Annotated in this window: 48 protein-coding genes and 1 tRNA gene (1 of these 49 running past the window's edge); 19 read left to right on the top strand and 30 right to left on the bottom strand. The window is 63.7% G+C overall.

From position 1 onward, the window contains the following. Nucleotides 1-523, top strand: the end of a protein-coding gene (locus tag E1H16_RS09835; protein WP_134323688.1) for an acyclic terpene utilization AtuA family protein. It extends 1,274 nt beyond the left edge of the window; 523 of the gene's 1,797 nt are visible here — the last part of the coding sequence; its start codon lies off the left edge, out of view; the stop codon is at nucleotides 521-523. Nucleotides 524-682: 159 nt separating this feature from the next. Here the strand turns inward: E1H16_RS09835 and E1H16_RS09830 are convergent, their stop codons facing one another. The 4 genes from E1H16_RS09830 to E1H16_RS09815 form a co-directional block, all read right to left on the bottom strand. Further along, nucleotides 683-1,261: a TIGR00645 family protein gene (locus tag E1H16_RS09830; protein ID WP_134323686.1), complete on the bottom strand. Its 579-nt coding sequence runs from the start codon at nucleotides 1,259-1,261 to the stop codon at nucleotides 683-685. A 202-nt stretch (nucleotides 1,262-1,463) separates the two neighbouring features. After that, nucleotides 1,464-1,539 (bottom strand) — tRNA-Thr (locus tag E1H16_RS09825). Between the two features lie 90 nt (nucleotides 1,540-1,629). Next, nucleotides 1,630-2,157, bottom strand: coding sequence for a gluconokinase (locus E1H16_RS09820; protein ID WP_208378980.1), 528 nt, complete (start codon nucleotides 2,155-2,157; stop codon nucleotides 1,630-1,632). A 216-nt stretch (nucleotides 2,158-2,373) separates the two neighbouring features. Further along, nucleotides 2,374-3,327 carry a cyclase family protein gene (locus tag E1H16_RS09815; protein ID WP_134323684.1) on the bottom strand — a complete coding sequence of 318 codons (954 nt, stop codon included), beginning with the start codon at nucleotides 3,325-3,327 and terminating at the stop codon, nucleotides 2,374-2,376. 91 nt (nucleotides 3,328-3,418) lie between these two features. Here E1H16_RS09815 and E1H16_RS09810 point away from each other — a divergent pair, with 91 nt between their 5' ends. Together E1H16_RS09810 and E1H16_RS09805 are read left to right on the top strand one after the other, a co-directional pair. After that, nucleotides 3,419-4,348 carry an LLM class F420-dependent oxidoreductase gene (locus E1H16_RS09810; protein ID WP_134323682.1) on the top strand — a complete coding sequence of 310 codons (930 nt, stop codon included), beginning with the start codon at nucleotides 3,419-3,421 and terminating at the stop codon, nucleotides 4,346-4,348. A gap of 71 nt (nucleotides 4,349-4,419) precedes the next feature. Further along, on the top strand, nucleotides 4,420-5,958 hold the full coding sequence (locus E1H16_RS09805; protein ID WP_134323680.1) for an acyl-CoA synthetase: 1,539 nt from the start codon (nucleotides 4,420-4,422) through the stop codon (nucleotides 5,956-5,958). Nucleotides 5,959-6,086: 128 nt separating this feature from the next. Here the strand turns inward: E1H16_RS09805 and E1H16_RS09800 are convergent, their stop codons facing one another. Continuing rightward, nucleotides 6,087-6,842 carry an enoyl-CoA hydratase/isomerase family protein gene (locus E1H16_RS09800; RefSeq protein ID WP_134323679.1) on the bottom strand — a complete coding sequence of 252 codons (756 nt, stop codon included), beginning with the start codon at nucleotides 6,840-6,842 and terminating at the stop codon, nucleotides 6,087-6,089. A gap of 145 nt (nucleotides 6,843-6,987) precedes the next feature. Between E1H16_RS09800 and E1H16_RS09795 the strand changes: the two genes are divergently transcribed. After that, nucleotides 6,988-8,607, top strand: coding sequence for an AMP-binding protein (locus tag E1H16_RS09795; RefSeq protein ID WP_134323678.1), 1,620 nt, complete (start codon nucleotides 6,988-6,990; stop codon nucleotides 8,605-8,607). A gap of 65 nt (nucleotides 8,608-8,672) precedes the next feature. Here E1H16_RS09795 and E1H16_RS09790 read toward each other — a convergent pair whose 3' ends face one another. Next, nucleotides 8,673-9,455 (bottom strand): enoyl-CoA hydratase/isomerase family protein, encoded by a 783-nt coding sequence (locus E1H16_RS09790; protein WP_208378979.1) that lies wholly within the window; start codon nucleotides 9,453-9,455, stop codon nucleotides 8,673-8,675. A gap of 97 nt (nucleotides 9,456-9,552) precedes the next feature. Here E1H16_RS09790 and E1H16_RS09785 point away from each other — a divergent pair, with 97 nt between their 5' ends. After that, nucleotides 9,553-11,121: a class I adenylate-forming enzyme family protein gene (locus tag E1H16_RS09785; protein ID WP_134323674.1), complete on the top strand. Its 1,569-nt coding sequence runs from the start codon at nucleotides 9,553-9,555 to the stop codon at nucleotides 11,119-11,121. 97 nt (nucleotides 11,122-11,218) lie between these two features. Here the strand turns inward: E1H16_RS09785 and E1H16_RS09780 are convergent, their stop codons facing one another. The 3 genes from E1H16_RS09780 to E1H16_RS09770 are packed head-to-tail and all read right to left on the bottom strand — an operon-like array spanning nucleotide 11,219 to nucleotide 14,213. Next, nucleotides 11,219-12,802, bottom strand: coding sequence for an ABC transporter substrate-binding protein (locus E1H16_RS09780; RefSeq protein WP_134323672.1), 1,584 nt, complete (start codon nucleotides 12,800-12,802; stop codon nucleotides 11,219-11,221). Nucleotides 12,803-12,819: 17 nt separating this feature from the next. Continuing rightward, complete coding sequence (locus tag E1H16_RS09775) at nucleotides 12,820-13,194, bottom strand: DUF6285 domain-containing protein (RefSeq protein ID WP_134323670.1); 375 nt, start codon at nucleotides 13,192-13,194, stop codon at nucleotides 12,820-12,822. Further along, entirely contained in the window at nucleotides 13,191-14,213 is a 1,023-nt protein-coding gene (locus E1H16_RS09770; protein WP_166741700.1) for a phosphotransferase family protein, read from the bottom strand. Before E1H16_RS09770 ends, E1H16_RS09775 begins: the two co-directional genes overlap by 4 nt. 160 nt (nucleotides 14,214-14,373) lie before the next feature. Between E1H16_RS09770 and E1H16_RS09765 the strand changes: the two genes are divergently transcribed. After that, nucleotides 14,374-14,985, top strand: a complete 612-nt coding sequence (locus tag E1H16_RS09765; protein ID WP_166741699.1) for a TetR/AcrR family transcriptional regulator — start codon at nucleotides 14,374-14,376, stop codon at nucleotides 14,983-14,985. 84 nt (nucleotides 14,986-15,069) lie between these two features. On the opposite strand, the gene E1H16_RS09760 is transcribed toward E1H16_RS09765, so the two are convergent. Together E1H16_RS09760 and E1H16_RS09755 are read right to left on the bottom strand one after the other, a co-directional pair. Next, complete coding sequence (locus E1H16_RS09760; RefSeq protein WP_166741698.1) at nucleotides 15,070-15,708, bottom strand: TetR/AcrR family transcriptional regulator; 639 nt, start codon at nucleotides 15,706-15,708, stop codon at nucleotides 15,070-15,072. Beyond that, nucleotides 15,695-18,871: a bifunctional cytochrome P450/NADPH--P450 reductase gene (locus E1H16_RS09755; RefSeq protein ID WP_134323661.1), complete on the bottom strand. Its 3,177-nt coding sequence runs from the start codon at nucleotides 18,869-18,871 to the stop codon at nucleotides 15,695-15,697. Before E1H16_RS09755 ends, E1H16_RS09760 begins: the two co-directional genes overlap by 14 nt. A gap of 195 nt (nucleotides 18,872-19,066) precedes the next feature. Between E1H16_RS09755 and trxA the strand changes: the two genes are divergently transcribed. Together trxA and E1H16_RS09745 are read left to right on the top strand one after the other, a co-directional pair. After that, the gene (gene trxA / locus E1H16_RS09750) at nucleotides 19,067-19,438 is read left to right on the top strand and encodes a thioredoxin (protein ID WP_134323659.1); all 372 of its coding nucleotides are present in this window, start codon (nucleotides 19,067-19,069) and stop codon (nucleotides 19,436-19,438) included. Then, on the top strand, nucleotides 19,435-19,878 hold the full coding sequence (locus E1H16_RS09745) for an OsmC family protein (protein WP_208378978.1): 444 nt from the start codon (nucleotides 19,435-19,437) through the stop codon (nucleotides 19,876-19,878). The genes trxA and E1H16_RS09745 overlap by 4 nt, the downstream gene beginning before the upstream one ends. Nucleotides 19,879-19,896: 18 nt before the next feature. On the opposite strand, the gene E1H16_RS09740 is transcribed toward E1H16_RS09745, so the two are convergent. Beyond that, a complete protein-coding gene (locus E1H16_RS09740; RefSeq protein WP_134323657.1) occupies nucleotides 19,897-20,415 on the bottom strand; it encodes a flavin reductase family protein in 519 nt (172 codons plus the stop codon). Between the two features lie 137 nt (nucleotides 20,416-20,552). Here E1H16_RS09740 and E1H16_RS09735 point away from each other — a divergent pair, with 137 nt between their 5' ends. After that, nucleotides 20,553-21,224, top strand: coding sequence for a uracil-DNA glycosylase (locus E1H16_RS09735; protein ID WP_134323655.1), 672 nt, complete (start codon nucleotides 20,553-20,555; stop codon nucleotides 21,222-21,224). A gap of 79 nt (nucleotides 21,225-21,303) precedes the next feature. Here the strand turns inward: E1H16_RS09735 and E1H16_RS09730 are convergent, their stop codons facing one another. Genes E1H16_RS09730 through E1H16_RS09715 form a run of 4 tightly spaced genes read right to left on the bottom strand, consistent with a single transcriptional unit; the run spans nucleotide 21,304 to nucleotide 25,321 of the window. Continuing rightward, nucleotides 21,304-22,302, bottom strand: coding sequence for an ABC transporter substrate-binding protein (locus tag E1H16_RS09730; RefSeq protein ID WP_134323653.1), 999 nt, complete (start codon nucleotides 22,300-22,302; stop codon nucleotides 21,304-21,306). Between the two features lie 36 nt (nucleotides 22,303-22,338). After that, nucleotides 22,339-23,217, bottom strand: coding sequence for an ABC transporter ATP-binding protein (locus E1H16_RS09725; RefSeq protein WP_134323651.1), 879 nt, complete (start codon nucleotides 23,215-23,217; stop codon nucleotides 22,339-22,341). Then, entirely contained in the window at nucleotides 23,214-24,290 is a 1,077-nt protein-coding gene (locus tag E1H16_RS09720) for a FecCD family ABC transporter permease (protein ID WP_134323649.1), read from the bottom strand. Before E1H16_RS09720 ends, E1H16_RS09725 begins: the two co-directional genes overlap by 4 nt. Beyond that, nucleotides 24,287-25,321: a FecCD family ABC transporter permease gene (locus tag E1H16_RS09715; RefSeq protein WP_134323647.1), complete on the bottom strand. Its 1,035-nt coding sequence runs from the start codon at nucleotides 25,319-25,321 to the stop codon at nucleotides 24,287-24,289. The genes E1H16_RS09720 and E1H16_RS09715 overlap by 4 nt, the downstream gene beginning before the upstream one ends. Nucleotides 25,322-25,530: 209 nt before the next feature. On the opposite strand from E1H16_RS09715, the gene E1H16_RS09710 reads away from it, so the two are divergent. The 4 genes from E1H16_RS09710 to E1H16_RS09695 all read left to right on the top strand — a co-directional run bounded on the left by E1H16_RS09710 (nucleotide 25,531) and on the right by E1H16_RS09695 (nucleotide 28,456). Further along, nucleotides 25,531-25,836, top strand: coding sequence for a nucleoid-associated protein NapA (locus tag E1H16_RS09710; protein ID WP_166741697.1), 306 nt, complete (start codon nucleotides 25,531-25,533; stop codon nucleotides 25,834-25,836). A gap of 17 nt (nucleotides 25,837-25,853) precedes the next feature. Next, nucleotides 25,854-26,453, top strand: a complete 600-nt coding sequence (locus E1H16_RS09705; RefSeq protein ID WP_134323643.1) for a LytR C-terminal domain-containing protein — start codon at nucleotides 25,854-25,856, stop codon at nucleotides 26,451-26,453. Nucleotides 26,454-26,540: 87 nt separating this feature from the next. Then, nucleotides 26,541-27,821 carry a sensor histidine kinase gene (locus E1H16_RS09700; protein ID WP_166741696.1) on the top strand — a complete coding sequence of 427 codons (1,281 nt, stop codon included), beginning with the start codon at nucleotides 26,541-26,543 and terminating at the stop codon, nucleotides 27,819-27,821. After that, nucleotides 27,812-28,456: a LuxR C-terminal-related transcriptional regulator gene (locus tag E1H16_RS09695; protein WP_134323639.1), complete on the top strand. Its 645-nt coding sequence runs from the start codon at nucleotides 27,812-27,814 to the stop codon at nucleotides 28,454-28,456. The genes E1H16_RS09700 and E1H16_RS09695 overlap by 10 nt, the downstream gene beginning before the upstream one ends. Nucleotides 28,457-28,470: 14 nt before the next feature. Here the strand turns inward: E1H16_RS09695 and E1H16_RS09690 are convergent, their stop codons facing one another. From E1H16_RS09690 to E1H16_RS09660, 7 genes are all read right to left on the bottom strand, one after another. Further along, nucleotides 28,471-29,541, bottom strand: coding sequence for a phosphotransferase (locus E1H16_RS09690; RefSeq protein ID WP_134323637.1), 1,071 nt, complete (start codon nucleotides 29,539-29,541; stop codon nucleotides 28,471-28,473). Further along, a complete protein-coding gene (locus E1H16_RS09685; RefSeq protein ID WP_134323635.1) occupies nucleotides 29,538-30,764 on the bottom strand; it encodes a phosphotransferase in 1,227 nt (408 codons plus the stop codon). Before E1H16_RS09685 ends, E1H16_RS09690 begins: the two co-directional genes overlap by 4 nt. A 5-nt stretch (nucleotides 30,765-30,769) precedes the next feature. Further along, complete coding sequence (locus E1H16_RS09680) at nucleotides 30,770-32,605, bottom strand: ABC transporter ATP-binding protein (RefSeq protein WP_134323633.1); 1,836 nt, start codon at nucleotides 32,603-32,605, stop codon at nucleotides 30,770-30,772. Beyond that, nucleotides 32,602-33,777 carry a glycosyltransferase family 4 protein gene (locus E1H16_RS09675; protein WP_134323631.1) on the bottom strand — a complete coding sequence of 392 codons (1,176 nt, stop codon included), beginning with the start codon at nucleotides 33,775-33,777 and terminating at the stop codon, nucleotides 32,602-32,604. Before E1H16_RS09675 ends, E1H16_RS09680 begins: the two co-directional genes overlap by 4 nt. Before the next feature lie 11 nt (nucleotides 33,778-33,788). After that, the gene (locus tag E1H16_RS09670) at nucleotides 33,789-35,066 is read right to left on the bottom strand and encodes a glycosyltransferase (protein WP_134323629.1); all 1,278 of its coding nucleotides are present in this window, start codon (nucleotides 35,064-35,066) and stop codon (nucleotides 33,789-33,791) included. Then, nucleotides 35,053-36,255 carry a glycosyltransferase family protein gene (locus tag E1H16_RS09665; protein WP_134323627.1) on the bottom strand — a complete coding sequence of 401 codons (1,203 nt, stop codon included), beginning with the start codon at nucleotides 36,253-36,255 and terminating at the stop codon, nucleotides 35,053-35,055. The genes E1H16_RS09670 and E1H16_RS09665 overlap by 14 nt, the downstream gene beginning before the upstream one ends. A gap of 208 nt (nucleotides 36,256-36,463) precedes the next feature. After that, nucleotides 36,464-38,860 carry an AAA family ATPase gene (locus E1H16_RS09660; protein WP_134323625.1) on the bottom strand — a complete coding sequence of 799 codons (2,397 nt, stop codon included), beginning with the start codon at nucleotides 38,858-38,860 and terminating at the stop codon, nucleotides 36,464-36,466. 41 nt (nucleotides 38,861-38,901) lie between these two features. Between E1H16_RS09660 and E1H16_RS09655 the strand changes: the two genes are divergently transcribed. Further along, the gene (locus tag E1H16_RS09655) at nucleotides 38,902-40,062 is read left to right on the top strand and encodes an LLM class flavin-dependent oxidoreductase (protein WP_243837817.1); all 1,161 of its coding nucleotides are present in this window, start codon (nucleotides 38,902-38,904) and stop codon (nucleotides 40,060-40,062) included. Next, entirely contained in the window at nucleotides 40,063-40,713 is a 651-nt protein-coding gene (locus tag E1H16_RS09650) for an FMN reductase (RefSeq protein ID WP_134323623.1), read from the top strand. A 327-nt stretch (nucleotides 40,714-41,040) separates the two neighbouring features. On the opposite strand, the gene E1H16_RS09645 is transcribed toward E1H16_RS09650, so the two are convergent. Then, nucleotides 41,041-41,304, bottom strand: a complete 264-nt coding sequence (locus E1H16_RS09645; RefSeq protein ID WP_134323621.1) for a hypothetical protein — start codon at nucleotides 41,302-41,304, stop codon at nucleotides 41,041-41,043. Between the two features lie 296 nt (nucleotides 41,305-41,600). Here E1H16_RS09645 and E1H16_RS09640 point away from each other — a divergent pair, with 296 nt between their 5' ends. The 3 genes from E1H16_RS09640 to E1H16_RS09630 all read left to right on the top strand — a co-directional run bounded on the left by E1H16_RS09640 (nucleotide 41,601) and on the right by E1H16_RS09630 (nucleotide 46,367). After that, a complete protein-coding gene (locus E1H16_RS09640) occupies nucleotides 41,601-44,333 on the top strand; it encodes an alpha/beta fold hydrolase (RefSeq protein ID WP_243837816.1) in 2,733 nt (910 codons plus the stop codon). Continuing rightward, a complete protein-coding gene (locus E1H16_RS09635; RefSeq protein WP_243837815.1) occupies nucleotides 44,330-45,265 on the top strand; it encodes an ABC transporter permease in 936 nt (311 codons plus the stop codon). The genes E1H16_RS09640 and E1H16_RS09635 overlap by 4 nt, the downstream gene beginning before the upstream one ends. Before the next feature lie 205 nt (nucleotides 45,266-45,470). Further along, complete coding sequence (locus E1H16_RS09630; RefSeq protein ID WP_134323617.1) at nucleotides 45,471-46,367, top strand: hypothetical protein; 897 nt, start codon at nucleotides 45,471-45,473, stop codon at nucleotides 46,365-46,367. Nucleotides 46,368-46,512: 145 nt separating this feature from the next. Here the strand turns inward: E1H16_RS09630 and E1H16_RS09625 are convergent, their stop codons facing one another. Next, nucleotides 46,513-47,829: a bifunctional o-acetylhomoserine/o-acetylserine sulfhydrylase gene (locus tag E1H16_RS09625; protein ID WP_134323615.1), complete on the bottom strand. Its 1,317-nt coding sequence runs from the start codon at nucleotides 47,827-47,829 to the stop codon at nucleotides 46,513-46,515. Between the two features lie 316 nt (nucleotides 47,830-48,145). On the opposite strand from E1H16_RS09625, the gene E1H16_RS09620 reads away from it, so the two are divergent. Next, a complete protein-coding gene (locus E1H16_RS09620) occupies nucleotides 48,146-48,349 on the top strand; it encodes a cold-shock protein (protein WP_134323613.1) in 204 nt (67 codons plus the stop codon). 81 nt (nucleotides 48,350-48,430) lie between these two features. Here E1H16_RS09620 and E1H16_RS09615 read toward each other — a convergent pair whose 3' ends face one another. From E1H16_RS09615 to E1H16_RS09595, 5 genes are all read right to left on the bottom strand, one after another. Continuing rightward, on the bottom strand, nucleotides 48,431-50,011 hold the full coding sequence (locus tag E1H16_RS09615) for an ABC transporter substrate-binding protein (RefSeq protein WP_134323611.1): 1,581 nt from the start codon (nucleotides 50,009-50,011) through the stop codon (nucleotides 48,431-48,433). 312 nt (nucleotides 50,012-50,323) lie between these two features. After that, nucleotides 50,324-51,904 (bottom strand): ABC transporter substrate-binding protein, encoded by a 1,581-nt coding sequence (locus E1H16_RS09610; RefSeq protein ID WP_134323609.1) that lies wholly within the window; start codon nucleotides 51,902-51,904, stop codon nucleotides 50,324-50,326. Between the two features lie 268 nt (nucleotides 51,905-52,172). Continuing rightward, nucleotides 52,173-53,753, bottom strand: a complete 1,581-nt coding sequence (locus tag E1H16_RS09605) for an ABC transporter substrate-binding protein (protein WP_134323607.1) — start codon at nucleotides 53,751-53,753, stop codon at nucleotides 52,173-52,175. A 233-nt stretch (nucleotides 53,754-53,986) separates the two neighbouring features. After that, entirely contained in the window at nucleotides 53,987-55,561 is a 1,575-nt protein-coding gene (locus E1H16_RS09600) for an ABC transporter substrate-binding protein (protein WP_134323605.1), read from the bottom strand. Between the two features lie 234 nt (nucleotides 55,562-55,795). After that, nucleotides 55,796-57,373 (bottom strand): ABC transporter substrate-binding protein, encoded by a 1,578-nt coding sequence (locus tag E1H16_RS09595; protein ID WP_134323603.1) that lies wholly within the window; start codon nucleotides 57,371-57,373, stop codon nucleotides 55,796-55,798. Nucleotides 57,374-57,671: the final 298 nt, after the last annotated feature.

Below are 57,671 nucleotides of genomic sequence, written 5' to 3'. Positions count from 1 at the left end.
CGACTACTGGCCGGCGTTGTTACCGATGCGCGAGGTTCCACACACCGTGGTGTACGCCGACGGCCGCCGCGAAGTGATGCAGGTGCCGCCGCACCGCACCGAACCTGTCGTACAGCCCGTTCACCCCGAGCCGACTCAGCAGGCGCTGAGTGGGGAGACCGCCACCATCGAACTCGGCCAACTCGTCTATGCGCGTTGCGGAGACAAGGGTGGCAACAGCAACATCGGTGTGTGGTCACGTGACCCGGAAATCTGGAAGTGGTTGCGGTCGGCGCTGTCGACGGACGAGATCCGCCGGCTGATCCCCGAGGTCAAGGACCTGGACATCGTGCGGCACGAACTGGACGGTATTCAGGCCGTGCACTTCGTCCTCAAGGGAATGTTGGGCACGGGCGGGTCATCGAACACCCGCGTCGACCAAATCGGTAAGGCGATCGGCGAGTACATGCGCTCGCGGCATGTCGTCGTACCGGCGGACGTCGCGAAGCGGCATGTACAGGAGGTGACGGCCGCCGACCTGTGATCGCCTGAGGTTGCCGGGTGAGGTGCTGCTTGCTCCGGCATGGCAGTGAGGCACCGCCTGAGGTACGAAAGCGGGGTTCTGCGGTTAAAGCGCGAAAGCAATCGCGCTTAACCAGCAGAACCCCGCTTCGCGTTTGACGAGCGTTCGCCGACGTCGCCGTTAGTGCTGCGACGAGGTGTCGTGATCCGATGGCCTGGCCGGGGCCTGACTCATCCGGTCGATCCAGGCCAGACCGATGGCCGAGAGGATGAACGCCATATGGATGAGCGTCTGCCACATCATGACTTCGCCGGGGATGTCATGGGCCTCGATGAAGGTCTTGAGCAGGTGGATCGAGGAGATACCGATGATCGACATCGCCAGTTTCACCTTGAGCACGTTCGGGTTCACGTGCGAGAGCCATTCGGGCTCGTCAGGGTGCCCACGCATGTTGATCCGCGACACGAAGGTCTCGTAGCCGCCAATAATCACCATGATGAGCAGATTGGCGATCATCACGACGTCCACGAGCCCGAGGACGATCAACATGATGTCTTCCTCGTTGAGGGTGCTGAAGTCCTGAATCAGATGGATCAGGTCTTTCCAGAACAGGATCACGTAGACGGCTTGAGCGACGATCAGGCCCAGGTAGAGCGGGGCCTGTAGCCAGCGGCTGACGAAGATCGTCGATCCGACGAACTTAGTGAGCCAATGGCGATTCGGTGGAACTGTGGAGGTAGTCGCGGGTTGCTGGGACACGGGCTGCCTTCTGCTGGGGAATGAATGGCACTCATTTTTGCAGGTGATATCGCCACTACGCCCGCAACTGAGCCGTAGAAAACAATCTGCGCGTGAACGGAACCATTTCGAATCTCGCGCGCTTACGGGCGCGGAAATCGCTACCGCAGCGGCCGCACGCGTTGGCGCTAGTTCCTGAATGTGCCTGTGAACTGGGAAATTATGGAGCCGAGTAGGGGACTCGAACCCCTAACCCTCTGTTTACAAGACAGATGCGCTGCCAATTGCGCCAACTCGGCCAGCGTCGTACGACGCGCAGTACATGCTACAGGCCACAAGAATTGCTATGCCGAGACGGCGTGCGGTGTGTGGCAAGGCGCAGGACGTGGCTACGGTCGCGCCCCACCGTTGAGCACCACCAGCAACTCCTCGAGTACGGCGTCACGGGGTTGATCGAAGGAGATGGTGGTGCCGGACTCTTCGTCGTGCAGCGCCTCGAGTGTGTCGTACTGCGACCCGACGAGCGTCGACGGCATGTAGTGATCACGACGCGCGCCGACGCGCCGCACGGCCAGGACGATCGGCCCGGCCAGGTGCACGAAGTACGCATCGGGGCAATGCGTTCGGATTCGGTCGCGGTAGGTCGAGCGTAAGGCTGAACACGCAACCACTGCGCCGCTGTCGTGCTCGCCTAGCCACTGGCCGACGGCGTCGAGCCACGGCCAGCGGTTTACGTCGGTGAGCGAGGTGCCCCCGGTCATCTTCGCGATATTTGCTGCGGAGTGGAAATCGTCGGCGTCCGCGAACGGTAGGCCAAGCAGCTGTCCGAGGGCTTCGCCGATGGTGCTCTTACCGCACCCGCTCACGCCCATTACGACGATCCGCGGAGCCGACTGCCGGATCGAATCGGCGCGCATCGGTACCTCTACCTCTCGTTCGAGGATCGTCCCGCTGGGTGCCTTCCGCCACCGGATCGAGCCGCAGAGTAAGGCCGTCCGGACCGGCAGACTATGGCCGCCGATCCGGACGGTGATCGAATCCTATTGTGATCGGAGTCTGAGAATCGTAGAAACCGGGCATGTCGAGTCGGCTTAGCGCTCGCTGTACGTCCCGCACGCCTGTGATCGCCAGACCTACTTGAGAACGACAGTATTCGCGGTTGAGCCGATACCGCCGGGAGCTACAAACGGCGCGCTGACCAGTAGGCCTTCGTAGACCCCGCTCTCGCGGCAGTCGGCGACCAGTTCGCGCAGGTGCCACAACTCGCCTAGCGCCATGCCGAAGCTGCCGATCAGCATCTGGTGAATAAACCCGAACGGCGCATTCTCCTTGCCGAACTTCGCGGGCCATGCTTCGACCGCGAAGTTGTCCGAGGCGATCGAGGTGGCGTGGATGTTCCACAGGTAGCGCGCAGTCTCTTCGCTATGCGCCAATCCGGGGGTCTTCAGGTTCTGCGGGAGCGTGTCACGCGCAGCTTGGTCGAGCCCGGCGTAGTACTCCTCGAATCCGGTGTACATCAGCACGAAATCTCCAGGCTGGTGGGTGATCTGCCCGTGTTCGGCCGCGGCGGCTAGGTGCTCGGCGGTGATTTCGAAACTTGAGCCTGGGTCGTAGTCCACGCCCAACTTCGCCAGTGTGGCAGGGATGTCGAGGACGACGGCTCGACCGGCGACGCCATGCCGCGCAACATGGTCAATGGTGTTGCGCTCTCGTGCGCGGATCTGGTCGCCCGTGGCGCCGTTGTAGAACTGGCCGGGTAGGTGCGCTACGTGAGCCAGCGAATCCCACTGGCTGCCACCCTGCGGGTAGAAGTTGTCGTAGAAGTCGTCGAATGTGAGTTCGCCGCGTCCGCTGACCACATTGTGGGCGGGATTCCCGCGGGTCGCAGTGAGCGCAGGGTCGTAGGTGCCCAGGGGCTGGTCGAGCGGGAACGTTGCGCCACGCTTGACGAGCGTCGCCGCAGCCGCAATGCGCTCGGGCGTGAGCAAGTTGATGAGACCGATCTGGTCGTCCTGGCCGAATACATGCCAGCCCAGGCGTCCGCCGGCGGGGCCAACTGGCAGTTCGTCGTACGAAGGAAGTGTCATAGCCGCAACCTATCGAACGTTCAGTCCTCCTGGCGAGCGCTGCAACTGGGCCGCTCGAGTGCGGAGGTGAATCGTCAGGTTGAATGACCACATGGACTTCCGGATCTTCACTGAACCGCAGCAAGGTGCCTCCTACGACGACATGCTGAGTGTGGCGCGCGCCAGCGAGGACCTCGGGTTCGACGCCTTCTTCCGCTCCGACCACTACCTGGTGATGGGTGGCGGTGACGGCCTCCCCGGTCCGACGGACGCCATGGTGACCCTCGCCGGTCTCGCCCGTGACACCACCACAATCCGCCTCGGCACGCTGGTGTGCTCCGCGACCTTCCGGCTGCCTGGTGTGCAGGCCATCGCGGCAGCGCAGATCGACGAGATGTCCGCTGGGCGCCTTGAGTTGGGTATGGGCACCGGCTGGTACGAACAAGAACATGCGGCGTACGGCATTCCGTTCGCCCCGCTAGGTGAACGGTTCGACGTCCTCGAAGAGCAGCTCGCGATCCTCACGGGCCTGTGGCGCACGCCGACCGGCGAGAAATTCAGCTTCGCCGGACAGCACTACACGCTGACCGACTCCCCAGCGCTACCCAAGCCGGTCCAGGACGGTGGCGTGCCGATCATCGTCGGTGGCGGCGGCAAGCGGCGTACGCCGATGCTCGCAGCGAAGTACGCTGCCGAGTTCAACCGAGTGTTCGTGCCGATCGACGAGATCATCGAGCAGTTCGCCCGGGTCGGCGCCGCCTGTGACGAGATCGGGCGGGATCGATCCAGCCTGACCCTGTCGGCCGGAATGGTGGCGTGCATTGGGCGCACTGAGTCCGACGTTGCGCGGCGTGCGGCGGCGATCGGGCGGGACGTCTCCGAGCTGCGTGAGAACGGATTTGCCGGTAGCCCGGAGGAAGTGGCCGACAAGATCGGCCAGCTGCGCGACGGCGGCGCGCAGCGGATCTATTTCCAGATCCTCGATCTGTCGGACCTCGACCATCTCGAGGTCATCGCCTCTGATCTAATGTCCAAATTCTAGTGCCGTCGGCAGGCTCACCACTCGGGTTCGTCGTACTGTCGTTCTTGCACATCACAACGCGGAGGTAATAGATGTACCCAGGTAAGTGGGCCGAAATCGCGCCGGATCGCCTGGCGGTCGTCATGACCGACACCGGCGAATCGCTGGACTACAAGACCCTCGATGATCGGTCGTTGAAGCTAGCGAACTGGTTCCGGGAGCAGGGCCTGCAGTTCGGTGACACGGTTGCGTTGCTGGCGACGAACTCCGTGCAGCACTTCGAGGTGTTCTGGGCAACGCAGCGCGCTGGGCTCTACCTGACCGCGATCAACTTCCATCTGCTGCCGGCTGAAGTTTCGTACATTCTCGACGACTGCCAGGCGCGTGTGCTGATCGCCTCGGCGGACCTTTCCGACCTGGCCAAGAGCTCGATCGGCGCCGATACCAAGGTCGAGAAGTTCCTGGCCTACAAGGGATCCATCGACGGTTTCGACGATTACGATGCGACCATCGAGGCGCAGGAGGCCAAGGAACTCGCCGACGATCGTTCGGGCAAGACCATGCTGTACTCCTCGGGCACGACGGGGTGCCCGAAAGGCGTGCGGCTGCCGTTGTCCGGCGAATCGGTCAAGGTCGACGGTGGCGGCGGTGTGGCCTCGATGCAGCCGATCTTCCAGTTCGGTGAGGACACCCATTACCTGTCGCCGGCGCCGCTGTACCACGCGGCTCCGCTGCGCTACTCCGGCGAGATGCAGGCGTGGGGCGGCACCGTGTTCGTGATGCCGAAGTTCGACGCCGAAGACGCGCTGCGCCAGATCGAAAAGAACAAGATCACGCACTCGCAGTGGGTCCCGACGATGTTCGTGCGGATGCTCAAGCTCCCTGAAGAAGTACGCGCGAAGTACGACATGTCCTCGATGCGGTGCGTGATTCACGCTGCGGCGCCGTGCCCCCGGGACGTCAAGCAGGCGATGATCGATTGGTGGGGCCCCATCATCTGGGAGTACTACGCCGGTTCGGAGTCGAACGGCAGCACCCTGATCAGCTCCGAGCAGTGGCTGGCCAAGCCAGGGTCGGTCGGTAAGGCCGCCGTCGGTGTCATGCACGTGTGCGATGACGAGGGCAACGAACTCGGCGTCGGGGAGATCGGCAAGGTGTACTTCGAGCTGGAGACGCCGCTGTTCGAATACTTCAACGATCCCGAGAAGACGAAGTCATCGCGCCACCCGAAGCACGACAATTGGTCTGCGATCGGTGACCTCGGCTACGTCGACGAGGACGGTTTCCTGTTCTTGGCCGAGCGTCAGAGTTTCGTCATCATTTCCGGCGGGGTAAACATCTACCCGCAGGAAATCGAGGACGCGCTGACCATGCACCCGTCGGTGCTCGACGTTGCAGTCATCGGCGTTCCTGATCCGGATCTCGGTGAGGTGGTCAAGGCCGTCGTCCAGCTGGCTCCGGGCGTCGAGGCTTCCGATGCGACAGTGGAAGAACTGATGGAGCACCTGCGCGGGCAGGTCGCGAAGTACAAGTTGCCGCGCAGCATTGACTTCATGGATGACCTGCCGCGTACCCAGACCGGCAAGTTGCGTAAGCATCAGCTGCGCGAGAGGTATGTTCCGGCGAAGTAGCCTCACGCATACGGATCCGCGGTGGTGTTGCCTGCGCTATCTCTCCGATAGCGCAGGCAAACCACCGCGGATCTGGTGTATGCGGGGACGCCAGCCTCGTAGGTCAGGTCAGTGCCTTGGCACGGGGATTAGCGCCCCTTGAAAACGGGTTCGCGCTTCTCCATGAACGAAGCCACGCCCTCGCGGTGATCCTCGGTGGCGAACAGCGCGTTGAGGTTGTCGCGCACGAACAAGCCTAGATCGTGCCAGTTCGGGTCGAGCGTACGACGCAGTCCGTCCTTGAGTGCGGCGACGGCCAGCGGCGGGTTTGCGGCGATCTTGTTCGCCAATTCCAATGCGCTTTCCAGTAGCCGATCGTGCGGTACGACGCGACCGACGAGGCCGATCTCTGCGGCGCGCTCGGCTGAAATGATCTCGCCGGTGAAGAGCAGTTCGGCCGCGCGCTCGCGGCCGACCAGGCTCGCCAAGCGGCCAATCCCGGCGACATCGCTGACCAGTCCGCGCTTGACGAACAGTTCGCCGAACTTGGCTTTCTCGGACGCGACGCGCATATCTGCCAACAGCGCGAGTTCCATACCCCAGCCGACGGCCGCTCCGTTCACGGCAGCGATGACGGGCACGTTGGTCGCCAACAGGGCGCCCGCGGCCGGCGTCATGGGGCGGTTCAGCTTCGGTTTGTCTTTCACGCCGAGGATCGCGCGGACGTCATCACCGGCGCAGAATGATGGGTCGGCTCCGGTGATGATCAGCGCGCGTTCGGTGCAGCCCGCGACGAGCTCGGTGAGTTCGTCGTACGTCTCGTGGCGTAGGGCGTTGTGCACCTCCGGACGGTTCAGCGTGAGTACGCCGACGTGGTCAATGACCTCATAGTTGATGTCGGTCATGGGCTCTCCTTCGTTCGTTGACTGAGCGCTCGTTAAGGATGAACTTAGTCGCCCATCCTACCGATGTGAAGATGGTCGCTTGACCCCCGCGTATGCTGCTGGGTATTTTAGCGGGCGTTCAGTAGGTAGACGGAAGGCTGTCGGCGTGGAATCTCATTTGGCGAATATCTTCGAGTCGATGGCCGACGCTATCGGTGACCGACCCGCACTCGTGCACGGTGAACTCAGCCGGACCTGGTCTGACTTCGATCGCCGCGCCGCGCAAATCGCCACCGGGCTCGGTGCATCCGGCCTGCAGGTGCAATCCAAGGTCGCCTTCTTCCTCTACAACGGCCCGCAGTACCTCGAGGCTCAGTACGGCGCCCTCAAGGCCCGATTCACGCCCGTCAATATCAACTACCGGTACCGCGACGCGGAACTTTTCTACCTGCTGGACAACTCGGACGCCGAGGCGCTTTTCTACCATTCCTCGTTGGCATCGACGGTAGAGGCGGTACGTGAGCGGATTGGCAAGGCGAAGCTCCTCGTCCAGGTGCCAGATGACGACACCGAACTGCTGGACGGAGCGGTGGACTACGAGAGTTTTGTCGCGGCGTACGACCCGATGCCGAGAATCGAACGGTCCGCCGACGACATTTTCCTGCTTTACACCGGCGGTACGACGGGGATGCCCAAGGGAGTGATGTTCGAATGTCGCGGGTGGGCGGAGAAGTTCCCCGGCGTGGCGCTCGGTCTAGCCGGGCGTGATCCGGAGACCCCGCTGGACAAGCTCGCCGAGGTCGCGGCCTCGCTCGCGCCGGAGGAGCGGCTCGTGACGTTGCCGTCCGTTCCGCTGATGCACGGAACCGGGTTGACCTACGGCGCGCTCCTACCGCAGACCCTCGGCGCTACGGTCGTGACGCTCACCAACCGCTCGCTCGATGCGCACGAACTACTGCGCGCCATCGAAACGAACCGGGTGAGCACGATGTCGATCGTCGGCGACGCGCTCTCGAAGCCGATTATTCGGGCGATCGACGAAGGCGTAGACGGTCGCGGCTATGACCTCTCCAGCCTGCGCAACATCTACTCGTCGGGTACGATGTGGTCATCGGAAGTCAAGCAGCAATTGCTGGACCGGATGCCGAACGTGCAGCTCAGCGACATCATGAACGCCAGTGAAGGCGCGATGGCCACGCAGGTGACCACCCGCGAGGGTGGTACGGCAACAGCACGCTTCGTGCCGAACCCAGCCACGAAGGTGTTTACCGAGGACCTACGCGAGGTGCTGCCCGGATCTGGTGAGGTTGGTCTGCTCGCCGCCTCAGGTGGGGTGCCGATCGGGTACTACAAGGATCCGGTCAAGACGGCTGAGACGTTTCGCGAGATTGACGGCGAGCGGTACGCCTTCCCAGGCGATATGGCAACGATCGAAGCCGACGGCACCATCACGCTGCTGGGGCGGGGTAGCCAGGTCATCAACACCGGCGGCGAGAAGGTGTTCCGCGAGGAGGTTGAGGAGGCAGTGAAGCGGGTCGCCGGTGTGCGAGACTGCCTCGTCGTCGGGGTCGAGGATGATGCGTTCGGCAACGCCGTGACGGCAGTGGTCGCGCGCGAGGATGGCGCCGATGTGAGCGACGGGGAGATCCGCCAGTTCGTCCGGAACGAACTGGCCAGTTACAAAGCACCGAAGCACGTCGTGTTCGTCGATGACGTACCTCGCGCGCCGAACGGTAAAGCCGACCACAAGACCGCTAAGGCCCTAGCGGAATCCAGGTTGGCCTAGCGGCCTCTTGCGGCACGGCGGACTGCGCGTCGGTATACGCCTGATTGCCGCTCATGAAAGAGCGACTAGCGTCCGGTGAAGTTCGCCGGCCGACGCTCGAGGAACGAGGCCACACCTTCCTTGTGATCCTCGGAGGCGAAGCATGACTCGAGTGCCTTGCGGTGCTCAACCAGATGCTCGTCTGCCGAACGCGCGAGACCCTCGTAGATCAGTTGTTTCGCCAACCTGGAGGCAAATGGCGATCCGCCGGATACGTGTTTGGCCTCGGCGATCGCGCGCTCGAGTAGATCCTCGGAGGAAACGACGTCCTGCACCCAGCCCAGGGCAAGCGCTTCTTCGGCGTTGATGAAGTCGCCGGATAGCACCAGCCGAAGTGCGGCCGGTAAGCCGACTTGTTGTGGCAGCAGATAGGAGCCGGCGCCGGTATCCGGGACCAGGCCGCGATGCACGAAGTTCCACGCGATGCGTGCGGTAGTGCTGGCAATCCGCAGGTCGGCTTGGGTCGCGATGTCGGCGCCCATACCGACGGCCGGTCCGTCGATCGCCGCGATGACGGGCTTCGGGCAACTCGCGACCATCCACTGCCACGGGTTCTCTTCCTCTGCGGTGCTGTTGCCGCGTTCTGATGGGGCTGTGTCGTTGAGGTTTGACAGGTCGGTCCCGGCACAGAACGCGCCACCTGCGCCGGTGACGATCACCGCGAGCACGTCGTCGTCCGCTGCGCCTGCCCGAATACCGGCGCGGAACTTCGCCAGCGCCTGATACGTCATGGCGTTCTTCTTCGCCGGCCGGTTGATGGTCACGATCGCGATGCGATCGCGCACCTCGTACTTGATCTCGTCGTCCACGTTCATTCCCAGACTTCCCCATTACTGACGGCGTTGAGCGCGACTTGCTCGTCGTTCGCGGTTGCCGAACAGTAAATCCTGAACTAGCGTTCAGTCAATGACCGGATCAGTACTTCCGAGCGATTTCACGCTCGGCGATATCACCAGAAATGCGGCGATTCGCGACCCTGAGGTACCTGCGATGTACTTCGAGTCGCAGGCGTGGACGTACGCCGAACTCAACAACGAAGTGCGCGCGCTGAGTTCGGCCCTACAGTCGATCGCGAGCAAGGGCGATCGGATCGCGATCCTCGCCGAGAACCTCCCCGAGTACGTATTTGCCTACTACGGCGTGCCCGCTGCGGGAATGGCGCTGACCATGCTGAACCACCGACTTATCCCTCGCGAGTGGGATGCGTTGGCGCAGGACGCCGGCGCGAAGGTGATCCTCCTGGAGCGCAAGTACTACGACGCGCTCGACGCGGCAGGGCTGATCGAGCGCTATGACACTGTCGTCATTGTCGGCGGCGACGCTCCGCAGACTCCCGGTGTGCTGGACTACCGCACCTTCATCGACGAGGCGCCCTCGATCGAGCCGCCGCAGACGACGGCCGAGGAACTCGCCTGGATTATCTTCACCAGCGGTACGACGGGGCGTCCGAAGGGTGCAATGCTCAGTCACCGCAATCTGTACTGGGCGATCGCGAACTCACTGAGTGTGAAGGGGCGCGGAGAAGGCGCAATCGTCCTGCCCTGGCCGATGTGCCATGTGGCGGGGTTCATTGTGCCGATGGTGCATATGTGCGGCCGCACGCTGGTTCTCATGCGTACGTACGATCCGGTCGAGTTTCTCAAGCTCATCGAGAAGCACCGGATCTCCGAGGCGTCGGTCGCTCCCACGATGCTGAACATGCTGCTGCGGCACCCCGAGATCGACAACTACGATCTCAGCAGCCTGCAACGGATCTCGTACGGCGCCGCACCTATGCCGCTAGAGGTGCTCAAGCGCGCGATGGCACGCTTTGGCGACGTCGAATTCTCCACCGGCTTCGGGATGACAGAGCTCGCCGGCAACGTGTTGTCGCAGCCGTGGGAAAGCCTGCAGCGCGCGCTGCATGGCAATGAGAAACTGCTCAGCTCGGTGGGGCGCACGATGCCCTTTGGGACGGTGCGCGTCGTCGATGAGGCGATGGCAGATGTCGCGGTCGGTGAGGTGGGCGAGATCGTGGTGCGTGCACCGCAGGTGATGATCGGTTATTGGAATCGTCCCGAAGTCACCGACGAGGACTTCGCACACGGTTGGTTCCACACCGGTGATCTCGGCTCGGTCGACGAGGAAGGCAACCTGTACATCGTTGACCGTAAGAAGGACGTGATCGTCACCGGCGGCGAAAACGTCGCTAGCCGCGAGGTCGAGGAAGTGCTGTACCAGCACCCGTCGGTCGCCGAGGCTGCGGTAGTAGCCCAACCAGACGAGAATTGGGGGGAGATCATCGTCGCGGTGATTCAACTCGTACCAGGCGCCGAGCCAGATGCTGACTCGATCGTCGCCTTGTGTCGCGATCAGTTGGCGAGCTACAAGAAGCCGCGGCGCGTGCTGTTCATCGATGAACTGCCGCGCAACGCTGCCGGCAAGATCCTCAAGCGGGATCTGCGCGATGGGCTCGCCTCCGGCAGCCTTACTTAACGTCGGGCTCGCCTCCGGCACCCTCGCTTAGCCTCCGGGCGCACGACAACAACGGCCGGCCTCCCACTAGGAGGCCGGCCGTTGGCAGTTATATCAGCTATTCGGGCGCGACCGCGACGTAACGCAGGTCAGTGCCGCCGACCGTCGGGTGTTCGCTGACGCCGGAGACGTTGTCGTTGAATGCGGCGCCATTGTGCATCATGCAGATCGGCGTGAAGTGCGGCGGTTCCTCGATCCACGCGTCCATGAAGTCCTCGTAGAGCGCGTCCCGCTCCTCGGGGTCCACCGGGGTAGCGGCCTTAGAAGCGAGATCCAGCAGCTCCTGCGATGTCGTATTGCCGGGGTTGTAGACCGCGCCTGGGGTCAAGTAACGAGCGACTACGGCGTTCGGCTCCGGGATACCCGAGTATGCGGTGAAGTTAGCTTCGGCGGTCTTGGAGATCGCGAACTGATCGAGCACCTGTTCATTGGGCACGACCGACAGGTTTACCTCGATGCCGACGTCGATCAAGTTCTGCTGAACGACCTCCGCGACCTTCTGGTAGGTCGAGATGTTCGTGGACATGGCGGTGATCGAAACGTCCTTGACCCCAGCCTCAGCGAGCAATTCCTTAGCTTTCTCGGGATCGTAGGGCCAAATTTCGAGCCCGTCCCCGATCTTCTCGCTGTAGCCCATGCTGCCCTCGGGCACCGGCTGGATCTGCGGGGTGCAGTTGCCCTCGAACAGCCCGTCGGCGATGCCGACACGATCGACTGCGTAGTTGAGCGCGATCCGGACCGCTGGATCGTCGAACGGTTCGTACTCGGTGTTGAACATCATGTAGGTGAATGTGGTGCCCGGCATTGAGATCACGTTCAAATCCATGTCGGCAGCGCTGCTGTATTGCTCTGGGCCGAGCGTCGCTCCGTCCAACTCTCCGGTCTGAAGCGCATTGAGTCGCGTCTGCGCATCCAGAATCGAGTGGTAGGTCATCGTCGCGACGTTCTGCGCCTCGGGTTCCCAGTAGTCCTCGGTACGAGCGAACTCGGCGTGGTCGCCGGGCACCGCCTCCGTGACGACATACGGGCCGACTCCCACGGGCTGGCTAGCGAGGGTTCCCGCCTTAACTGCCTTGGGGGAGACCATGATGCCGGCGCGGAAGGTTAGACCGGGCAGCAAGGCACCCATTTCGCCGGACACGTTCAGTTTTACGGTCAGCGGATCGATCACCTCGGCCCCGGTCACCATCGGGATCTCGCCGGAGATTTTGCTGTCTTCGCTGATGATCCGCTCGATGTTGAACTTCACCGCGTCGGCGTCGAAGGGCGCCCCGTCCGAAAACTTCACGCCATCGCGCAGCGTGATGGTCATCGACTTGCCGTCCTCGGCAGCTTCGTAACCGGTGGCCAGCATCGGCTCGATCGAGGTGTCTGGATTCATGCGGAACAGTCGGTCATAAACCGGCAGGTAGAAGGCAATATCGCCACCTGTCGTGCTTTCGATCGGGTCCCAACTGGCTCCGTACGAACCTCCGCCGTAGTCGAAGTGACCGTCCGGGTCGAATCCCTCCTGCAGTTCGATGGCGTCCGGGTATTCGGCAGCGTCCTCGCTCGCACTCTTCTTATCGGGTGCGTCGCCACACCCGGCGAGCAGCATGCTCGTCGCGAGCAGCGAGGTGACGATCTTCTTGGTATGCCTCAATGGAGTCGTGCTTCCTACTAGGTGGTGGTGCTCTGGGTCGGATCGTCGTCGGTGACCTCCGCCAGATACTTAGGATTCGATGCCTCAAGCCGCGCGGAGGTGAGCTCGTCGAGTACACCCAGGACGCCGTTCAGTTCGTCGAGGGAGGCGGCCGCGCGGACCTTTTCGGCGAGTTCGGCTTCGGAATTGACGCCGAGCGTGCTGATCCGCTCCGTGGCCCACTCGTCGTCCTTCGCGCTGGAGAGCTCGCGCTCGACGGTCTGCAGCACGTTCGCTGCTACCCGTGCGTGGAAGGAGAGGTGTCCGTCTGTAGCGGGCATGACATCGTTCTGCAGGAACTCGCGGACCGCGGCCAACAGTTCGGTCGCGGTGGGCGTGACGTACAACTTCATCGGACACTCCTGGACAGATCATTCTTGATCAACCGCAATAGGTCGTGTTCTTGCTCGGCAATCCGGCGGCCGATCGCGGCCAACTCAACGGACCGGGTGGCGCCGCTGAGGTGACGGTCGACCTGGAACATGCACCCGAGTGCCCAGGACAGCGTCCCGACGACCTGCCACCAGCGCACGACCTGTGCGTCGGGCCGTACGCCGGACGCAGCTTCGTAGGCGTCGAAGAGTTCGCTGAAGGTTCCGACGCCCGCGACTGGTTTGGGCCCAGCGAATCGCCACGCCCGGATACACAGGTATCCCAGATCCTCCATCGGGTCTCCGACATGCACGTTCTCCCAGTCGAGGACGGCGGCCAGGCCGTTGTCGTCGACGATGACGTTGCCGAGCCGGAAATCGCCATGCACCAGGGTGATCCGTCCGTCGGCGGTGGGACGGCGTTCGGCCAACCAGCGCAATGCAAGTTCGATGACGGGGCGCTTGAAGCCGAACTGTTCATAGCGCGCGCGGTGCCGATCCAGCGGGTCCCAGCGAGGAAAGTCGCTGATCACCGCGGCGTCGGTGATGCTGTGGATCCGGCCCAGAGCATGCCCGAGCTGGCCGCCGAGTCTTTCGCGGGCCGTCGCGTACTGGTCATCGCGCAGGATGCGTCGCGCGATGGTCTCGCCGCCGACGTGCGACATCATCAGGTATGGCGAGCCGAGTACGGCTGAATCTGATGAGGAATCGAGGATCTGTGGCACCGGTACGTCGTACTGACCGGCCAGCGTGATCGCTTTGGCTTCCAGCGCCATCTGCGTCGGACGCGGTTCGCCCAGCGGGTCGCGCCGCAGAATGAGCGGGCGCACCGTACCGTTCAGTGGTGCCCGAAATGACCAAGTTTGCCGACTGGCCCCGCCGGAGAGACGGCGAAGGTCGAGCGGCCCGCTGTCCGCGAGGCCGACCGAGCCCAACCGGGTGGTCAGTGCTGCTGCGACCTGAGCCGGTTCATCGAGATCGTGTTCACCGCCTGCGCCCATCGAAAACGCCCCTCCTAGGGATACTTGTTTATCGGTCATGAACTGACGTAGAACGTAATACTGAACGAGCGATAGATCAATTGGCGACAATGTGATGCATGGCATTGAACGCGACCACCGGAGCCGGTGCCCGAGGATCGGTGCACAGGGAGGACGACACATGGTTGACGACTCGTCGAAGTCGTGGCGCGAGCTCGAGGAAATTCAGCTCAGCCCGATCCTTGATGCCGCGCTACAGGTGTTCTCCGAAGAGAGTTATCACGGCGCTACGGTGCGCACGATCGCAGCGCGCGCCGGCGTTACCGTGCCGCTGCTGTATTACCACCACAAGAACAAGCAGGGGCTGCTGGTTGACCTGTTCCTGCGGGCGCACGTGAACTTGGAAGAGCGAGTTCTGGGCGCGGTGGCGGACGCTGACGGCGATGCCCTGGGCGAATTCACCAACCTTGTCGAGGCCATGGTGATTCATACCGCGGGGCACGTCCCGTTCACCCGGATCAACAACAGCCTCCGGCACATTGACGAGGACGCCCGACGACCGATCATGAAGATTCGGCGCCGGATCCAGCAGTACTTCGTCGATGCGGTGAGCAAAGGCGTGGACGAGGGGCTGTTCTCGGTGCCCGATCCGCGCGAAGCGGCCTTGGCTCTCGCAGGCATGGGTACTGCGATCGCGACGTGGTACCACGACGACGGACCGAAGTCGCCGCAGGAAATCGCGGTGGACTACTCCGAGTTCGCCCGACGGCTCGTTGGCTACCGCCCCGCATAGCCATTACTGCGGTCTGCGTCGCAGGGCTTGGGGCTGTCGATGGTCGTGAGCGCGTCTCATCTGGCGGTGCAGCCACCGCGCGGCCTACAAGGTGCGGGCGAGGGTGACTGCTTCGGCTTCATCTATGCCACACAGAGTAAGTAACCGTTCGGTCAGTGCGGCGCACCATTCGTCGTCAACGAGTTTGGGGTCCTTGAGCCATAGATGCAAAGCAGCCACCAACGCCCCGACGATGGCGGTGAGTAGTACTTGGGGATCGCTGGCTACGAAGCGGCCTGAGCGGATGCCCGAACGCAGCACCTTCGCCAGCCGAGGCATCAACCCAGAATCGACGTCCAACACGGCCATACCCTGCGTGGCGAGGATCTGCGCCATCTCCGGGTGGGTCAGCACCAACTGAGCGGTCGAACGGATCGCGATCGCCACGCTGCGTGCCGGGTCTGCATCGTCGCTAGAGGTGGCATCGAGAAGCGCGCCGTGCTCATCGAGAACCTCGTTAACAGCCGCGGTGAACAGCGCATCCTTCGACTCGAAATGGTTATAGAACGACCCGAGTCCGACGTCCGCGGCCTCGGTGATCTGCCAGATGGACCGCTCGCCGTATCCCGGCTCGGAGAGTAACTCGCGCGCCGCCGCGATCAACTTCTGTCGTGTGCGGGCACGGCGACGGTCGCCGCGGTGACCAGCGGGGGCGGCGTACGCCGATTCGTCACGAGAAGACATCGGTCGCGTACCCTCCGTTCGCTCGCTGCTCATCCAGCCACTGAAGTGACGACTCTAGCGAGCGCCCGGCAGCGGCGGAATGGATGCGTGCGAGCGTCTCGTGTACGGCTGGCGCCATGTGCTCCCCGTCGCCGCAGACCATGATCTTTGCGCCGTCCGCTAACAGGCGGGCGACCAGATCGCGTTCGGCCCAGAGTCGATGCTGTACGAACGTGACCTCGCCGTCCGGTGCGAAGGTGTAAGCCTTGTACGTGCTGAGCCGGGCGTCGTCGGCAAGATCGGCGTACTCGGCGGCGTACAGATCATCGACGTCCGGGCCGTCGCATCCGAAGAACAAGGCAATCTCGCCGACCCGGGCACCGCGCTGGGCGAGGATGGCGCGCTCTCTAATGAAGCCGCGCAGCGGGGCCATACCGCTACCGGCGCCGATCAGTAGTAGTGGTCGACTCGTATCTTCTGGCAACCGGAAGTGCTCGTTCGGGTGGGTCACCGACACCGCGACCTCCTGGCCGGCGCGCAACGACTGTAGGAAGGTTGATCCGGTGCCGTAATAGGTGCCCAACCCGGATCGCGCAGGTGCCTGCAGTACCGCAGCTGTGAGTGCGGCGACGTCCGGTTGTTCGGTGGAACTGGAGGAAATTGAGTACTGGCGCGCCCGCATCGGCCGCAGCAGATCCAGTAGGGCCGACAGATCAATAGTGCAGGAGGCGAACATCTCCAGCAGGTCGACGACGCCTACCCGCTTTCCTAATATCTCAGTGGTGTAGCGCTCGTTGTCCTCGACGAGTTCTTCGATCTGTACCCGCTCGGGCGGACACGGGCACGCGCTCGCCAACTTTTTCAACGCGCCGCGGGTAGCCGGCAGGGTGAGATCGACGTACTGACCGAGCAGGTCGCGTACTGCGATTGGCGTATCCAGCGGGAAAGCGGCGTTGTCGCTGCCTCGTTGCGAGGAGAGTTGCACCATCGCGTTCGGATCGATCCCGACTGCCTTCGCCGCACGCGCAACCAGGTGTGGGTGGTTGGTAGGCAGAATGGAGAGGTAGTCGCCCGTGCGATAGGTCATGCCCTCAGGCAGACGTAGTTCGAGGTGGCGTTTGGAGCGGCCGTGCGGCGAGGAGAGATTGGCCAGCTCACTGTTGACGATGACGGTCGCCGATCGCATCGCGAGCTTGGTCGCGAGCGGGTGATCGGCGGCGAGGTTGACCGGAAGCACCGAGTAGGTCGGGGCATCGGCCACGTCGGCATTCTGCACTTCGAATGCGTCGGCCATCATCGGCCAGAAGTCGCGATACCAGCGCTCCCAATCCCCGAAGAAGTCAGCCTGCGCGTCGGCCTCGCCGCGCTCGCGTAGTCGTTCGGCCCCCGCCGCCGCGAGCTGATTGTCAATGAGGGTGGGGATCTGCTGATATGTCGCCGGCCAGTCTTTGCTACCTACGCCCATGACCGCATATCGCACGCCGCTCAGCGACCCCGCCTCGATCGACGACAGCCAGGAGACGAACTCGCCCGCGTTATCTGGGGGAGTTCCGTTGTACGAGGCGCTCACGATGAGTACGCCACCGTCGGTGGGCAGTCGATCGACGTACTCGTCAAGCGGAGCGAGACTGACCCGCCACCCGCGGTCGGCGGCGTCGCCAGCGACGGTACGCGCGAACCCTTCGGCGCTGCCAGTGTTCGACCCGTACAGCACCAGCAGCGGTGTGCCGGTGCCTTCAGTGACGGGCTGGCTCGCCGTCGATTCGGCCCGCGAGGCTGGTGCCGCACGATCGATCGTGCGGCGTTTGCGGGCGGTGATCCGCAGATCGGCGGGCTTGATCGTGAGCGTTTCTTTGAAATCGAACTCGTAGGGGCCATCGAAATCGAAATCGAAACGCTGCAGCATCATCGCCAGCACCAGGGTGGCTTCCTGCAGGGCGAACGGGCGGCCGATACAGGCTCGTTCCCCGTGCCCAAATGGCATCCAGGCGTAATCGGGAATCGTCTCCAGCGCGCCGGGCGCGAACCGGTCGGGATCAAACCGCTCAGGTTGCGCCCACACGGTCTGATCGCGGTGCAGCCCGGGGAGCATCACCATGACGGCCTGACCGGCCGGGATGTGGAAACGCGTGGACAACACGACGTCCTCGGCTGGTTTGAGCGCGAATGCGGGAGCGGTGGGGTGCAGGCGCAGCGTTTCTCGCAAGATCTGATTGAGGTAGCCCAGGTCGGCGAGATCCTCGAATCGTGGCATCCGATCGCCGAGCACCTCGTCGGTGATCTGGCGTGCCCGGTGCAGCACGGTGGGGTTCGCCAGCAATTGGTACGTCGCGAATGACAACAGGCCTGAGGTGGTCTCGTGCCCGGCAATCAAGAAAGTAGTGAGTTGGTACTCGACATTCTCGTCCGAGAGCCGTTCGCCGGTGAGCGGGTCTACGGCGGTGAGCATCCGCTGCAGTAGGTCGTCGGGCGCCTCGCCGGGCGGCAGAGCCCGCCGAGACTCCACGATCTCTCGAGTCACTTTCTTCATATACGCGACATCGGCGTCCCATTGACGGTTCTGCTTGACCATCAGCGGCTGCGCCTGCGGGATCCGGCGACTGCGGTTGCCGGCCTCGGTCAGCGAGCGCACCATGGCGCCGACAAAGGGGTGCATGTCTTCGCTGTAGAAGGAGTTGAATCGGTAATCGAAGGCGCATAACGCGATGGTGTCGAGCGTCAAACGAGTCATGTCGTCGGCGACATCGATGACGTGATCGTCGCCGAACCGCTCCCAGCGGGTGAACATCTGGTCCGCGATATCAAGCATCTGCGGGAAGTAGTCGCGGATCGCCATGGGCCCGAATGCGGGCATGAGAAGGCGGTGGGCCTTCGCCCAGTTGGGCTCGGAGTTGTACGCCGTGAACAGTCCGTCGCCGCCGAACGCGCGCACCGGTTGCAACGCGGAGTGCACGACCTTGCGCCACTGTGGGTCGCTGCAGATTTGCTCTACGTACTCGTGCGCGGTGACGACGACCAAGTCTTTGCCGCCGACGCCGACGCGAAATATGCCGCCGTACTTGGCGGCCAAATCTTGCAGAACCTTGACCTGTCGCTCGTCACGCAGCATGTCGGGCAGATTGCCCACCAATGGCCATTGGTACGGCCCTGGAATCTTTGACAGTTGTGTGGCGACGGTAGTCATGCGGATGCCTCCGATGCGGTGCGGGCAGGTGACCCCACGAGGGTAACTGATGAGTAACTCAAAACTGAATGAATCGTCAGAAGTGCCACAAGATTCATCGCGGCGGCCGAGTCGCGTAGGTGACTAGCCTGGGTCGGAATACCTGTCTGGCGTTCGACGTTGGCCCGGTGAACCCCAAGTCCAGATGGAGGACGTATGAGCACCACTGAACTGACCACCGAAGGCTTCGAGAAGGCCGTCACCGACAACGACATCGTCTTCGTTGACTTCTGGGCCTCATGGTGTGGTCCGTGTCGCTCGTTCGCGCCGGTCTACGAGAAGGTCTCCGAACAGCACGAAGACGTTGTTTTCGGCAAGGTCGACACTGAGGCACAGCAGGCGCTCGCCGCGGCGGCGCAGATTCAGTCGATCCCGACGCTCATGGCTTTCCGTGAGGGTGTCATGGTGTTTCGCCAGGCCGGAGCGTTGGGCGAGAAGGATTTCGCCGGGCTGGTCGACGCGGTGAAGGGTCTGGACATGGATGAAGTTCGGGCGGAGATGGCTAAGCAGCAGGGAACCGCGCAGTGAGCGATACCCGTCGCGCGGTCTCGATGACCCGGGTCGCTCCGACGAAGTTCACGGTCACCAACGTTCGCGGCGGTCAGATCACGACCGGTTCGGGCGAGGACCCCGACTTCACTCCGGGGGAGTTACTGCTGGCCGCGATTGGAGCGTGCACCGGAGTCGATACCGACATCCTGACCTCCCGGCGCGCCGAGCCAGTCTCATTCCGCGTCGGGGTTAGCGGCGACAAGGTAACTGACGATCAGGGCAGTCACCTGGTGAATCTGGCGGTCACCTTCGACGTCCAGTTCCCGGACGGTCCCGAGGGCGACGCAGCGCGCGACATGCTGCCGAAGATTGTCGCGCGCTCGCGGGAGAAGTTATGCACGGTGGGGCGGACCGTGCAGATTGGTACGCCGATTCGTGATGAGTTCGGTCCGGTATCGGCCAGCCCGAAACCGTAAGCCGACCGCTCGGTATCTCTATGCGCGCGGGCGTAGGGATTCGAAGGCGCTACGGAAGTAGACCAACGGTTTACGGCCGGCGTCGGCGGCTAGGTGTAGTACCCGGCCGATCACGATCTGGTGATCGCCGCCGGGATGCACCGCCTCGATCTGGCAATCGATGTAGGCCAGGACGCCGTCCAGTAACGGGGCGCCGGACAGTCCGGCTGACCAACCGACATCAGCGAACTTATCGCCACCGGATTTCGCAAACGACATACCGAGCGACTCTTGCCCCTCGGCGAGGATATTTGCCGCAAAGTGCCCCGCGTGCTCGATCCGCGGCCATGACGTCGAGGTCAGCTTCGGGCAGAACATGACCAATGGGGGATCGAGCGAGAGCGACGTGAACGACTGGGCCGTCAGCCCGACCGGCTCACCGTCGTCCATGGCAGTCACGATGGTGACGCCGCTGGCGAAGTTCCCCAGCACCGAGCGGAACAGGTCCGCATCGACCGGAGCACTCGCCAAACGTGCTGCTTTGTCGCTCGTACCCATAGGTCGAGTCTAGTCACGTCGATGAGGCTAGGAATGCACTGGCGTCGTGGTCGAAGATGGAGTTAAGACGTCCAGGGCTGGTCACGACCGGTTGAGACGATCGCAGCAGTCGAGCGCACCAGTGCAGAGGAGAACAGATGGCCCAGCCGATCGCGGAACTCGTCCACCCCGAGTGGCTACCGGTGCTCACGCCGGTCGAGGCGAATATCGCGGCGATGGGTGAATTCCTGCGGGCGGAGGTGGCCGCCGGCCGCTCGTACCTGCCGTCAGGGGAGAACATTCTGCGGGCGTTCTCGCAGCCGCTGTCGAATATCCGCGTGCTGATCGTGGGCCAGGATCCGTACCCCACCCCAGGGCATGCGGTCGGATTGTGCTTCTCGGTGGCGCCCGACGTACGACCTATCCCTCGATCGTTGCAGAACATTTACCGGGAGTACGCCGCTGATTTGGGGATCGACCCACCGCAGCACGGTGATCTGTCGGCGTGGGAGCGCAACGGTGTGTTGCTGCTGAACAGGTGCCTGAGCGTGCAGCCGGGCAAACCCGCCGCGCATCGTGGGAAGGGTTGGGAGGCCGTGACGGATGCCGCGATCGATGGCCTAGTTGCCCGCGGTGGCCCGCTGGTCGCGCTGCTGTGGGGGCGGGACGCCCAATCGCTCACGCCACGGTTGGCCAACACGCCGATCGTGGCCTCCGCGCACCCTTCGCCGATGAGCGCCGATCGCGGATTTTTCGGATCCCGCCCGTTCAGCCGGGTCAACGAACTCTTACAACAGCAGGGTGGGCAGCCGGTCGACTGGCGACTGTAGCTCCACACAGCTCTGAAGCGGTTCAGAACCGGAGACCTGTCGGATCGTCCAGTCCCGCGCCACCGCAGAGCACACGGCGTCAGTCCAGTTGTGCGACGGCTTCGACTAGTAGGGGTTCCGCTCCTTCGACCGCTAGCGTGATCGACTCGGGCGTGCCAGCAGCGAGCGCGGTGTTGATTTCGGAGGTCTCCTCCAGCAGAATCGCCCGCCCCGAACTCACCACGTCGAGCGAAGAGATCACCGGATCGTTCTCCAGCTCGTCGAACGGTACGCCGATAGTCGTCAGGATCGCGACATCAGCGTCGAGCGCAGGAGCTTGCTCGATCGGCACCGACGCGAAGAATCCTTGGGATTCCAACGCCTCGACCTCCGGGTTGGGCACGAAGCCCATGGAGGCAAAGACGTCGAACCGAGCGTCGCCGGCCAGGTACGCGCCGTATGCGTCGCCGAATTTCGCGCCGTACGCGAAGGTCTTGTCCGCGAAGTCGGGATTCGCCTCCGCCACGGCTTCGATCGAGGCATTCGTCTCCTCGATCGAAGCGGTTGCTTCGGACTCCTTGCCGATCGCCTTGCCGATGATCTCGGTCTGTGTTGCCCAGTCGACGGCGAAGTCCGCAGTGCCTTCGGGGGCTGCCGCGACCGGCGCGATCTCGGTCAGGCGATCGAACACTTCGGGGTCTGCCGACGCGCGCACGTTCAGGATGACGTCGGGCTCCAACAACTCGATCTGCTCGTAGTTGTAGGTGGTCCCGGTGTTCTCGATGACTTCGGGCGCATCGCCGGTGAACTTGTCGGCGGCCCAGGGGCCCACGCCGTTGTTGTCCTCGCCGTGGCCCTGCCAGTCGTAGATCGCGATCGGCTCAATGCCGAGGTCCAGCGCGATTTCGCCGTCGGACCAGCCGAGAGCAACGACTTTCAAGCCGCCGTCCGAAGCCCGCACGTCGGTTGTGGGTCCGCGGTCGACGGCGCCGACGATGTCCCCGGATGCCGCGTCGTCCTCCGAAGAGCCGCATCCGGCGATGGCCAGCGGTAGCGCGAGTGCCACGGCGGCCGCCGTGAGATGACGAACGATCCTCATGAAATTCCTGCTTCCTGGTAAGCGCATTGGTGGGTGCTATACGTTCGTGGCGGCCGGTGACCCGGCGCCGGATTCGTGGAGGTTCGCGGTGTCGCCGGGCAGTTTCGCGGAGTGAACCGCGCCCGAGGCGAGTGGGACCACCATCGGCGTGCCGGTCTCCGGGTCATCGATGACCCGCGCGCGTACGCCGAACACTGCCTCCACGTTCGCCGCGGTCACGACCTGCGACGGCGGACCTTCGGCTACGATCGCGCCGCTGCGCATCGCGATGAGGTGGGTCGCGTACCGCGCGGCCTGATTGAGGTCATGGAGTACGGCGACCAGGGTTCGTCCATCAGCGTTGAGGCTCGCGCATAACTCCAGTACCTCCAGTTGATGCGCCAGATCCAGGTAGGTGGTGGGCTCATCGAGCAACAGGATGGGCGTCTGCTGGGCCAACGCCATCGCGATCCAGACTCGTTGACGCTGACCTCCGGACAACTCAGCGACCTGACGCTGCGCCAGATCGAGCAGCCGAGTTGACTGCAGCGCCGTACGCACGGCTTGCTCGTCGTCGTCCGTCCACTGCTTGAACAGCTTCTGATAGGGGAACCGACCGCGCGAGACCAGATCGACGACGGTGATCCCGTCGGGTGCGAGGGATTGTTGCGGCAGTAGTCCGATCTCGCGGGCAAACTGCTTGCCACCGAACTCGTGCACGTCTCGTCCATCAAGCAGAACGGAGCCGGCCGACGGTTTCAGCAACCGTGACAGTGCGCGCAACAAGGTCGATTTGCCACACGCATTCGGGCCGATGATAACGCTGAACGAGCCGTCCGGAATCGTGACATCGAGTTGCGAAATGACTTTGCGCGTTTCGTAGCCGACATCGATCCCGCCAGCGCGCAATCGGCCGGGGGTATCTGAGGTACTCACACCGTGGCCTTTCTGGATTGGACGATGAGCAGGCCGAGAAGATAGATACCGCCGAGAGCGGTGGTGACGACGCCCACCGGCAACTGCACTGGGGCGAGCATCGTGCGTGCGATCGCGTCACTGACTACCAACAACGTGGCGCCTACCGCAGCGCTCGTCACCAGCGGAATGCCGGGGCTTCGGCTCAGTCGCATCGCGACCTGCGGGGCGATCAGTGCGATGAAGGCGATTGGCCCGGCAACGGCGGTGACGACAGCGACGAACCCGACCGCGACCGCCAACAGCAGCAATTGGACCCGCTGAGTGTGCACGCCCTTGCTGCGCGCCGAGTCGGTGCCGAGCTCGAACATCCGCATTCCGGGAGCGAGCGCGACCAGAGCGGGGGTGAGGATGAGCAGCACGATTGCGACCGGCAACACGTCGGCGAACCGCAGCTGCTCAAAGATGCCTTGGCCCCACGCTGCCGCGGTGACGGCGTTCTCGACGTTGGCCCTGGCGAGTAGGAAGCCGTTGAACGCGACCAACATCGCGCTGAGCCCGATCCCGACGATGATCAACCGCGATCCATTTAGGTTTCCGCCGCGAAGCGCGAGTAAGTAGATCACCGCGCCGGTCACCAGGCCGCCGATCAGCGATCCTACGGTTGCTCCGGTGTACCCGAGGTTGAGCACGAGCAGTGCGACGAGCGCTCCGGTGTTCGCGCCGCTGGTGAACCCGATAATGTCCGGACTGCCGAGCGGGTTGCGGGTGACGGTTTGGAAGATGGCCCCGGACAAGGCAAGCGCAGCGCCGCCGAAGACTGCGACCAGAACGCGCGGCAAGCGACCCTCGACGACGATGCGTTGTACGGCCTCGGATTCGGTGCCGGTGAACGCTCCCACCACTCGGTCGAGTGGCAGGTTAGCGCCCTCGACCGAACCGAGGGTGAGTGACAGGATCGCGACCGCCACGGTGACCAGGGTGAGGACGACGGCGACCGCGGTGGTGCGGATATCGACCCGCAGTCGCGATCGGCCCAGTGTTACGTGCCGGATCCGCGGCGGCCAGATTCGAATCTGCGCCTCGGTGCTCATAACTCATTCACCCCGCGATTGCGAGCGAGCCAAATCAGCACTGGGGCGCCGATGAAAGCGGTGACCATGCCGACCGGCAACTCCCCAGGGATCGCTATCCGGCCGATGATGTCGGCGCCCAGAAACAGGATGGGCGCCACGAGCAGGCAGGTGGGAATGATCCAGCGTTGATCAGGGCCAACCACGCTGCGGACCGCGTGCGGCACCATCAGTCCGAGGAACGAGATGGGCCCGACTGCCGCGGTCGCGGCGCCGCACAACACCGTCAGCGCAATGAAACCGGCCGTACGCACCCTGGTTACCGGTACGCCGAGCGCACGCGCCCGGTCGTCGCCCAACGCGATCGCGTTGAAATAGAGCATCAACACGAGCGCCATTGCTAAGCCGACGCCAATATAGGGCAGTACGCCGAACAAGATTTCAATGGCGCCGGACTTCTGTAGCGACCCCGCCTGCCAGCCGCGGATCGCGTCGAATGCCTTCGGGTCGATCATGGTGAGCCCGAATGCGATACCGGTGAACACGCAACTGACTGCCACTCCGGTGAGCACGAGTTTGCCGGCGCTCGCGCCGGCGCGGCCGCTGGATCCGACGACGTACACCAAGCCCGAGGCCAACAGCGCCCCCGCCGTACCCCAGAGCACGTAGTTAGAGGTGGACATCGCGCCGAACCACCAGAACCCGAGCACCATCGCCAGGTACGCCCCGGCGTTGACCCCGAGGATGCCGGGGTCGGCCAGTGGGTTGCGGGTCAGCGCCTGCATCATCGCGCCCGCGACCCCCAGCGCGGCACCACACACCAGGCCGAGGAGGGTTCGCGGCAGCCGCGAGGTACGTACGATCTGTGCGGCAGTGCTGCCGTCGTTGTGCCAAAGTGCATCCCACGCCTGGGCCGGGGAGATGTTGCCGCTGCCGACGAGCAGGCTCAAGAGCGCGAGCGCAACCAGCAGGATCGCGAGGATGATGAGCACTGCTCCCCGCTTGGCTGTGCCGACCGAGAGCGAGGTCTGCGGGGCAGTGGCCGTGGTCATGCCACCTCCCACGTGAAGAACTTAGGTTCGCCTAACCGAAAGAACTTTACCTGGTGTCGCGGTCCGGGGGAACTGCGTCGATCGTGGTCATTCAAGCGACGTGAGAAACACCGCATCGCTGCAGCATCGAGGTCGGCTCATCTGGCACAATGAATCGAAATCACACGCGTGTTGTTTACGCGCCGGCCTCAACGACGACAGGGATGAGTATGGACTTCGCCCACGCGCTGCAGACGAATGACGACTCCGATGGGGTTGTCGACGGCCTGACGCGCCGTGAGCGCGACATCCTCGCGTTCGAGCGGCAGTGGTGGAAGTACGCCGGTGCGAAGGAACACGCCATCAAGGAGTTGTTCGACCTGTCCGGCACTCGCTACTACCAGGTGTTGAACGCCTTGATCGATCGTCCTGAGGCGCTCGCGGCCGACGCGATGTTGGTGAAGCGCCTGCGCCGTCAGCGCGCGACCCGTCAGCGTGCACGTTCGGCTCGCCGCCTGGGCATCGATCCGAACTAACCCGTAGCATCGTCAGAGTGCTCACTCAGACCGACGTCCAACGCCGGCGTATTGGCGGTGCCATCGCCATCGTCATTGGTGCGGTGCTCGTCGTGCTCGCGTTCATGGCGTTCACCGGCCGTTTGGGTGCGACGGACGCCAGTAGAGGGGCATCCGACGAGGCCCGGTCTGCGGGTGCCGACTCCAGTCAATCTGCCGACGCCAGCGAAGATGCGGACGATTCCGGCGCGGCCGACTCCAGCGACACGCAGCCATCGGATGACGCAGACTCCTCCGATGGAGTCGATCCTTCGGACGACGCCGACCCGTCCGAACCCCCAGCCGACGTCAAGGCGCCGCTGGTCGTGCTCAACGGCGGCGGCACGGACGGTCTAGCGGCCGCCGGCCAAACCGAGTTCATCAACGGTGGCTGGGAAGTTACCGCCGTCGACAATTACTTCGGTACTCCGCTGAACCAGAGCACTGTGTTCTACTCGAGCGGTGATGATCAGGCACAGGCCGCCGCGGAGGCGCTCGCCGAGCAGTATCCGCAGTTGGCGGTCGCCGAAATGCCGCCGGACCTCGGGTACACCGGCGTGGTCGTCGTACTTACCGGCGACTGGGCGCCTGGTCAGTAGCCGTCGTCCTTGTCGGGTTATCCCGACCATGCAATGGCGGGTCTGCGGGATCGTGCGAGGAGTACCGCGAGCCTTAGCGTTGACGACATGAAGATCGACCTGCGTACCACCGTGCTGCACAGCGTCTATTCGCTCGTCGCATTCCCGCTCGCCATCATCGGGTTCGTCCTCACCGTGACCCTCTTCGCGTCCGGTGCCGGCCTGCTCATCACTGTCGTCGGGCTCCCCATCCTCACATTGATGTTCGCCATTGCGCGTGGTTTGTCGTACGGCGACCGCGCCCAACTCCAGTCGCTGATGCAACTGCGCCCGCCGGCGCCGCGGTACAAGCAGCCGCGTCCGGGCAGCGGCTGGTTCGCGCGCGCGTTCACGCCGCTGAGTGATCCGCAGTCCTGGATGGATGCGGCGTTCCAGATCATCCGGTTACCACTGGGCATCTTCTCGTTCGTATTGACAGTGGTGTGGTGGTCGGTGACGTTGGCCGGACTGACCTACTGGCTATGGGGCTGGACTATCCCGGACGACGACGCGTACAACTCCGTCCCTGACTTGATCGGTGTCGGTGGCGGCTACGTCACCGACAGCATCTGGTGGTTCCTCGTCGGCGTCGTGTTCGCGTTGACGATGCGCTGGGCGATGCTGGTGGCGGCCTGGGCACACGCCGGACCCGCGCTTTTGATGTTGTGTGGACGTGCTGCCATGCAGGAGGAAGTGCACGCCGCGCAGGCCGACCGCGAGGCCGCTGTCGCGAGCCGGGATGCGACCCGTACCGCCGAGCATGGTGCGCTGCGGCGCCTCGAACGCGACATTCACGACGGCCCGCAACAGCAACTCGTTCGACTGTCGATGGACCTTGGCCGCGTCCGCAGGCAGATGGAAATCGACCCGGAACGCGCCCGCACGATTCTGGACGAGGCAATTACCCGGTCGGGATCCACGCTCGACGAACTGCGCGCGCTTTCCCGCGGAATCGCGCCGCCGCTGCTTGTTGATCGCGGACTACGCGCGGCGCTGGAAGAAATCGTCACACGTGCGCCGGTCCCGGTGTACCTGGAGTTCGAACTCGACGAAGAGTTGCCCGAACACCTCGAGACCGGCGCGTACTTCGTGGTCTCCGAATGCCTCACGAACATCGCGAAGCACTCCGGTGCCACCTTCGGTGCTGTGCGCCTGGAGATCGAGCCGACGGTGACCGGCCGCGAACTCGTCGTGCAGGTGACCGACGACGGTATCGGTGGCGCACACCCGGCCAAGGGCAGCGGATTAGCCGGCTTGAATGACCGGGTGCGTAGCCTGGAAGGCGTGCTCGACGTACATTCGCCCACCGGCGGTCCCACGCTCATCGAGGCGCGGATGCCGTGCGGATAGTCCTCGCCGATGACTCCATGCTGCTGCGGGAAGGTCTTGAACTGCTGTTGCGGGAGTCCGGACATGACATCGTGGCCACCGCCGGCGACGGTCCGTCGTACGTTGCCGCAGCGCTTGAGTTCCGCCCAGATCTGTCGATCGTTGATGTGCGGATGCCGCCCTCACACACTGACGAGGGGTTGCGGGCTGCGGTGGAGGTCCGCCGGCAGTGGCCGGAAGCCGCGATCCTGGTGCTCTCGCAGTACGTCGAACGTTCGTACGCCGACGAACTCACCGCGAGCGGTACGGCGGCATTGGGCTACTTGCTCAAGGATCGGGTCAGCGACCTGGACGGATTCTTGGCGGCGGTTGAATCGGTGGCCGGAGGTGGCACAGTGCTCGATCCGTTTGTCGTGGCCCAATTGCTCGCGGCGCGTCCGAAGGCCGACCCGGTGCACGAGTTGACCGCGCGTGAGCGAGAGGTGCTGGCGATGATGGCAGAAGGGCTCTCGAATGCCGCGATTGCGGCTCGGCTGGTCGTCACCGAAGGCGCCGTTGAAAAGCACGTCAGCCGAATCTTCACCAAGCTTGATCTGAACGCTGACGAGGAGACGAACCGCCGAGTGCGCGCCGTCCTCGCCTTCCTGAAATCCTGACCGCGAATCGAAGCTCAGCGGTCCAGAGTTGACGCCCACGCGATGGCTAACTCCCGATAGCGCGGCCGGAAGGCGTAGATGCAGGCCAGCCGGATCCGGGTCGCCTCGGCGTACGCCCCGAAGCGGTCGCGGTCGACCCCGACTATGCCAGCCACTTCATCGACCGCGGCACGCACGACGGCGCCGTACTGCGCGGGCCAGAGTCCCTGATCGACGCGAAGTGCAGCGTGCACAGACAGGTTGGCCAAATCGAGAGCAGGCTCGGCCAGCGCTGCCGTGTCGAAATCGAGGATCCCGAGGTGTTCGCCGTCCGCGAGGAGTTGTTTGTCGTGCAGGTCGCGGTGGCTCGTCACAAACGGTTGGGCGGTGCCGTCGATCAGATCAGTCATCACGCGCTCGGCCGCGCGGTGCAACCCCGCGAGCAGGGTGCGCGGCAGCGCTGCGAATTCGTCGGCGAGGGAGCTCCACCGCCGTAGCGCTTGGGCTTCGTGCGTCGCAGTGTGCACCGGCAGGCCGGTCGATTCGCCGCGGGTGAGCGCTGGCCATGCCTTCGCCCATCGGGACCACAACGCAGACCACTCAGTGAGGGAGGTGTCTGCGCCTAGGTCGTGCAGGCTTCGCCCGGGGAGGACGCTGAACGAAACGATCCCGCCGTCCACCCGCAGTACCTCCGGCGCCATCAGGCCCGCGTCACTAGCGATCCGTCGTCCCTGACGAGCTCGTTCGGCGATCTCGCTCGCTCGCCCCGGACGTATCACTTTCACGACATCGCCCTCGCGGCGTACGACCGCGCGCTTGCCGAAACGGTGCACGAGAAGTTGGCCCGAGAGGTCGGCGAGGTCGGGGAGTTTGGGATCGGCGCCGGCGTCGGCGAGTTCTGTATCCGCCGAGTTCCACGCGCCGTCCTGCGTATCGCGGCGTAGGCGCAACCGACCGGCGCGAATCATGCCGGCCTGATCGCGACCTTCGACGCTGATCACGGCCTCGGTGCCACAGGTCGCGACCTCATGCGGCCACGCGCGTTCGACGCTGATCTCCTCGCTGGCGGCTGCTAGCCGCGCCGGTACGGGGCCCGGTTCATTCATGCCAGCACCTTCGCGACCTGATCGAGACGGCGCTCGATCGCACTGGCCCAATTCGGATCGCCGGCCCGGAACGGCTCCATTACTCGCGACAGCAGCGCCCGCGCGACCCACTCGCGGTGCACACCGTCGCTCGATGCAGAGTATCCGGCTGCCAGGGCGGTGGTGCGCGGGAGCGTATCGATATTGAACGCTTCGTTGCCCGGTGCGCTCACCGCTAGTAGTTCTGTCGCGGCGAACGTGCCCAGATCCATCGCGAGTGGGCCGATACCGGCACGGTCGAAATCTGTCAGAGCGACGGCAGGTGCGCGCCGCGTGGTCTCGTCCTCGAGGAGGACCTGATCCGCCGAGAAATCGCCGTGCACCACACCCGTGCGCCAGGTCCGCGCATCGATGCGTGCGATGGTGGCATCGGCCAATTTGCGCATCCGCTGACCTGCTTCCGGATCGATGCGGGCGAGATCCTCGGCGACCGCTGACAGCTCGCCACTGACCGTTAGTACGGGGTTGAGCCCGCCACTTGCACCAGCGGCGTGCAGTGCGGCCAAGGCCCGTCCTGCTGCGGCGGCGTACGGCGCGCTTTCAGCCGGTGCAACCTGCTCCAGATCGCCGGTTCCGTACCAGGGCCAGAGGGTGACGTACCGGTGTGCCGGCTGTGCCAGCGGTTGTATCAGCGGAACTCCGGCGTCGCTGAGGTGGGCGAGCACGTGGTGTACGCCGTTCTGTGGGCGTGCGGTGATGCGCACTACGAGCGGGTCGGTGCCCGGAATCTCGCGGCGCAACACCAGCCGGCGTTGCGGGTTGTAGCGCAGTACCGCCAGTTCGCCTGTGCTGATTCGCGAGCTGACCGATTCGTCCGTATCCCGCACCGTATTCAGGCCGCGCTGCAGCCGCGGGTCGGTATCGATTTCGCCATACGCCAGCAGTAACTGCTCGCCGGCGATGGTTCGAGGGACCTCACGGGCCCAGAATTGATCGCGGGATCGGCGGCGCCGCAGGGCATTCCGCAGTTTGTCGGTGTGGGCTGGGTACACGACATGTACCCAACGCGGGGGATGCTCCGAAGCCGGATCGATCAACGCCGCGCGGGTCGACAGACCGGGCTTGTGACGAAGGTGCACGGCGCGGACCTGGTGGCCTACTAGCGCGCTGAGCTTGTCCTGATCGATCAGCAGGTCGGCGCTGTGGCGGCCGGGCACCGACCGCGGAGTGCGTTGGGTGGTCATAGCGTTCACGCTCCAATCTGTGCGAGCGGTCGAGGTGGTCGCGTGGGTGGCTCGGAAAGATCGACATCAGCCGATTCAATGGTCTCCAGGTCCCACCGAAACTCCGCGTCCGCCGGGGTGTCCCGCAGTATCCTGCCGCCCTCCAGCCACACGATCCGGTCGCACTCGCGCGCCGTCCGCTCATCGTGGGTCACCACGATGGTGGTCTTGCCGCGAGTCAACTGCTCGATCGCGGCGCGTACGGCGACTGCGTTCTCGGCGTCCAACCCTGATGTGGCCTCGTCAAGGATCACCACTGAGGCATTTCTGAGCAGGGCCCTGGCGATGGCGATGCGTTGACGTTGTCCACCGGACAGGGTGCCGCCGCGCTCACCTACGAGGCTCAGATACCCGTCGGGCTGCTCAAGGATGAACTCCTCCGCGTTCGCCATCCGCGCCGCGGTGCGGACCTGCTCGTCGCTGGCCGAGAGGTTGCCGTAGCGAATGTTGTCGGCGATGGTTCCGCTGAACAGCACCGATTCCTGCAGTACGACTGCGATCTGACCACGCAGTTCGGCCAGATCGAGCCTGCGTAGGTCGATCCCGTCTATGCGCACTGAGCCAGCCGTGACGTCCATACTGCGCAGCAGTAAGGAGGTGAACGTCGACTTGCCGGCGCCAGAGGGGCCGACGACAGCGACTCGCTGCCCAGCCGGAATATGCAGGTCGATGTCCTGAAGGACTGGCCGGCCGGTTCCGTGATCGGCGTGGACGCCGACGAAGGATAGGGCGCCGGTAGCCCTGACCAGGCTTACGGGGTTTTGCGGGCTGGTGATTTCGGCGCGCTCATCTAGTAGATCTGCGACTCGCTCGCCGGAAGCCGCCGCTCGGGCGATCCGGCCGGTGTACTTGGCCAGGTCCCGCAGCGGTTTCATCGCCGTCTTCAGGTAGGTCAGGAAAATGACCAGGTCGCCCGGCGTCATCGCGCCCTGCATGACCCGCATACCGCCGAGCAGCAGCACCGCGGCCGTCGCAAGACCCACCAACAGGTCAGTCTTGCGTTCGAGTGCGGCCGCCAACCGGCGAGCCTGCACGCCGTCACGCAATGACCGGTTGTTATGCCCGGCGAATCGCTGCTGAAGCGTTCGTTCGAGCCCGTACGCCTGAACCACGCGCATACCGCCGAGTGCTTCCTGTGCGATGTTGGCGAGGTCGCCTTCACTCTTGCGGGTGCGGCGCGACGCGTGCGTGATTTTCGGGGTACTGGAGCGCGAGAGCAGTAAGAACAGGGCTGCGGCGATCACCACGACGAGCGCCAGTAGCGGGTCGAGCCACAGCATCACGCCTGCCATCGCGACCATCGTGAAACAGTTGACCAGCAGCGGCATTCCCGCGCTGACAGCGGCTTCCTGCATTCGGCCGACATCACCGATCAGCCGTTGTACAAGATCGCCGGAGCGCGCGTTGGCGTGATAGCGCTGGGAGAGCCCGTTGACGTGCGCGAATACGCGCTGCCGCAGTTGGATCGCGATCCGTGATCCCGCGATGGCGAATGCGACGGTGGCCAGGAAGTTGCACAGCGCTCGCATGCCGATGATGAGCAGGGTCGCGAGCGCGGCCAACAGCAGCAGCCGGATGGTGGCTGTCGGGCCTGAATCGGCGAGATCCGCACCGAGCGAGCGTGTGAGCGCATCGACGACGAACTTGACCGGCCATGGTTCAAGCACCCGGAAGACCACTTCGAGGATGAGCGCCAGCGAGCCGCCGGCGATCACCGGCGCCTGGCTTCGAAGGTGCGGCCGGATGAGGCCGAGCGTACGGCGCACTGCCGTCCGGTTGAGCTGCTTCGCGTTGCCGCTCATACCGTGACCTCATCTCTGGGCCGAACACCGTGCAGGATGCGGTCGAGGACCGCTGACCACGAGTGCTTGCGTGCCACGATTGAGCGGCCGGTCGCGCCGAGCAGCTGTGCGCGTCGTGGGTCCGCCACCAGCGCGTCGATCTCAGCTGCTAGTGCGGCGGGATCAGACGGTGGTACCAGCACGCCGTTCATGTCGTCGGTGATTATCGCGGGCACCTGCCCGACGGCTGACGCGACGACCGGCAATCCGGCGGCCGAGTATTCGTAGATCTTCAACGGGGAGAAGTAATCGTCTTTGGCCGAAGCGGGGTACGGTGCGACGGCCACCGAGGCACCGGCCAGCGCGGCCGGAATGTCCGACGGCGATACGGCGCCGCGCAGGTCGACGTCCAAGCCGAGACGTTGTGCTTGTTCGAGTAGGGCCGCGCGTTGCGGTCCGTCGCCGACGATGCGTACCCGCCATTTCTGCTTGGCCGCAGCCGCGGCGTCCAGCAGGGTCTCGACTCCGTGCCACGCTTTCAGGGTGCCGACGAATACGACGACGGGCCGCCTCGAGGGTGCAGGTTCGACCGGGAGGATGCGTTCGGTGTTCACCCCGTTCGGGGTGAGGCGGACCTTGCCGGAGGCGGACGGGCAATGCGAGAGCACCCATTGAACGACCGGCTCGGAAACGCAGGCGATGACGGTGGCAGCGGCGACCTGGGTGCGCAGCGCAGCTAGCGCCCCATCGCGATCCACCAGGTGCCGGTGGGCCGCTTGCTCGTCGATCAGCGGGGCGTTGACTTCCAGCACGGACGGAACCGGCAACGACGCGGTGACCTGCGACAACGCGGTGGAGAAGAGCGAATAGCGCTCGTACACCAGGTCGGTGCCGTCGACGATGACGTCCGCGGCGAGGTCGCGCGCAACAGCCTGCTGGCGCCGCTCGCGCTGCGCGACCCGCTGCTCCGGCGGCATCCCAGGGTCCGCCGGATCGCCGTCCACCGGGCGATGTACAACTTGAAGGTCAACCAGGTCTACTGGGACATGTTCCCCGGTGCGGACGGTGTACAGCCGTGGCAGCGCCGAGCGGGCGCGAAAGGCGCGGATAATTTCCTGTACGTGCACTGATGCACCCTTGGTGCCGTACGCCGGCACTCCCGGATCGGTGTTGAGATAGGCGACGCGGTACATGCTTGCCCCTTTCAGCTGGCCTGCAGCGCCGCGCGGCCTTGGCGGGCGGCCAAGAGTTGCGATTGGGTGGCTGCATCGAAGTCGCGTTCGATCAGCGTGCGCGCGCGGCGCGCGATCGCGACGCGCGGATATGCCGGATCGGCCACAGTGCGTAACGCCTCGTCGAGTTCGCTGCCGTCGTCGGCTGCGAGCCTGCCGGCATCCAGCAGGATCCCGGTCTGTGTCGGGCCAATCGGGTTGACTGCTTCGCCGATTCCGGTGACGTCGCTGGCGATTACCGGCACGCCCATCGCCATCGCTTCCAGTAGGACGGTCGGTAGTCCGTCGGCGTTGCCGTCCGCGCCGACGATGCACGGTGCGACCATGACGTCGGCCCAGGTCAGCAGGTCGCGTATCTCGTCCTGGCTGCGCGGTCCGATGAGGTGCACGACATCGTCGAGACCGGAGATCGAAATCTGCGCCTGGAGCGCGTCGCGCAGTTCGCCGTCTCCGGCGATGCGCACCTCGAGATCCGGCGCATCCGGCCGGCTGCGGAGCCGGTGGATTGAATCAATGAGGTGCGTGAATCCTTTCTTTTCCACGAGCCTGCCGACAGCGGCGATGTGCAGCGGGCCGTGGAGTGGGCGAGGATCGGTATAGGCAAACTTCGATAGGTTTAGGCCGTTTCGCACGAGTCTTGTGCGCGCCGCAACCTGCGGATAGTTCTGCTGCAGGAACCGCTCGTTGTAGCGGCTGATCGCCACGATGTGATCGGCACGTGTCAGCACATCGGCCAACACCAGCGGGTCGACGTCCTGGTGAAAGAGATCCTTAGCGTGGGTGGTGACCGAGAACGGGATGCCCGTCAGTGCGCTGGCGACGGCCGCGACGCGGGCGGCCATCGAGCCGAAGTGTGCATGAAGATGGGTGATCTTGCCTGCCACGGCCGCGATGGCCAGATCGATGCCTTGGATCGCGTCAGTTGCATCGATCCGGAGCAAAAATGGCAGTGCGTCTGCAAGCCGTTGGCCAAGACCAGGAAGTGCGGCGTGCGCGTGTCGGAGCGACTCCCACATCCCGGAGAGTTTGACCGGTTTGGTGAGGTGGGTGACCGGCGCTTGCACCTTCGCTATTTCCGGGTGGAAGCGAGCGTCGGTTGTCGGCCGTAGCGCGAAGATGGCGAGGTCCTCGCCGGCGGCCTCGCGGGCGAGGATTTCGGTTACTACGAAGGTTTCGGAGAACCGGGGATAGACCTTGAGCACGTAACCGACCCTTGTGGGGCCGGCAGTTCGCTGGTTAACCGGCAGCATCGGTGAGCTCCTTGCTGATCTGCGAGCGACGAATGGTTTCGGCGACCAGGTTCGTGACGCTGGCCAGTCCGGCCAGGTGGATGTGCTCGCGCGGTTGCGCCCTAGTGACGGACTGCCGCAGCCAATCGCTGAGAATTTGCGGGGTGAGTTGTTCGAGCCGACGTACATCGACGGCGCCGGCCACGTTGAGCGATTCGGCGCGGATGAGTTGTTCTTTGCGCGGTGCCTCACGAGGGACCAGCAGCGCCGGGGTACGCGTGCTCATGACCTCGCACGCGGTGTTGTATCCGGCCATGCACACCAGCGCGCTGGCGGAGCGAATCATCGCTAGTCCATCCGGGACGGCGGGTACGAGAGTGACGTCCGGGCCGGCCAACTGCTGAATTGAGGCGCGGTCTTCGGGCGACATTTGTGGACCGGTGACCACGACATGCCGGTGACCGTCCGGCACGGTTGCCGCAGCGGCAAGACGGCACAGTGCCGCCCCGTCGCTGCCGCCGCCGACCATCGTCAGCACGAAGGGCACGGGCGTGGGTTCTCGTTCGGGCAACCAATGGCGGCCGGTTGCCAGGTACCCGGTGTAATGCACCAGATCGTGCAGTGCGGCGGGGAGTTCCCCCGAAACGCGCACATCGTGCACCTGCGGGTCGCCGTACACCCAGATCTCGTCGAAGATGCTGCGGAACTCGGCGAGATCACCCAGGCGCGCCCATTCGGCGGCGGTGGCCGAAGTCTCGTCGATGACTTCGCGCAGTCCGAGCACGATCCGTGTCGATGGACGGTGCTTGCGCACGCCGGCGAGAGCGGTCCTGAGTTCACCGTCGATTCCGTATGCATGCCGGTCTACGACGATCAGGTCCGGCGCGAATCCGCGAATGACGCCGCCAAGAACTCGTTCACGGATGTCGATCAGATCGGTCATCGGCACGTGCACGTTACGAGGCTCGTAACCCTCGTCGCCTTTGCGCACACCCGGTAGGAGGACGACGTCGAAGCCGACCGGTACGTCGAGTTCCGCGCTATATCCGACACCGGTCAGCAGCATCCCGGTGACCGGGCGGCCGGAGAGTTCGGGAAGCCGGGTAGCCAACTCGTGCGCAAGTGCCAGATTGCGACGGATATGGCCCAGGCCGACTGAGTCGTGTGAGTACAGCAATATCCGGAACGGGTTGGTTACCGGCGTGCGCATCCGCCGCACCTCCTGAGTTCGTTCTGCGGCTCCGCGGATCGAAGCTGGAATCACTCAAACAGGAGGAAATGAGGAGTCCGTCATTCAGATGAGGAGTTCTTCATTTACCGGCGATTCACGGTTGGTTCACCTGCGCTGTCGCGCCACCGAAGCGCCACTAGTGGCGACTTTCGGTGTGACGAAGGACGGTTCGGGATATTGGCGTGTATCAGGCCAGGTCTCGATCGTTCGCGAAGTTCTCCAACCACGCCACCTGCTGCGGATCAAGTGATCCTTTGACGTTTCTGATGGCCTGATCGAAGTCGGGCTTGGTGACCTTCGGTGCCGACATGTCGCGGCGCATCGCAACCAACGCGGCTTCGCGGACCACAGCGGCGCAGTCTGCTGAGGAATAGCCATCGAGTTGCTCAGCGATCGCGTCGAAGTCGACCCCGCGAGTCACGGGCGTCTTGCGGGCCGAGGCGCGCAGGACGGCGGCGCGAGCCTCGGCGTCCGGCGGCGGCACGTAGATCATCTTGTCGAGGCGTCCGGGGCGCAACATCGCGGCATCGACTAGGTCAGGGCGGTTGGTCGCGCCGATCACGAAGACGTTATTCAGCGCCTCGACGCCGTCCAGTTCGGTCAGCAGTGAGGCAACGACGCGATCGGTCGTGCCGCCGTCGGTCCCTTGACCGCGGGGCGGCGCGATCGCGTCGACCTCATCCATGAAGATCAGCGTCGGCGCTGCCTGCCGGGCTCGACGGAACAATTCGCGGACCGCGCGCTCAGACTCGCCGACCCACTTGTTCAGCAGTTCGGCACCCTTCACACTCATCACGTTGGTCTGGCCCTGACCGGCGATGGCCTTGACGAGGAACGTCTTACCGCAGCCGGGAGGGCCGTACAGCAGTACGCCGCGCGGCGGACTGACGCCGAGTCGTTCGTACGTATCGGGGTACTGCAGCGGCCACAGCACGGCCTCGGTGAGAGCTTCTTTGGTCTCGGCCATGTCGCCGACGTCCTCGAGCGTCACCCGGGCGACCTCGAGGGTCGATTCGGCCATCGCGGTCGGGCGAACAACGTCCAACGCCCCGATGAGATCTTCGGCGGCGACAGTAGGCATCTCGGCGTCCTTCTGCCGCAACGCCGCGCGGACGGTCGCCTCGCGGCGCAGCGCCAGCAGGTCGGCGGCTACGAAGCCGGGGGTCCGACCGGCGATGTCGTCGAGGTTGACGCCGTCCTCGAGCGGTACCGGCCGCAACAACGCGTCCAGCAGAGCCTTGCGCATGGCCTTATCGGGCAGCGGAAGGACGAGTTGATGATCGAGTACACCGGGATGTGAGAGTTCGGAACTGACCTCCTCGGGGCGGGCGGTGGTGCAGATGACGGCGATGGTGCCCTCGGCGATCGTGCGCTGCAGCAGATCGATGAAGATTCGGGAGATGGGATCGGCGTCCTCGCGTGGTGCGAGGGCCTCGACATCCTGAATGAGCAGCACGGACGGCGCGTCGCTCATCGCCTTTTCGGTCGCCGAGCGCAGCGTTTCGGCCGCGGCGCCCGCTTCGATGGCAGCGATCGAGGGCGCGGACACGTCGATGACGGCGGCGCCGACGTGTGCGGCGACGGCGCGGGCAAGAGTCGACTTGCCGACTCCGGGAGGTCCGCTGAGCAGTACGCCGAGCTGTGGTTTGCTGCCGAGTCGGTCAAGAACTTCGCGATGGTTGAAGCCGAGGTCGAGCCACTCGGTTAGTGAGTCAGCTTGTGTTTTGAAGCCGCTCAAGTCGTCCAGGGTCGGCGTTGCATTGGCCGATATATCGGCCTTTGGGGGCTCAGAGCTACTAGCGAGAGCTTCGGCTGCCGGCCGGTCGTCGGTGCGGGTGACGGCCTTCGCCTGCACGCCGGTGTGGGTGGGTCCAGGGGCGAGCATCTGGTCCGCGGTGGTCGGCGCAGCAGGTCGCTGCGGTGCCGGAGTGACCGAGAACATCCCGGTCGCGGCGGCTGGGGCGGACGTCGGGGGAGTCGCCGGATCACGTTGCCAGCCCGGGGCGACGGCGCCGCCGCGCCAGGAAACTGCGGTCGCGCCGGTCACGAGTACCGGCTCACTGGAGTCGCTCGCGGTGACGGCGACGAGGGTCGTCGTCCACTGCATGCCCATCGCGACGCGTAATTGGCGACGAGCGGCCTCGAGGTCAGCTGCCTCGACTCCGCCGTGAACCGGATTGTCCAGCGGCATCAGGGAGATGTCGTCGCCTACCGTGACCATCTTGCCAAGCAGCGCGCGCCGCAGCATGTCGGGCGAGATCATCCGCATCACGTTCTCGTCGCCGACGAGTTCGACGGAACGAGCTTCGCTCAGTGGGATTTTGGAGACGCTGATGGCGGTGCCGTCCTGCAGTCCGGCGTTGCCGAGAGTGAGGTCGTCGCACAGCAGGATTCCCGCGGGTACGTCGGCGCCGCCTTCGGCGACGATGGCAGCGGTGCTGCGGGCGCCATCGAGGCGCACCGGATCCCAGGCGGAGAGGTCCAGGGCGGCCATGACGTCGCGGTGCATGCGCACGATTCCGCGACGGGCGTCCAGGACGGCGGCGGTCAGGCGGGCGGTGAGGGTGAGAGTGGAATCGGCCACCCCATGACTCTAATGGGAATCAAAACGGGATAGGTCCTGTTATGATGTTGAATATTCAACGAGTTGAGGAGAAGGCAATGCAGTTCGGCATCTTCACGATTGGTGACGTGACCACCGACCCCACGACCGGCGCGACGGTCAGCGAAGCTGAGCGGATTGCGGCGATGACCGAGATGGCGCTCAAGGCCGAGGAGGTCGGGTTGGACGTGTTCGCGACCGGCGAGCATCACAACCCGCCGTTTGTCCCGTCTTCCCCGACCACCCACTTGGCCTATATCGCTGCCAAGACCTCGCGGTTGCGACTGTCGACCGCGACGACCCTGATCACCACCAACGACCCGGTCAAGATCGCCGAGGACTACGCGTTCTTGCAGCACCTGTCCGGTGGGCGCAACGACCTGATGATGGGTCGCGGCAACACCGGCCCGGTCTACCCGTGGTTCGGTAAGGACATCCGTCAGGGCATCCCGCTGGCCGTGGAGAACTACCACTTGCTGCGTCGGCTATGGCGTGAGGAGGTCGTCGACTGGAAGGGACAGTTCCGCACTCCGCTGACTGGGTATACCTCCACGCCCGCACCGCTGGACGGCGTACCACCCTTCGTGTGGCACGGATCGATCCGTTCGGCGGAGATTGCCGAGCAGGCCGCGTTCTACGGTGACGGGTTCTTCCACAACAACATCTTCTGGAATGCCGAGCACACTAAGCAGATGATCGACCTGTATCGCCAGCGGTACGAGTACTACGGTCACGGCGCGGCCGATCAGGCGATTGTCGGGCTCGGAGGCCAGACCTTTATCGGAACTACCGAGGCTGAGGCCAAGAAGCAGTTCCGGCCTTACTTCGACAATGCGCCGGTCTATGGTCACGGTCCGTCGCTGGAGGAGTTCTCGTCGTACACGCCGCTGACGGTCGGCACCGTTGAGCAGGTCATCGAGCGCACCTTGTCGTTCGCTGATTACGCCGGTGATTATCAGCGGCAATTGTTCCTGGTCGACCATGCCGGTCTGCCGCAGGACGTCGTCTTGGAGCAGATCGAGATCCTGGGTAAGGAAGTCGTGCCGACCCTGCGCGCCGAGTTCGAGCGCCGGCGTCCGGAGCACGTGCCCAGCGATCCGCCCACCCATGAGTCGCTGGTGGCCGAAGGCGCGGACTCCAAGCACCGCAAGGTCATTAACGCCGAGAATCTGGAGACCGTCTAAATGTCACGCAACATCGTGGTCGTGTCGGCTGGAGTGTCCGTTCCGTCCTCGACTCGCTTACTGGCCGACCGCATCGCCGACTCGGTTGATGCGGCGGTCAGTGCGCGGGGCGAGTCGGTGCAGGTCTCGTTCATCGAGTTGCGCGAACTCGCCGTTGATCTGGCTCATTCGTTGACCGGGGGTGGACTGATGGGGCCGCGGCTGGCGTCCGCTCGCGACCAGGTGTCCGAAGCCGCCGGACTGATCGTGGTCACGCCGGTGTTCGCCGCCAGTTACAGCGGGCTGTTCAAGATGTTCTTCGACCAACTCGATACTGACGCACTGAACGGGATGCCGGTGATCATCGCCGCTACCGCCGGAACGCCACGGCATTCGCTGGTCCTCGATCACGCGGTGCGCCCGCTATTGACGTACCTGCGGGCGGTCGTCGTACCGACCGGAGTTTTCGCGGCCACCGAGGATTTCGGCGATTCGGCAGATTCCGGCTTGACGGGGAGAATCTCGCGTGCGGCGTCCGAGCTGGCCTCGCTCGTGGTGGCGTCGACCGACGCGGTCGCGGGATTCACTCCTGATCCGGTGCGAAACTCCGGTAATGACCTGCCGACGCAAGTCACGAATTTTGCCGACCTGTTGCGAGGCCACGCCGGGTAGGTCGGTCTCGCCGCGCCGGAGCACCGTATCCGGGTTCGGGCAGTGCTTCGAGCTCGGGCGTACTCCGAACCCGCGCGCCTAGTCGCGCCGGGTCGTCGCCCCGAACTCGCGTGGTACTCGGAACTAGCGCAAATAACGCAGCAAAAATCGCCAGGCATCGCGCTATAGCCGATGCCCCCTGATTTTTGCTGCGTTATTTGCGGCAACCCAGCCGCGGCAATCGCCCGAACCGGATGCCGCCGAGAGTGGACCTGTCGATCACCGGCCGAGCGCGCCCCTGGCGCCAGAGCGCGCCCCGGCGCCCGATTAAGCCGAGGACGCGAATCGCTATTTGGCGCTCGTGCGCCCAGACATGGCGGTATACCCAGCCGTGATGATGATCGCACCGACGATCGAGCCAATAATGCCGCTCGGACGCAGTTCGATTCCGTCGCCGGCGAGCAAACTGATCAGCAGTCCTCCCAGTAAGGAGCCGATGACGCCGGCCACGAAGGCAAGTGGCCAGTTCACGCCTTGCAGGCGCTTGCCGAGTAGGAGCTGGGCCAGCCCGCCGGCAACCATGCCGAAGACGAGGATCGCGATGATGAGCATAAGCTCGACGTTAATCGGTTGACCGGCGAAAGCAACTCGACCGAAATGGGCGAATCGGTTCGGTTGAAGTCAGTCGACGGCAGCGTGTCGTTGGTTTCGCGCCGTCGTCGACAGCTCATCGACTGCCGCGCTCACTGGCCGCTGTGATGTGGCTGCTGTGATGTCTGCTCGTCACAACTCGCACGGGAACCTAACTACCGTGTGGTCAGTTGTTGTAGAGGACGTTATCGGCTCGACAGAACGGCACACGGGTGGCGAAATGGCTCGGCGGCAGACGATTGATCGCACTCATCGCAGTGATCGCACTCGTCGCGGCGCTCATCGTGTGGCGCTCCGTCAGCAGTTCACCTAGCTATCAAAGCGAAGAGTTCCGATTCAGCAGCGAAACCGCCGACCCGGCGGAACTCGACGTCACGGTTTTCGTACCGGACGGCGTCACCGCAGACGATCCGGCTCCGGCGGTCATTGTGGCGCACGGTTTCGGCGGTTCCAAGGACAGCGTCGAAGCGGACGCTCTCGCCCTCGTCGAGCGCGGGTTCATAGTGCTCACCTATAGCGCCCGAGGGTTCGGCACCAGCACCGGTGAGATCGGGCTGAACGCGCCGGACGCCGAGGTCGCCGATGCGCAGAACTTGATCAGTTATCTCGCGGAGCGCGACGACGTAGAACTCGACGGTCCCGATGACCCGCGGGTCGGGATCACCGGTGGCTCGTACGGCGGCGCGCTCGCGCTACTGGCCGCGGGCTACGACGAGCGTGTCGATGCGATCGTCCCGATGATTACCTGGAACCGGCTCGCGCGGGTGTTCTTCCCGAATGGAGAAGGTGAGCGTGAAGCCGCCGCCGGCCCCGCCGCGGCCGACGGATTCACCCCTGGGGCGTTCAAGCGCGAATGGGCCGGAACGTTCTTCGGCTTCGGCAAGGGCGTCGACCTCACATCGCTACTCGGCGCCGCCGACTCCGAGTCAGACGACTCCGAACCCGGCGGCGGTGGCCCGTTGAACGGTGGGTCGCTCGAGGACCCTGAGTGTGGGCAGTTTGCCGCCGACATATGCGCCGTGTACGCCGACGCAGCGACTACAGGAACGCTCGATGATGCAGGGTTGGCGCGGTTAGATGAGTCATCGCCGTACTCGGTAGCAGACCAGATCGATGCGCCCACGATGCTGATCCAAGGCCAGGCTGACTCGCTATTCCCGCTCAGCGAAGCCGACGTGACGGCGCGACAGATCACCGAAGCCGGCGGCACGGTGAAAGTGATGTGGACCGCCGGCGGCCACGACGATGGTGGTGTTGCGGCCACTGACGCAGAACTCTCCCGGGTGTACGACGTAACGGCCGATTGGTTCGATTACTATCTCGCCGGCAACGGCGACGACCCGGGCACCGAATTCGAGTTTGCGCAGCAGACCGGGCTCACCACGACGGGTCGCAGCGGTCGTCCGACCGCGCGCAACGAGGTCGCCGAGCAGTACGTCGATAACGTCGCGACGTACGACGGCGTGGACCTCGCCGGGCCGCCACAGGAGATTGTCCGTCCGCCCGGCGGCGTCCCGGGATCGTTGTCCTCACTGCCTGGATTGGGGCTCGGCGTGGCATTCGATCCGCCCGGCCAAGCCGCGTACTTCAGCAGCGCCGTCTTGTCGGATCCGGTCACGGTCGTCGGTAGCCCCGTCGTCACCGTCGACGTTTCCGGAATGCCGGACGGCGGAATGCTGTTCGCGAAGGTGTACGACGCCGCGCCCGGTGGACTTCCAGCATTGCCTGGCGGACAGGTGGTTCCGGTCGTGGTTCCGGAGAATAACGGGAATGTCGCCCTCGAGGTCACCCTGCCGGCGATCGCGCACAGTTTTGAGGCCGACCACCGGATTATGGTTGCGTTCGCAACCACCGATCGTGCCTATCAAGTCGAGCCCACACAGCAGACCGTCACTATCGCGTTGGGCGAGGACGGGGCAATTGAATACCCGACCGTAGCGACCGAATCCCTCACCTACGCGACGTCGGCCTGGACCCGTCTGCTGATCGGTATTGGCGCCGCCGTGCTGATTGGATTGGCCGCGCTTTTCGTGTTGCGAGCGCGGCGCACGAAAGGCGAGCGGATCGATCACGATCCAGAGTTGGACAATGTTCCGCTGATCGCCGATGGTCTGCGCAAGGCGTACAAGGACGGTTTCGTCGCGGTCAAGGACGTGTCGTTCCGGGTTGAGCGGGGTCAGGTTGTTGGCCTGTTGGGACCTAACGGCGCCGGGAAGACGACGACCTTACGGATGTTGATGGGGCTTATCCACCCCACGGACGGTTCGCTGCGAGTCTTCGGTCACCGCGTGCGTCCCGGCGCGCCGGTGCTCAGCCGGTTGGGGTGTTTTGTCGAAGGTGTAGGGCTGATGCCACACCTCAGCGGTCGGGAGAATCTGACGTTGTACTGGGCTGCGACAGGCCGCCCGATCGAGGACGCCCGTTTCGACGAGGTCATCGAAATCGCGGGCCTCGGCGACCGACTCGACCGCAAGGTGCGCACCTATTCGCAGGGCATGCGGCAGCGCGTCGCGATTGCGCAGTCCATGCTGGGCCTGCCTGACTTGCTGGTGCTGGATGAACCGACCAACGGGCTCGATCCGCCGCAGATCGCCGAGATGCGTCAGGTGCTGCAGTCGTACGCCGTCGACGGACGATCGGTGCTCGTCTCCAGCCATCAGTTGGCCGAAGTTGAGCAGACCTGCTCGCATGTCGTTGTGGTCAACGTTGGCGAGGTGATCGCGTCGGGCACGGTCGCTGACGTGGTCGGCGCCGGTGGCGAGATCGATATCGATACCAACGATGGGCAGGCTGCGGCGGCGGCGTTGCGCGATCTAGCGGGCGTGAAGGTCGTAGCGGCCGAGAGTCGCCGGGTCATTGTCGAGTTGGACGGCGTCCGCGCCGGCGAGGTCGTCGCGGCGTTGGTTGTGGCGGGCGTCGAGGTCGAGCAGGTCATGCCGCGCAGGCATCTCGAGGACGCGTTCCTGGCGCTCGTGGGAGGTCATGAATGATGTCGCAGTCGAACGACGGGCCCGCACAGGCGCCTCGGTCCGTCAGCGCAAGCGGATCGCTGCCGGCCGCATCGGTAGCCGAGCATGCAGACACCGCGCACGGGTATCAGCGCCGGCATTCGTTGCGGTTCTGGGTTGAGGTGCGTCGTCAACTTGGTCGGCGGCGCACGCTGGGCGTGTTCGCGCTGATGGCGGCGATGCCGTTGGTATTGATCGCCGCGTTCGCGTTCGGTTCGCCGGAAGACACCGGGCCCAGTAGCCGGATCAACCTGTTCGACGTCGCGACTGCGGGCGGGTTCAACTTCGTCTTACTGGTGTTCTTCGCGACCACTGGGTTCTTCTTGGTTGTCGTGTTCGCATTGTTCTTCGGTGACACCGTCGCAGTAGAGGCGCAGTGGGGAAGTCTGCGCTACCTGTTGGCATCGCCGGTACCGCGGACCGTCCTGCTGTGGCGCAAACTGCAGGTCGCGCTGTTCTTGTCCGTGCTCGCCGTACTCACGCTGGTCGCGGTGTCGCTGCTGGCGGGAACTATCGCTTATGGCTGGAATCCCGTCGCTTCGCCGGCCGGAACGGTGATTGAAACCGGCGACATGTGGTGGCGACTTGCAGCGATGGTCGGCTACATGATCGTCAACCTGCTGATGGTCGGCGCGCTCGCGTTTTATTTGTCGGTGCGCACAGATGCGCCGTTGGCGGCGGTCGGTGGCACGGTGTTCATCGTGATCGTTTCCTCGATCCTGGGCCAGGTCGAGGCGTTGGAAAGTCTCCGGAATGCACTGCCGACGACGTATAACTTCGCCTGGATCGGCATGTTGAGCGATCCGCCGGACACCGCCGATATGGCCACCGGTATCGCCTGGTCGCTGGGGTACTCGGTGGTGCTCTTCGTGCTGGCTTTCTGGCACTTCCGCCGCAAGGACGTCACCTCCTGAGATAGCGAAACGCCGCGCGGCGAAAGCGTGGTTCCACGCAGAAAGCGCGAACAGTTTCCCGCTTTCTGCGTGGAACCACGCTTCTGCGCGGGCTGGAAAGTGGGACGGCTTCCGACGCGGTACCGGTTTTCCACTCCGCCGGCGGTTTTCCACACCGGCGCGCCGTTGGATTTCGTTCGGTGGCGGTGCATGTCACGCTTCGGCAATGTCGATTCCTGCGCCCTTACTTGTCGCTGCGGCGGGCCAACGCGGTGTGTTCACTCGACGCCTCGCGGCGCAGTACGGCTGCACTGATGCCGACCTTGCGCGGTGGGTCAAATGCGGCCTCGCGCGACAGGTGTGGCGGGGGATACTGACGACGAGTCCGCCGCCGAAGGACCTCACTGAACGTCATCGGGAGTTGGCCCACGCGATCAGCGTCGGGTACGGCAGACGGCTGGCCGTCAGCCACCAGTCCGCGATCGTGATGGCAGGCCTGCCGACGTACGACATCGACTTGACTACTGTCCGGTTCGTACGCCGAAATGGCGGGAGTTCGTTGAGCGTGCCCGGCATCAAGATCAGCCGCTGTTCGCTGGACCTACCGACATACGAACTCGACCGTGCGCTGGTTGTTGATGAGGCCGTCGCCATTGCACAAGTCGCCCGCGCAGTTGGTGTCGATGCGGCGGTGGTGGCCGCCGATGCCGCGTTAAACCGTGAGTCGCTGAGCAAGGGCCAGCTGTACGACGCCGCTCAGGTGCTCGATCCGCTCGGAAGGGCGAGGCGTATTCGCGAGGTCGCAGATCGGGCCGACGGCCGAGCGGAGTCTCCAGGGGAAACGCGGTTGCGGTTGATCGCAGTCCGCGCAGGTTTGGATGTCGAACCGCAGTTTGTTGTGCGTGATAAGGAGGGCGCTTTCGTGGCGCGTACCGATCTCCGCGTGCGCGACACGAACGTGATCGCCGAGTTCGACGGTGAGGTGAAGTACGAAACGGGTAGGTCAGTGGTCAACGAGAAGAAGCGCGAGGATGCGATTCAGCGTCTGGGTTGGCGGGTTGAGCGCTTTGTCTGGTACGAGCTCGATCGGCCAGCTGATGTTGAGCAACGCCTCCGGTCTTGACCGCCAGAGTTACTGTGTTCATCGTAAAGCGGGGTTGTCAAAGGAAAGCGCGGAAACTTTCGCGCTTCCCTGGGACAACCCCGCTTCAGACCTGATGCTGCGCCCGTTTGAGGGGCCTCGCGTCTAGTGCCGCAGGCTCAGGACGTTACTTCGCGGCCGCGAAGCCGGTCTCGAGGTCGGCGATGATGTCGTCGATCCCCTCGATACCGACGGCCAGACGCACCTGACCCGGCGTGACTCCAGCAGCAGCCAGGTCCTCCGCCGATAGCTGGCTGTGGGTCGTGGTGGCCGGGTGGATCACCAGCGAGCGGACGTCGCCGATGTTGGCTACGTGGCTGTGCAGCTCAAGCGCGCTGACGAACTTCCGGCCGGCCTCGACGCCACCGGCGATCTCGAAGGAGATCACCGCACCGGCACCCTTCGGGGTGTACTTCTGAGCGCGGTCGTAGTACTTGGAATCCGGCAGCGACGACCAGATGACCTTCTCCACCTGCGGGTGGTTCTGTAGGAACTCAGCCACCTTGCGGGTGTTCTCCAGGTGACGCTCGACGCGCAGGCTGAGCGTTTCGATGCCCTGCGAGATAAGGAATGCGTTGAACGGCGACACTGCAGGACCCATATCGCGCAGCAGGGTGACGCGCGCCTTGAGGATGAACGACAGGTTCGCGCCGAACGCCGAGCCGACGCCGAGGTCCTTCGCGTAGGTCAGTCCGTTGTACGACGGGTCGGGCTGGTTGTAATTCGGGAAGCGCTCGGGGTACTGGGCGTAGTCGAACGAGCCACCGTCCACGATGACGCCGGCGATCGAGGTGCCGTGTCCGCCGAGGTACTTGGTCGCCGAGTGGATGACGACGTCTGCGCCGTACTTGATCGGGTTGAGTACGTACGGCGTGGCGATGGTGTTGTCCAGGATCAGCGGTACGCCGACCTCGTGCGCCACCGCAGCGACCTCTTCGATGTCGATGATCTCGCCGGAAGGGTTAGCGATCGTTTCGCCGAAGAACAACTTCGTGTTCTCCTTCGCCGCGGCCTTCCACGACTGTGCGTCGGTGGCGTCCTCGACGAAGGTGACCTGGATGCCGTACTTCGGCAGGGTGTGCTTGAGCAGGTTGTAGGTGCCGCCGTACAGATTGGCGGAGGCGACCACATGGTCGCCAGCCTCGGCGATGTTCATGATGGCGAGGGTTTCGGCAGCCTGGCCGGACGACAGCAGCAACGCACCGACGCCACCCTCAAGGGCGGCGATCCGGTTCTCGACCGCCTCCTGGGTCGGGTTGGTGATCCGGGTGTAAATCGGCCCCAGGTCGCTGAGCGCGAAGCGGTTGGCGGCTTCGTCGGCATCCTTGAAGACGAAGGAGGTGGTCTGATAGATCGGTAGCGCGCGGGCGCCCGTCTGGCTGTCTACGATCTGGCCGGCATGGACCTGCTTGGTCTCAAAAGCCCAGTTTGCTTCGTTGGTCACTGTGGGTTTCTCCGTATAGGTCAAGGGGGCTCATCGGATCTCGAGAGCCCCCGCGCTTATGTGTGAAGGGACAGCCGAAGGCTGTGATCTGTTGAAGATTGAACGGCTGCGCGAAATTGTACCGTAGCGTCCAGATGACCGATGGAATGTCTCTCACTGGGTGAGATCGCCGATCAGGTGTCGCGTGGCCGTTGCCGATTCGTTACCGCCTGGCCACGAGCAGGACTACGCATCGTGGGTAACGTGGCGCGCGGTCGTAGCGAGACCCTGGCGCCGCAAACCGCGGGCCTGAGCAGTAACGGACACAGGAGCGCATGTGGCACAGGGAACCGTGAAGTGGTTCAACGCGGAAAAGGGCTTCGGCTTCATCGCCGTGGACGGCGGCCAAGATGTTTTCGTGCATCACTCGGCCATCCAGATGGACGGCTACCGGGCCCTCGACGAAGGACAGCGGGTCGAGTTCGAGGTCGCGCAGTCGGACAAGGGTCCACAGGCCGAGCAGGTCCGAATCCTCGGATAGCCCGGCACGTCAGCGTTGACGCTAGAAGCACGCAAGAAGCGGGCCACCCATGGTGGCCCGCTTCTGCTGTTTGCGTCGGTGCTACTCCTTAGCCACCGCGACACCGCGCAGTGAGACGTAGCCGTTCGCCCGCTGGATAACGCCCGAGACGTTATCGGCGAACACCGAATTGCCTTCCACCATGCACACCGGAATCAGGTGCGGCGGGGTTTCCACCCAGGCATCCATGTACTTCTCGTACGCCACCTTGCGCTCGTCCGGATCGAACGTCGATGCGCCCTCGTTGCCGTACTTTGTCAGGTCGGGATAGTCGGTGTTACCAGGGTTGAACAGTGACGTTTTCGCGATGTAGCGGGAGTTGATCACGTCCGGATCGTTGATGCCGGTGGAGATCGTCGTGAACGTCTCGGTCACCTTGTCGATCGAGAACTCCTGCACCATCTCGCTCGGCGGGATCGAGTGGATCTCAACGTTGATGCCCACATCCGCGAGTTGGTCCTGCAGCACCTCAGCGAACTTCGTATAGATCGTGACGTTCGGCGCAGCTGTGGCGACCTCGATCGGCTCGGTGACGCCGGCATCCTCGAGAATCTTCTTCGCTTCTTCAGGGTCGTAACCCCAAATGTCCAACCCGTCACCGATCTTGTCGCTGTAACCGGGGCTGCTCTCGGGGAACGGCTGAATCTGCGCTGTGCAGTATCCGTCGTACAACCCCTGCGAGATCTCCTCGCGGTTGATCGCCATGTTGATCGCCTTGCGCACTTCGGGATCACCGAATGGCTCCACCGAGGTGTTCACCGCGAAATAGAGCACTAGCGAGCTCGGCTGGACGATTGGGGTAAACCCTTCCTCGGCCATATTGTCCAGTTCGGTCGCTGGCGCGGTCATGCCGTCCAGTTCACCGGACTTCATCGCATTGATTCGGGTCTGATCATCGGGCATGTAGTAGTAGGTCATCGTCTTGACCCGCTGCGCGTCCGTGTCCCAGTAGTCTGGGGTGAGCTCGTAGTTGACCTTGTTGCCCGCCTCGATATCGGCGGCGGTGTAGGGGCCGATTCCGACGGGCCCCGCGTCCAACTTGCCGGACTTGGCAGCGGCAGGGGAGACCATCATGCCGGCGCGGTTGGCGAGCGCCACGGGCAGGGAACCGATGCTGCCGGACAACTCCAGCGTGACGGTGTAGTCATCAACGATGTCGACCGAGGTGACCTGATACAACTCGCCGTTGATCTTGCTTTCCTCGCCGCGGGCACGGTCCAGGTTGAATTTGACGGCCTCGGCGTTGAAGGGCTCTCCGTCGGAGAATGTCAGGCCTTCGCGAAGCTTGAGTGTCAGCGATTTGCCGTCGTCCGCGGGGGTGAACTCGGTGGCGAGCATTGGCTCGAGTTCCCCGTCGATACCTTCGTAGAGCAACCGGTCGTAGACGGGTTCGTAGAAGTTCTGGTCGCCACCGTTGATGCTCAGGATCGGGTCCCAGCTGGAGGCGAACGCGACGTACGCCCAATCGAAGTGCCCGTCGGGGTCATATCCGTCGACGAGGTCAATGGAGTTGCCGAACGAGTCGCTTTCTGCGGCTGTCTTACTTTCCGGTGCATCGCCACACGCTGCGAGCACAAGGCTGGCGCCGAGTGCCGCGACCATGAGTTTTGGAGTTCGTTTCATCCATGCTCCTCTCGGGACCCGCCCACACGCGCTGGTCGGTCGGGGCGGCTGTAAGGAGTATGACCAATCCCACAACCAGAGCAACTGTATTGAGTGCTTGTTACATTATCGTGACGCTGCCGAGGCGCAGGACTTGTTTCCGAACGCTTCTCGCACACGTTTGTCGCTTCCGCGCGGCGTGGCACGGCGAGGGTTCGCATGGGGAGAGTCGACCTGCACCGTGGTGTGGCGCTTCGCTGTCGGCGGTTCATTCAGTTGCGGATACCGGCGACCGCGTCGCCGATATCCGCACCCGCAGTCACGTCAATCGTGTTACTCCTTGGCGACAGCCACGCCGCGCAGATCTGGGTAGCCGTTCGCTTTCTGGCCCACTCCCGAGACATTCGAGTTGTACGCCGAAGCCATGTGAATCGTGCACACCGGAATGAGATGTGGCGGCGACTCCACCCACGCGTCCATGTACTTTTCGTACGCTGGCTTACGTTCGGTTGGATCGAGCGTTGAAGCGCCCTCTATCCCGTATTTCTGCAGATCCGGGTACTCGGTACTGCCGGCGTTGAACAGGGAATCCGGCGCGACGTACCGCGAGTTGACGACGTCCGGATCATTGATCCCTGTGGAGACCGACGTGAAGGTTTCGGTGACTTTGTCGATCGCGAATTCCTGCACCTGTTCGGCCGGTGGCAGCGCGTGGATTTCGATGTTGATACCGATCTCGCCCAACTGATCCTGAATCACCTCGGCGAACTTCGTATAAATGGTGACGTTCGGTGCGGCCGTGGCGATGTCGATGGGCTCAGTGATTCCCTCCTCCTCGAGGATCTGCTTGGCCGCCTCGGGGTCGTACGGGAACTCATCCAGCCCGTCACCGAGTTTCTCGCTGTAGCCGGGGCTGCTCTCGGGGAACGGCTGGATCTGCGGGGTGCAGTAGCCGTCGTACATGCCTTGTGAGATGGCCTCGCGGTCGATCGCCATATTGATCGCCCGGCGGACCTCGGGGTTGTCGAATGGCTCGATCGCCGTGGAGACCATGAAGTAGAGGAACAACGAACTCGGTTGCACGATCGGCGTTGCGCCGCCGTCCGCCGCCACATCCATCTCATCGGGATTGATCCGGGCGCCGTCCACCTCGCCGCTCTTGAGGGCGTTGATCCGGGTCTGGTCCTCGACCATGTAGTAGTAGGTCATCGTGGCGACACGCTGTGCGTCCGGATCCCAATAGTCCGGGGTTTTCTCGTACGACGCGTTGCTACCGGGCACGATCTCGCTCGTCACGTACGGGCCGATCCCGACCGGTTCGGTGTCCAGTAGGCCGGCCTTCGCGGCCTCGGGCGAGACCATGATTCCGGCGCGGTTAGCCAACGCCACCGGCAACGAGCCGATACTGCCGGAGAGGTGGACGTCGACCGTGTACTCGTCGACGATCTCCACGTCCTCGACTTGGTACAGCTCGCCGTTGATCTTGCTCTCCTCACCGCGGGCCCGGTCCAGGTTGAACTTGACTGCTTCGGCGTTGAATGCGGCGCCGTCAGAGAACTTCAGATTCTCGCGGAGTTTCAAGGTGAGTGTCTTGCCGTCATCGGACGGCGTGAACTCCTCGGCGAGCATCGGGTGAATAACCCCGTCGACGTCCTCGAACAACAACCGGTCATAGACGGGTTCGTAGAAGTTTTGGTCGCTGCCGTTGATGCTCTTGATCGGATCCCAGGTCGAAGCGAAGGAAGTGTAGCCCCAATCGAAGTGTCCGTTTGGGTCGTAGTTCTCGTCCAGTTCGATCGCCATGCCGAAGTCTTCGGTATCGGACGCTGACGATTCCTCGGGCGCTTCACCGCAGCCGGCGAGCAGCAGGCTGCCACCGACCGTCGCGGCGATCAGTCGAGATGCTTGTTTCATCCGTGCTCCCTTCACATGGCGGCCGCGACTGCGGCCGTGGGTGGTTGGAGTATGGGATTGCGCGCGGCGCTACTCGCCGGTCCGATTCAGGCGTAGCCCGATCGTGACCGCGCCGATACCGCAGGGGGCCGAAGCGTCGGAGCAGGGCGCCCTCCGCACACAGCAGCCCTGAGGCGCTGCACAGTTGTCGAAGGCAACGTATGCATCCGCAAAGACGAAGGCCGTCTACCGCGCAGTTGCGGTAGACGGCCTTTATCGTGCGATGCGGCTAGGACTCCTTGGAGACCGCGACCCCGCGCAGGTCGGGGTAGCCATTGGCCTTCTCGCTGACGCCGGACACGTAGTCGGCGACGGCGATCGACTGGTGCAGCATGCAGATCGGCATCAGGTGTGGCGGAGTTTCCATCCACGCGTCCATGTACTTCTCGTACGCCGGCTTACGTTCGGCGGGATCGAACGTTGCCGCTCCCTCGTCGCCGTACTTCTGCAGGTCCGGGTACTCCACGTTCGCCGGGTTGAACAGGGAGTCGGCACTGATGTACCGCGAGTTCGTCACGTCCGGATCGTTGATTCCGGTGGCGGTCGAGGTGAAGGTCTCGGTGACCTGGTCGACCGAGAACTGCTGAACCATTTCGGCAGGCGGCACCGAGTTGATCGTCAGATCGATGCCGATGTCCTTCAGTTCGCTCTGCAGAACCTCCGACAACTTCGTGTAGATCGTGACGTTAGGAGTGGCGGTCGCGACCGACAGTTCGGTCACGCCTTCCTCTTCGAGGATCTGCTTCGCGGCCTCGGGGTCATACCCGTACACGTCAAGCCCGTCGCCGACCTTCTCGCTGTACCCGACGCTGCCTTCGGGGAAGGGCTGGACCTGCGGGGTGCAGTAGCCGTCGTACAGGCCTTCGGAAATGGCCTCGCGATCAATCGCCATGTTCAGCGCCTTGCGGACCTCGGGGTTGTCGAACGGCTCCATACCCGCGTTGACCATGAAGTAGATGAACAGCGAACTCGGCTCGACCAGCGGAATCAGGCCGGCGTCGGCGAGAATGTCCATCTCGTCGGCGTTCACTCGGGCGCCGTCCAGTTCGCCGCTCTTGAGTGCGTTCAGGCGGGTCTGGTCATCGGGCATGTACTTGTAGGTCATTGTGGCGACGCGCTGCGCGTCGGTGTCCCAGTAGTCCTCGGTGAGCGCGTAGTCGACGCTGTCGCCCGGGGCGATATCGGTCGTCACGTACGGGCCGATGCCGACCGGTTCGCTCTCCAGATCGCCGGCCTTCGCGGCCTCGGGGGAGACCATGATTCCGGCGCGGTTGGCCAGGGCGACCGGCAGCGAACCGATACCGCCGGACAATTCGAGTTCGATGGTGAGCGGGTCGATGATATTGACCGAGTCGACCTGGTACAGCTCGCCAGCGATGTTGCTGCCTTCGCCGCGGACGCGGTCCAGGTTGAACTTGACCGCTTCGGCGTCGAACGGTGCCCCGTCGGAGAAGCTCAATCCCTCCTGAAGGGTCAAGGTGAGTTTCTTGTTGTCTTCGGACGGGGTGAACTCGGTCGCCAGCATCGGGACGACGGTGCCGTCCTGCTCCTCGAACAGCAATCGGTCGTAGACCGGTTCGTAGAAGTTCTGGTCACTGCCGTTGATGCTCTTGATCGGGTCCCAGGTCGAGGCGAACGACGTGTGTGCCCAGGTGAAATGGCTATCGGGATTGAAGTCATCGGCAACCTCGATGCTGTTGCCGTACTCGTTGTTTTCGGCGCCGGTGCCTTTATCCGGCGCGTCGCCGCAGCCGGCCAGCAGCAAGCTGGCGGCCACCAGGCCAACGAGCGGTTTCGCGTAACGCGTCATGGGGGTGTCCCTTCACGGATTCTGAACACCTCACAATAGGCACTCGGTGTCATAGAAATACGCGCGGGTTGCGGTACGTCCGGCGCGCGGTCCACGGACGGGCCCGATGTAGTGACTGATCGGCTGACTCGCCGCTGATAACGCAGACGAAGCGGCCCCTCATCGCTCATAGAACGATGAGGGGCCGCTCAGGCTGCGTGGTCGGCAAACTCGACCAGGAAGGTCGACTAACTTCACTCCGTGATGGCCACGCCACGCAGGTCCGGGTAACCATTCGCCTTCTGCGAAATTCCCGACACGTTGTCCGACGCGGCCAACGCGAGGTGGATCATGCAGATCGGCATCAGGTGTGGCGGGTTCTCGATCCAGGATTCCAGGTACTTCTCGTAGGCCGGACGGCGAACTTCTGGGTCCAGTGACGACGCGGCCTCATCGCCGTACTTGATTAGGTCTGGATACTCCACACTGCCGGCGTTGAACAGCGCGTCCGGCTTGATGTAGCGCGCGTTGGAAATATCGGGATCGTTGATGCCGGTCGAGATCGAGGTGAACGCCTCCGAGGTCTTGTCGATCGCGAACCGCTGCACGATGTCGCTGGTCGGCGCCGCGTGGATCTCCAGGTTGATCCCGATCTCGCTCAGCTGGTCTTGCACGATCTCGGCGAACTGCTGGTAGATCGTCACGTTCACGACCTCGGTGGTGATGTCCAGGCTGGTGACGCCCTTGTCCTCGAAGACCTTCTTGGCGGCCTCGGGGTCATAAGGGAACTCGTCGAGCCCGTCACCGATCTCCTCGCTGTACGCCGGCCCGGTCTCGGTAAACGGATGGAACTGCGGGGTGCAGTATCCGTCGTACAAGCCTTGAGAGATGGCTTCGCGATCGAGCGACATATTGATGGCCCGGCGAATCTCAGGGTCGTCGAACGGCTCGATGGCGGCGTTGACCATGAAGTAGATGTAGAGCGCGCTCGGTTGAGACAGCGGGACGTAGCCGTCGTCGGCCAGCGTCTTCATCTCGTCGGGGTTGATGCGCGCGGCGTCTAGTTCACCAGACCTAAGTGCATTGAGCCGGGTCTGATCGTCGGTCATGTAGTAGTAGGTCATGCTCGCGACGCGCTGAGCGTCCGGGTCCCAGTAGTCCGGTGTCCGCTCGTACTCGGCACGATCGCCGGGCAAGAAGTTGGTGACTACGTACGGACCGATACCGATGGGTTCGGAAGCCAACTGGCCAGATTCTGCTGCCTTGGGCGAGACCATGATCCCGGCGCGGTTAGCTAGTGAGATCGGCATCGAGCCGATCCCGCCGTCGACGTGGATGTCGACGGTGTATTCATCAACGACCTCGACGGATTCGACCTGACCAAGCTCACCGTTGATCTTGCTGTCTTCTCCCGCCGCGCGTTCGATGTTGAACTTGACGGCTTCGGCGTTGAACGGCTCCCCGTCGGTGAACTTCAGCCCCTCCTGCAGGGTGAGCGTGAAGACCTTTCCGTCCTCGGAGGCCGAGTACTCGGTGGCGAGCATCGGGCCGACGTTGCCGTCCACGTCCTCGCGCAACAGGCGGTCATATACAGGCTCGAAGAAGTTGATGTCACTACCGGTCAGGCTTTCGATCGGATCCCAGCTGGCCGCGAACTCTGGATAAGACCAGTCGAAATGCGCGTCCGGGTTGTAATTTTCGTCCAGCTCAATCGTCTGTGCGTACTCAGCTGTTTCTTCGTCGGACGACGGTTCGGGCGCGTCGCCGCACCCCGCCAGCAGTAGCGCTACACAACTAATCGGCGCGATTACGCCCATTCCTCGTCTCATGTGCACTCCTCGACACGGCCGCCGCAGCGGTCCGCACGCAGTTGTAATGCAGATCTCAATTGGGTGAAGTATGCACGACGATTTGGACTATCGATAGGGGCGCCGGAATCACAATTCAGTAGCGGATCAGCCGAGAAGTGACGCAACGCGAACAGCCGTGCAACGAAGGTGTGGCGCAACGCAAAGGTCGGCTGCCACGTGAATCGACAGCCGACCTTTAGACCCTGTGGAGGGTTACTCCTTAGCCACGGCGATACCTCGCAGGTTCGGGTACCCGTTCATCATTTGGACGGCGCCCGACACGTTGTCGTTGTAGGCGTTGGTCAGGTGAATCATGCACAGCGGAATCAAGTGCGGAGGAGTCTCGACCCAGGCGTCCATGTACTTCTCGTAGGCGGGCTTGCGCTCCTCGGGATCAAGCGAGTTGGCCCCCTCCTCGGCGTACTTGATCAGATCCTCGTACACCACCTCGCCCGGATTGAACAACGCATCCGGCCCGAGATAGCGCGCGGTGATCGCGTCGGGGTCATTGATCGCGGTGAAGATTGACGAGAACGTCTCGGTCACCTTGTCGATCGCGAACTCCTGCACCTGCGGTACGGGCGGGAGCGAGTGGATCTCCATATTGATCCCGATCTCGGTCAGCTGTTCCTGCATCACTTCGGCGATCTTGGTGTAGATCGTGACGTTGGGCGCGGCAGTGGCGATGTTGACCTCGGTGACTCCCTTGTCCTCGAGGATCTTCTTGGCGGCCTCAGGGTCATACGGGAAGATGTCGAGTCCGTCGCCGATCTTCTCGCTGTAGCCCGGGCTGCCCTTGGGGAATGGCTGGATTTGCGGGGTGCAGTATCCGTCGTACATGCCCTGCGAGATCGCTTCGCGGTCGATAGCCATATTGATCGCCTTGCGTACCTCGGGATCATCGAACGGCTCGATGCCCGCATTGAGCATGAAGTAGATGAAGCGAGGGCTTTGGGTGACCAGCGGAATCAGACCGGCGTCGTCGGCGGTGTCCAGTTCGTCCGGGTTGATCGCGGCACCGTCGACATCACCAGATTTCAGTGCGTTGATCCGGGTCTGATCGTCGGCCATGTACTGGATCTTCATGCTCGCGACCCGCTGTGCGTCCGGGTCCCAGTAGTCAGGGGTCTTCTCGTACTGGACGTAGTTGCCTGCGGAGATGTCGGTTGCCTGATAGGCGCCGACGCCGACCGGTTCAGTCTCGATGATCCCCGACTTCACCGCGGCGGGGGAGACCATCACGCCTGCGCGGGAGGCCAGCCCGACCACCAGCGAGCCGATACCGCCGTTGAGGTGTAGGTCGACCGTGTAGTCGTCTACGACTTCAATCTCATCGATCTGATAGACCTCGCCGTTGATCCGGCTGTCGGTGGCGGTGTAGTGCTCGAGGTTGAATTTGACGGCATTGGCGTCGAACGGCTCGCCGTCCGAGAACGTCAAGCCCTCCTTCAACTTCAACGTGAGCGTCTTGTTGTCCTCGGACGCGGTGAATTCCTCGGCCAGCATCGGGCTGATCGTGCCGTCCTGCTCTTCGAGTAGGAGTCGGTCGTACACGGGTGAAAACATCAGCATGTCCGCGCCGTTGACGCTCTTGGCCGGGTCCCAACTCGCGGGGTACGCCGTATACGCGAAGTCGAAATGACCCTCGGGGTCATAGTTCTCGTCGAGGGGAATCTCCGACTCGAACCCGCTGGTGTCGGCCTCCTTTTCCGAGTCCGGTGCGTCTCCGCAGCCAGCCAGCACCATCGCTAGGGCGCTCAGCGGTGCCAAGTAGCGGATTCCTCGTTTCATGTGCTCTCCTCATCGTGCGGCGCCAGGTTGTGATCCAAGTCGCAGGGAAGCAGTATGGCCGAGAATCGCCGGTTACTCCTATCCGAAACCGAATCGTGATTCAGTGGCGGCGCAATCTCGTCATCGGACAGAAAATAGTGACGGGCCCCGCGTGCGGGGCCCGTCACTATCGATGGGGTGGCTAGTTGTGATGTCCAGGGACGTTGTTGCGTGAATCGCGCGTGATCTGTTGACGGGTGAAGGCCTCCCGTTGCGAGAGTGGAGCTGTCTAGGAACCGCTCACGCATAACAGGAGGCC

The sequence above is a fragment of the Cumulibacter soli genome, from assembly GCF_004382795.1.
GTDB lineage: Bacteria > Actinomycetota > Actinomycetes > Mycobacteriales > Antricoccaceae > Cumulibacter > Cumulibacter soli.
The sequence above is the reverse complement of the archived record's forward strand: the minus strand, read 5'-3'. Positions and strand labels throughout refer to the sequence as shown.

Bases quoted from the DNA above. Each gene is read 5' to 3' on its own strand.
- E1H16_RS09820 (WP_208378980.1), bottom strand. From the start codon at position 2,157: ATGCGCGCCGATTCGATCCGGCAGTCGGCTCCGCGGATCGTCGTAATG.
- E1H16_RS09815 (WP_134323684.1), bottom strand. From the start codon at position 3,327: ATGACACTTCCTTCGTACGACGAACTGCCAGTTGGCCCCGCCGGCGGA.
- E1H16_RS09810 (WP_134323682.1), top strand. From the start codon at position 3,419: ATGGACTTCCGGATCTTCACTGAACCGCAGCAAGGTGCCTCCTACGAC.
- E1H16_RS09805 (WP_134323680.1), top strand. From the start codon at position 4,420: ATGTACCCAGGTAAGTGGGCCGAAATCGCGCCGGATCGCCTGGCGGTC.
- E1H16_RS09800 (WP_134323679.1), bottom strand. From the start codon at position 6,842: ATGACCGACATCAACTATGAGGTCATTGACCACGTCGGCGTACTCACG.
- E1H16_RS09785 (WP_134323674.1), top strand. From the start codon at position 9,553: ATGACCGGATCAGTACTTCCGAGCGATTTCACGCTCGGCGATATCACC.
- E1H16_RS09775 (WP_134323670.1), bottom strand. From the start codon at position 13,194: ATGAAGTTGTACGTCACGCCCACCGCGACCGAACTGTTGGCCGCGGTC.
- E1H16_RS09770 (WP_166741700.1), bottom strand. From the start codon at position 14,213: ATGGGCGCAGGCGGTGAACACGATCTCGATGAACCGGCTCAGGTCGCA.
- E1H16_RS09765 (WP_166741699.1), top strand. From the start codon at position 14,374: ATGGTTGACGACTCGTCGAAGTCGTGGCGCGAGCTCGAGGAAATTCAG.
- E1H16_RS09760 (WP_166741698.1), bottom strand. From the start codon at position 15,708: ATGTCTTCTCGTGACGAATCGGCGTACGCCGCCCCCGCTGGTCACCGC.
- E1H16_RS09755 (WP_134323661.1), bottom strand. From the start codon at position 18,871: ATGACTACCGTCGCCACACAACTGTCAAAGATTCCAGGGCCGTACCAA.
- trxA (WP_134323659.1), top strand. From the start codon at position 19,067: ATGAGCACCACTGAACTGACCACCGAAGGCTTCGAGAAGGCCGTCACC.
- E1H16_RS09740 (WP_134323657.1), bottom strand. From the start codon at position 20,415: ATGGGTACGAGCGACAAAGCAGCACGTTTGGCGAGTGCTCCGGTCGAT.
- E1H16_RS09735 (WP_134323655.1), top strand. From the start codon at position 20,553: ATGGCCCAGCCGATCGCGGAACTCGTCCACCCCGAGTGGCTACCGGTG.
- E1H16_RS09730 (WP_134323653.1), bottom strand. From the start codon at position 22,302: ATGAGGATCGTTCGTCATCTCACGGCGGCCGCCGTGGCACTCGCGCTA.
- E1H16_RS09720 (WP_134323649.1), bottom strand. From the start codon at position 24,290: ATGAGCACCGAGGCGCAGATTCGAATCTGGCCGCCGCGGATCCGGCAC.
- E1H16_RS09715 (WP_134323647.1), bottom strand. From the start codon at position 25,321: ATGACCACGGCCACTGCCCCGCAGACCTCGCTCTCGGTCGGCACAGCC.
- E1H16_RS09710 (WP_166741697.1), top strand. From the start codon at position 25,531: ATGGACTTCGCCCACGCGCTGCAGACGAATGACGACTCCGATGGGGTT.
- E1H16_RS09700 (WP_166741696.1), top strand. From the start codon at position 26,541: ATGAAGATCGACCTGCGTACCACCGTGCTGCACAGCGTCTATTCGCTC.
- E1H16_RS09690 (WP_134323637.1), bottom strand. From the start codon at position 29,541: ATGAATGAACCGGGCCCCGTACCGGCGCGGCTAGCAGCCGCCAGCGAG.
- E1H16_RS09685 (WP_134323635.1), bottom strand. From the start codon at position 30,764: ATGACCACCCAACGCACTCCGCGGTCGGTGCCCGGCCGCCACAGCGCC.
- E1H16_RS09680 (WP_134323633.1), bottom strand. From the start codon at position 32,605: ATGAGCGGCAACGCGAAGCAGCTCAACCGGACGGCAGTGCGCCGTACG.
- E1H16_RS09675 (WP_134323631.1), bottom strand. From the start codon at position 33,777: ATGTACCGCGTCGCCTATCTCAACACCGATCCGGGAGTGCCGGCGTAC.
- E1H16_RS09670 (WP_134323629.1), bottom strand. From the start codon at position 35,066: ATGCTGCCGGTTAACCAGCGAACTGCCGGCCCCACAAGGGTCGGTTAC.
- E1H16_RS09665 (WP_134323627.1), bottom strand. From the start codon at position 36,255: ATGCGCACGCCGGTAACCAACCCGTTCCGGATATTGCTGTACTCACAC.
- E1H16_RS09655 (WP_243837817.1), top strand. From the start codon at position 38,902: ATGATGTTGAATATTCAACGAGTTGAGGAGAAGGCAATGCAGTTCGGC.
- E1H16_RS09650 (WP_134323623.1), top strand. From the start codon at position 40,063: ATGTCACGCAACATCGTGGTCGTGTCGGCTGGAGTGTCCGTTCCGTCC.
- E1H16_RS09645 (WP_134323621.1), bottom strand. From the start codon at position 41,304: ATGCTCATCATCGCGATCCTCGTCTTCGGCATGGTTGCCGGCGGGCTG.
- E1H16_RS09635 (WP_243837815.1), top strand. From the start codon at position 44,330: ATGATGTCGCAGTCGAACGACGGGCCCGCACAGGCGCCTCGGTCCGTC.
- E1H16_RS09630 (WP_134323617.1), top strand. From the start codon at position 45,471: ATGTCGATTCCTGCGCCCTTACTTGTCGCTGCGGCGGGCCAACGCGGT.
- E1H16_RS09615 (WP_134323611.1), bottom strand. From the start codon at position 50,011: ATGAAACGAACTCCAAAACTCATGGTCGCGGCACTCGGCGCCAGCCTT.
- E1H16_RS09610 (WP_134323609.1), bottom strand. From the start codon at position 51,904: ATGAAACAAGCATCTCGACTGATCGCCGCGACGGTCGGTGGCAGCCTG.
- E1H16_RS09605 (WP_134323607.1), bottom strand. From the start codon at position 53,753: ATGACGCGTTACGCGAAACCGCTCGTTGGCCTGGTGGCCGCCAGCTTG.
- E1H16_RS09600 (WP_134323605.1), bottom strand. From the start codon at position 55,561: ATGAGACGAGGAATGGGCGTAATCGCGCCGATTAGTTGTGTAGCGCTA.
- E1H16_RS09595 (WP_134323603.1), bottom strand. From the start codon at position 57,373: ATGAAACGAGGAATCCGCTACTTGGCACCGCTGAGCGCCCTAGCGATG.